This window comes from Vibrio marinisediminis (assembly GCF_014050145.1).
Lineage (GTDB): Bacteria > Pseudomonadota > Gammaproteobacteria > Enterobacterales > Vibrionaceae > Vibrio > Vibrio marinisediminis.
Genome location: NZ_JACFYF010000014.1, coordinates 1 through 57671, shown reverse-complemented (window position 1 = coordinate 57671; position 57671 = coordinate 1). Strand labels below are relative to the sequence as shown.

The 57671-nt window shown below is 44.2% G+C and carries 51 protein-coding genes, 5 tRNA genes and 1 riboswitch (1 of these 57 running past the window's edge); of the genes, 14 read left to right on the top strand and 42 right to left on the bottom strand.

Translation table 11 applies throughout. The annotated features are described in order from the left end of the window. The 9 genes from H2O73_RS17150 to H2O73_RS17110 form a co-directional block, all read right to left on the bottom strand. Window positions 1-18 carry the 5' portion of an ABC transporter permease gene (locus tag H2O73_RS17150; RefSeq protein WP_182110152.1) on the bottom strand. Its footprint begins 921 nt before the window's first position, so only the first 18 of its 939 coding nucleotides appear in the window; its start codon is at window positions 16-18; its stop codon lies beyond the left edge, outside the window. A 2-nt stretch (window positions 19-20) separates the two neighbouring features. Continuing rightward, window positions 21-998: an ABC transporter permease gene (locus H2O73_RS17145; protein WP_182110151.1), complete on the bottom strand. Its 978-nt coding sequence runs from the start codon at window positions 996-998 to the stop codon at window positions 21-23. Window positions 999-1148: 150 nt separating this feature from the next. Continuing rightward, window positions 1149-2699 carry an ABC transporter substrate-binding protein gene (locus tag H2O73_RS17140; RefSeq protein WP_182110150.1) on the bottom strand — a complete coding sequence of 517 codons (1551 nt, stop codon included), beginning with the start codon at window positions 2697-2699 and terminating at the stop codon, window positions 1149-1151. 85 nt (window positions 2700-2784) lie between these two features. After that, entirely contained in the window at window positions 2785-4500 is a 1716-nt protein-coding gene (locus tag H2O73_RS17135; RefSeq protein WP_182110149.1) for a dipeptide ABC transporter ATP-binding protein, read from the bottom strand. Window positions 4501-5200: 700 nt separating this feature from the next. Further along, a tRNA-Pro gene (locus H2O73_RS17130) sits at window positions 5201-5277 on the bottom strand. 55 nt (window positions 5278-5332) lie between these two features. Further along, window positions 5333-5408 (bottom strand) — tRNA-His (locus H2O73_RS17125). 47 nt (window positions 5409-5455) lie between these two features. Next, a tRNA-Pro gene (locus H2O73_RS17120) sits at window positions 5456-5532 on the bottom strand. 55 nt (window positions 5533-5587) lie between these two features. Further along, window positions 5588-5663 (bottom strand) — tRNA-His (locus H2O73_RS17115). Window positions 5664-5698: 35 nt separating this feature from the next. Beyond that, window positions 5699-5775: transfer RNA gene (locus H2O73_RS17110), tRNA-Arg, on the bottom strand. Between the two features lie 290 nt (window positions 5776-6065). Here H2O73_RS17110 and H2O73_RS17105 point away from each other — a divergent pair. Next, window positions 6066-6479, top strand: coding sequence for a c-type cytochrome (locus H2O73_RS17105; RefSeq protein WP_182110175.1), 414 nt, complete (start codon window positions 6066-6068; stop codon window positions 6477-6479). Between the two features lie 49 nt (window positions 6480-6528). On the opposite strand, the gene rep is transcribed toward H2O73_RS17105, so the two are convergent. Beyond that, window positions 6529-8547, bottom strand: a complete 2019-nt coding sequence (rep, locus tag H2O73_RS17100) for a DNA helicase Rep (RefSeq protein WP_182110148.1) — start codon at window positions 8545-8547, stop codon at window positions 6529-6531. A 214-nt stretch (window positions 8548-8761) separates the two neighbouring features. On the opposite strand from rep, the gene H2O73_RS17095 reads away from it, so the two are divergent. The 4 genes from H2O73_RS17095 (at window position 8762) to ubiK (ending at window position 14035) form a co-directional block, all read left to right on the top strand. Continuing rightward, window positions 8762-9343 carry a TetR/AcrR family transcriptional regulator gene (locus H2O73_RS17095; RefSeq protein WP_182110147.1) on the top strand — a complete coding sequence of 194 codons (582 nt, stop codon included), beginning with the start codon at window positions 8762-8764 and terminating at the stop codon, window positions 9341-9343. An 18-nt stretch (window positions 9344-9361) separates the two neighbouring features. Continuing rightward, on the top strand, window positions 9362-10468 hold the full coding sequence (locus H2O73_RS17090; RefSeq protein WP_182110146.1) for an efflux RND transporter periplasmic adaptor subunit: 1107 nt from the start codon (window positions 9362-9364) through the stop codon (window positions 10466-10468). 11 nt (window positions 10469-10479) lie between these two features. After that, a complete protein-coding gene (locus H2O73_RS17085) occupies window positions 10480-13602 on the top strand; it encodes a multidrug efflux RND transporter permease subunit (protein WP_182110145.1) in 3123 nt (1040 codons plus the stop codon). 181 nt (window positions 13603-13783) lie between these two features. Continuing rightward, window positions 13784-14035, top strand: a complete 252-nt coding sequence (gene ubiK, locus H2O73_RS17080; protein WP_075647726.1) for a ubiquinone biosynthesis accessory factor UbiK — start codon at window positions 13784-13786, stop codon at window positions 14033-14035. 342 nt (window positions 14036-14377) lie between these two features. On the opposite strand, the gene ilvC is transcribed toward ubiK, so the two are convergent. Continuing rightward, window positions 14378-15862 carry a ketol-acid reductoisomerase gene (ilvC, locus tag H2O73_RS17075; protein ID WP_182110144.1) on the bottom strand — a complete coding sequence of 495 codons (1485 nt, stop codon included), beginning with the start codon at window positions 15860-15862 and terminating at the stop codon, window positions 14378-14380. 145 nt (window positions 15863-16007) lie between these two features. On the opposite strand from ilvC, the gene ilvY reads away from it, so the two are divergent. Continuing rightward, window positions 16008-16898 (top strand): HTH-type transcriptional activator IlvY, encoded by an 891-nt coding sequence (gene ilvY, locus H2O73_RS17070; protein WP_182110143.1) that lies wholly within the window; start codon window positions 16008-16010, stop codon window positions 16896-16898. Between the two features lie 83 nt (window positions 16899-16981). Here the strand turns inward: ilvY and hemN are convergent, their stop codons facing one another. The 5 genes from hemN to H2O73_RS17045 all read right to left on the bottom strand — a co-directional run bounded on the left by hemN (window position 16982) and on the right by H2O73_RS17045 (window position 21591). Beyond that, a complete protein-coding gene (gene hemN, locus H2O73_RS17065) occupies window positions 16982-18370 on the bottom strand; it encodes an oxygen-independent coproporphyrinogen III oxidase (RefSeq protein WP_182110142.1) in 1389 nt (462 codons plus the stop codon). A gap of 188 nt (window positions 18371-18558) precedes the next feature. Then, window positions 18559-19047: a DUF2489 domain-containing protein gene (locus H2O73_RS17060; RefSeq protein ID WP_182110141.1), complete on the bottom strand. Its 489-nt coding sequence runs from the start codon at window positions 19045-19047 to the stop codon at window positions 18559-18561. Window positions 19048-19056: 9 nt separating this feature from the next. Continuing rightward, a complete protein-coding gene (gene yihI / locus H2O73_RS17055) occupies window positions 19057-19620 on the bottom strand; it encodes a Der GTPase-activating protein YihI (protein ID WP_182110140.1) in 564 nt (187 codons plus the stop codon). Then, window positions 19620-20258: a class I SAM-dependent methyltransferase gene (locus H2O73_RS17050; protein WP_182110139.1), complete on the bottom strand. Its 639-nt coding sequence runs from the start codon at window positions 20256-20258 to the stop codon at window positions 19620-19622. The genes yihI and H2O73_RS17050 overlap by 1 nt, the downstream gene beginning before the upstream one ends. Before the next feature lie 715 nt (window positions 20259-20973). Next, window positions 20974-21591: a c-type cytochrome gene (locus H2O73_RS17045; RefSeq protein ID WP_182110138.1), complete on the bottom strand. Its 618-nt coding sequence runs from the start codon at window positions 21589-21591 to the stop codon at window positions 20974-20976. A 148-nt stretch (window positions 21592-21739) separates the two neighbouring features. Here H2O73_RS17045 and yihA point away from each other — a divergent pair, with 148 nt between their 5' ends. Next, a complete protein-coding gene (yihA, locus tag H2O73_RS17040; RefSeq protein WP_182110137.1) occupies window positions 21740-22405 on the top strand; it encodes a ribosome biogenesis GTP-binding protein YihA/YsxC in 666 nt (221 codons plus the stop codon). A 484-nt stretch (window positions 22406-22889) separates the two neighbouring features. Here the strand turns inward: yihA and spfP are convergent, their stop codons facing one another. The 4 genes from spfP to hemB form a co-directional block, all read right to left on the bottom strand. Continuing rightward, window positions 22890-22937 carry a small protein SpfP gene (gene spfP, locus H2O73_RS23420; protein WP_438356636.1) on the bottom strand — a complete coding sequence of 16 codons (48 nt, stop codon included), beginning with the start codon at window positions 22935-22937 and terminating at the stop codon, window positions 22890-22892. Window positions 22938-23130: 193 nt separating this feature from the next. Next, the gene (gene polA, locus H2O73_RS17035) at window positions 23131-25920 is read right to left on the bottom strand and encodes a DNA polymerase I (RefSeq protein ID WP_182110136.1); all 2790 of its coding nucleotides are present in this window, start codon (window positions 25918-25920) and stop codon (window positions 23131-23133) included. Between the two features lie 615 nt (window positions 25921-26535). Next, a complete protein-coding gene (locus H2O73_RS17030) occupies window positions 26536-26970 on the bottom strand; it encodes a GNAT family N-acetyltransferase (protein ID WP_182110135.1) in 435 nt (144 codons plus the stop codon). An 81-nt stretch (window positions 26971-27051) separates the two neighbouring features. Further along, on the bottom strand, window positions 27052-28098 hold the full coding sequence (hemB, locus tag H2O73_RS17025) for a porphobilinogen synthase (RefSeq protein ID WP_182110134.1): 1047 nt from the start codon (window positions 28096-28098) through the stop codon (window positions 27052-27054). 149 nt (window positions 28099-28247) lie between these two features. Here hemB and H2O73_RS17020 point away from each other — a divergent pair, with 149 nt between their 5' ends. Then, complete coding sequence (locus H2O73_RS17020; protein ID WP_182110133.1) at window positions 28248-29009, top strand: TatD family hydrolase; 762 nt, start codon at window positions 28248-28250, stop codon at window positions 29007-29009. A gap of 50 nt (window positions 29010-29059) precedes the next feature. Here the strand turns inward: H2O73_RS17020 and tatC are convergent, their stop codons facing one another. The 7 genes from tatC to rmuC all read right to left on the bottom strand — a co-directional run bounded on the left by tatC (window position 29060) and on the right by rmuC (window position 35212). Continuing rightward, window positions 29060-29818 (bottom strand): twin-arginine translocase subunit TatC, encoded by a 759-nt coding sequence (gene tatC / locus H2O73_RS17015; protein ID WP_182110132.1) that lies wholly within the window; start codon window positions 29816-29818, stop codon window positions 29060-29062. A 62-nt stretch (window positions 29819-29880) separates the two neighbouring features. Continuing rightward, complete coding sequence (tatB, locus tag H2O73_RS17010) at window positions 29881-30261, bottom strand: Sec-independent protein translocase protein TatB (protein ID WP_182110131.1); 381 nt, start codon at window positions 30259-30261, stop codon at window positions 29881-29883. 3 nt (window positions 30262-30264) lie between these two features. Next, on the bottom strand, window positions 30265-30516 hold the full coding sequence (tatA, locus tag H2O73_RS17005; RefSeq protein WP_182110130.1) for a Sec-independent protein translocase subunit TatA: 252 nt from the start codon (window positions 30514-30516) through the stop codon (window positions 30265-30267). Between the two features lie 50 nt (window positions 30517-30566). Continuing rightward, window positions 30567-32201 carry a ubiquinone biosynthesis regulatory protein kinase UbiB gene (gene ubiB / locus H2O73_RS17000; RefSeq protein ID WP_182110129.1) on the bottom strand — a complete coding sequence of 545 codons (1635 nt, stop codon included), beginning with the start codon at window positions 32199-32201 and terminating at the stop codon, window positions 30567-30569. Then, window positions 32198-32803, bottom strand: coding sequence for a ubiquinone biosynthesis accessory factor UbiJ (locus H2O73_RS16995; protein ID WP_182110128.1), 606 nt, complete (start codon window positions 32801-32803; stop codon window positions 32198-32200). Before H2O73_RS16995 ends, ubiB begins: the two co-directional genes overlap by 4 nt. Before the next feature lie 10 nt (window positions 32804-32813). Beyond that, window positions 32814-33596 carry a bifunctional demethylmenaquinone methyltransferase/2-methoxy-6-polyprenyl-1,4-benzoquinol methylase UbiE gene (ubiE, locus tag H2O73_RS16990; RefSeq protein WP_182110127.1) on the bottom strand — a complete coding sequence of 261 codons (783 nt, stop codon included), beginning with the start codon at window positions 33594-33596 and terminating at the stop codon, window positions 32814-32816. 65 nt (window positions 33597-33661) lie between these two features. Beyond that, on the bottom strand, window positions 33662-35212 hold the full coding sequence (rmuC, locus tag H2O73_RS16985) for a DNA recombination protein RmuC (RefSeq protein ID WP_182110126.1): 1551 nt from the start codon (window positions 35210-35212) through the stop codon (window positions 33662-33664). A gap of 162 nt (window positions 35213-35374) precedes the next feature. Here rmuC and H2O73_RS16980 point away from each other — a divergent pair, with 162 nt between their 5' ends. Next, window positions 35375-36274 (top strand): DMT family transporter, encoded by a 900-nt coding sequence (locus H2O73_RS16980; RefSeq protein ID WP_182110125.1) that lies wholly within the window; start codon window positions 35375-35377, stop codon window positions 36272-36274. Window positions 36275-36329: 55 nt separating this feature from the next. Here H2O73_RS16980 and H2O73_RS16975 read toward each other — a convergent pair whose 3' ends face one another. The 3 genes from H2O73_RS16975 to ftnA form a co-directional block, all read right to left on the bottom strand. Next, complete coding sequence (locus H2O73_RS16975; protein ID WP_182110124.1) at window positions 36330-37517, bottom strand: BaiN/RdsA family NAD(P)/FAD-dependent oxidoreductase; 1188 nt, start codon at window positions 37515-37517, stop codon at window positions 36330-36332. A gap of 141 nt (window positions 37518-37658) precedes the next feature. Continuing rightward, window positions 37659-37982 (bottom strand): universal stress protein UspB, encoded by a 324-nt coding sequence (gene uspB, locus H2O73_RS16970; protein ID WP_182110123.1) that lies wholly within the window; start codon window positions 37980-37982, stop codon window positions 37659-37661. A 73-nt stretch (window positions 37983-38055) separates the two neighbouring features. Further along, window positions 38056-38583 (bottom strand): non-heme ferritin, encoded by a 528-nt coding sequence (gene ftnA / locus H2O73_RS16965; protein ID WP_182110122.1) that lies wholly within the window; start codon window positions 38581-38583, stop codon window positions 38056-38058. Window positions 38584-38736: 153 nt separating this feature from the next. Between ftnA and uspA the strand changes: the two genes are divergently transcribed. Together uspA and H2O73_RS16955 are read left to right on the top strand one after the other, a co-directional pair. Continuing rightward, window positions 38737-39162 carry a universal stress protein UspA gene (gene uspA, locus H2O73_RS16960; RefSeq protein WP_182110121.1) on the top strand — a complete coding sequence of 142 codons (426 nt, stop codon included), beginning with the start codon at window positions 38737-38739 and terminating at the stop codon, window positions 39160-39162. Window positions 39163-39221: 59 nt separating this feature from the next. Beyond that, window positions 39222-40100: a carboxylate/amino acid/amine transporter gene (locus tag H2O73_RS16955; protein ID WP_182110120.1), complete on the top strand. Its 879-nt coding sequence runs from the start codon at window positions 39222-39224 to the stop codon at window positions 40098-40100. A 47-nt stretch (window positions 40101-40147) separates the two neighbouring features. Here H2O73_RS16955 and H2O73_RS16950 read toward each other — a convergent pair whose 3' ends face one another. The 3 genes from H2O73_RS16950 to H2O73_RS16940 are packed head-to-tail and all read right to left on the bottom strand — an operon-like array spanning window position 40148 to window position 44714. Beyond that, window positions 40148-40666 carry a hypothetical protein gene (locus H2O73_RS16950; RefSeq protein WP_246335959.1) on the bottom strand — a complete coding sequence of 173 codons (519 nt, stop codon included), beginning with the start codon at window positions 40664-40666 and terminating at the stop codon, window positions 40148-40150. Window positions 40667-40720: 54 nt separating this feature from the next. Then, window positions 40721-41500, bottom strand: a complete 780-nt coding sequence (locus tag H2O73_RS16945) for a class I SAM-dependent methyltransferase (protein ID WP_182110119.1) — start codon at window positions 41498-41500, stop codon at window positions 40721-40723. Window positions 41501-41552: 52 nt separating this feature from the next. Beyond that, window positions 41553-44714 carry an EAL domain-containing protein gene (locus H2O73_RS16940; protein WP_182110118.1) on the bottom strand — a complete coding sequence of 1054 codons (3162 nt, stop codon included), beginning with the start codon at window positions 44712-44714 and terminating at the stop codon, window positions 41553-41555. 106 nt (window positions 44715-44820) lie between these two features. On the opposite strand from H2O73_RS16940, the gene asnC reads away from it, so the two are divergent. Then, complete coding sequence (gene asnC, locus H2O73_RS16935) at window positions 44821-45285, top strand: transcriptional regulator AsnC (RefSeq protein WP_182110117.1); 465 nt, start codon at window positions 44821-44823, stop codon at window positions 45283-45285. 32 nt (window positions 45286-45317) lie between these two features. On the opposite strand, the gene tsrA is transcribed toward asnC, so the two are convergent. Both tsrA and H2O73_RS16925 read right to left on the bottom strand, forming a co-directional pair. Further along, on the bottom strand, window positions 45318-45602 hold the full coding sequence (tsrA, locus tag H2O73_RS16930; RefSeq protein ID WP_182110116.1) for an H-NS-like global regulator TsrA: 285 nt from the start codon (window positions 45600-45602) through the stop codon (window positions 45318-45320). A 120-nt stretch (window positions 45603-45722) separates the two neighbouring features. Beyond that, complete coding sequence (locus tag H2O73_RS16925; protein WP_182110115.1) at window positions 45723-46913, bottom strand: multidrug effflux MFS transporter; 1191 nt, start codon at window positions 46911-46913, stop codon at window positions 45723-45725. A 106-nt stretch (window positions 46914-47019) separates the two neighbouring features. Here H2O73_RS16925 and H2O73_RS16920 point away from each other — a divergent pair, with 106 nt between their 5' ends. Continuing rightward, the gene (locus H2O73_RS16920; RefSeq protein WP_182110114.1) at window positions 47020-47961 is read left to right on the top strand and encodes a LysR family transcriptional regulator; all 942 of its coding nucleotides are present in this window, start codon (window positions 47020-47022) and stop codon (window positions 47959-47961) included. Window positions 47962-48106: 145 nt separating this feature from the next. Further along, window positions 48107-49897, top strand: coding sequence for an aminopeptidase P family protein (locus tag H2O73_RS16915; RefSeq protein WP_182110113.1), 1791 nt, complete (start codon window positions 48107-48109; stop codon window positions 49895-49897). A gap of 94 nt (window positions 49898-49991) precedes the next feature. Here H2O73_RS16915 and thiH read toward each other — a convergent pair whose 3' ends face one another. From thiH to crcB, 7 genes are all read right to left on the bottom strand, one after another. Beyond that, the gene (gene thiH, locus H2O73_RS16910; protein WP_182110112.1) at window positions 49992-51110 is read right to left on the bottom strand and encodes a 2-iminoacetate synthase ThiH; all 1119 of its coding nucleotides are present in this window, start codon (window positions 51108-51110) and stop codon (window positions 49992-49994) included. Between the two features lie 8 nt (window positions 51111-51118). Beyond that, window positions 51119-51883 (bottom strand): thiazole synthase, encoded by a 765-nt coding sequence (locus tag H2O73_RS16905; RefSeq protein WP_182110111.1) that lies wholly within the window; start codon window positions 51881-51883, stop codon window positions 51119-51121. A 3-nt stretch (window positions 51884-51886) separates the two neighbouring features. Continuing rightward, window positions 51887-52096, bottom strand: a complete 210-nt coding sequence (thiS, locus tag H2O73_RS16900; RefSeq protein ID WP_182110110.1) for a sulfur carrier protein ThiS — start codon at window positions 52094-52096, stop codon at window positions 51887-51889. Beyond that, window positions 52093-52881, bottom strand: coding sequence for a HesA/MoeB/ThiF family protein (locus H2O73_RS16895; protein WP_182110109.1), 789 nt, complete (start codon window positions 52879-52881; stop codon window positions 52093-52095). The genes thiS and H2O73_RS16895 overlap by 4 nt, the downstream gene beginning before the upstream one ends. Then, the gene (locus H2O73_RS16890; RefSeq protein ID WP_182110108.1) at window positions 52871-54136 is read right to left on the bottom strand and encodes a thiamine phosphate synthase; all 1266 of its coding nucleotides are present in this window, start codon (window positions 54134-54136) and stop codon (window positions 52871-52873) included. The genes H2O73_RS16895 and H2O73_RS16890 overlap by 11 nt, the downstream gene beginning before the upstream one ends. A gap of 2 nt (window positions 54137-54138) precedes the next feature. After that, window positions 54139-56076: a phosphomethylpyrimidine synthase ThiC gene (gene thiC / locus H2O73_RS16885; RefSeq protein WP_182110107.1), complete on the bottom strand. Its 1938-nt coding sequence runs from the start codon at window positions 56074-56076 to the stop codon at window positions 54139-54141. A gap of 153 nt (window positions 56077-56229) precedes the next feature. Continuing rightward, window positions 56230-56328: riboswitch (TPP riboswitch) on the bottom strand. A gap of 61 nt (window positions 56329-56389) precedes the next feature. Further along, entirely contained in the window at window positions 56390-56773 is a 384-nt protein-coding gene (gene crcB / locus H2O73_RS16880; RefSeq protein ID WP_182110106.1) for a fluoride efflux transporter CrcB, read from the bottom strand. Window positions 56774-57671: the final 898 nt, after the last annotated feature.

The window sequence follows — 57671 nt, the reverse complement described above, 5'->3', positions numbered from 1 at the left end:
AGCTGCTGTTTGGCTCATGGTTATGCTCCTTTACCAGTTAAGTCTACGGTTGGGTTAATCAATCCATACAAAAGATCGACAATGGTATTGGTCACCACGAAAATTAAACCGACAAAAATAACGTAAGCGGTAATCAACGGAGTATCAACTCGGTTAATTGCCTCTAGGAACAAAAAGCCCATCCCCGGCCATTGGAATACTGTTTCAGTCAAAATGGTGTACGCCACCATAGTACCGATTTGCACCCCACCAACGGTTAGCACTGGCAGCATGGTGTTCTTAAGTGCATGTTGATAATAGATTTTCTTTAAGCTCAATCCTTTCGCTTTAGCAAACTTAATGTACTCCGAGCTTAATACTTCCAGCATTTCAGAGCGCACCAAACGGATAAACAGCGGTAACATGATTGACGCCAGAGAAATACAAGGCAAAACCAAATGAGCTAAGCCATCTAAGGTAAAGTAACCTGATTCCCAACCTAGCCAATTTGCCGTATCACCTCGCCCATATGAGGGTAGCCAACCTAGTTCTATCGAGAAGACGTACATCAGCATTATCGCGGTTAAGAACACCGGTATAGAAATACCGACGCTACTCATCGCCATCACCACTTTGGTAAAAAAGCTTTTGGGATGAATCGCGGAATAAACACCGAGAGGAATAGACAACACAACAATAATCACGGCGGCGCCAAAAACTAACTCTAACGTTGGCACCAATTTGTCCAGAATAACTTCTGCTGCTGGACGTTTGAAAAAGTAAGATGTACCTAAATCACCTTGCAGCGCATTGCCTACAAAGCGGGTGTATTTTGTAATGAAGGGATCGTTCAAGCCGAGCTCGTCACGTAAGGCTTGGCGTTCTGATTCAGAAACAGACTGCCCAACAAGCTCACGTAGCGGATCACCCAAGTTATCTTGAATGGCAAACGCCACTAAACTGATCACAAACATCACTATCAGTGCCTGAAACAGGCGCTTGACCAGAAACGAAAACATTCCTTGCCCCTTTAACTATCCATAGAAATCTAAATGCGGGTTCAATGCATATAGAGAATCAGCCTTGATCTAGGTGCCTAACCCGACTGATACAAAGTTAGGCACCGAGGGAATCAACCGCGAGGGTTCATTCTTACTGACTAAACAAGCTTACTTAACCACTAGGTCGCCAAAGTAAGGGAAGTTCATACCGTTAACGATAGGACCAATTTCCACATTACCTTTCGCAGCCCATGATGGGTCTTGCCAGTGTAGAGGAACAAACGCCGCTTCATCGTACAGTGTCGCTTCCACTTGTTTCAGCATCTGACCACGTTTAACTAGGTCTGTTTCCGTGTTTGAGTCATTTACAAGCTTGTCGATTGCAGGGTTAGAGTAACCACCACAGTTGTACTGACCTTTACCAGTCGCGGCATCACGCGTCATGGTTAGGAACTCTGTAAAGTTACCTGAATCCTCTGTATCTGGGTGCCAGCCGATCATCAACATATCTGCTGCACACTTATCAAATTCAGGCCAGTACTGTGCTTTAGGCATGGTTTTAAGATCAACTTTAATACCAATTTTAGACAGCATTGCCGCAGAAGCTTGTGCAATCTTGTCATCGTTCACATAACGGTTGTTTGGTGCCATCATGGTCAACGTAAAGCCATCTTCATAGCCCGCTTCTTTCATTAGCTGTTTAGCTTTCTTAAGATCGTAACGCGGTTTTAGCTCTTCATTGTAACCAGCATAACCCACAGGGCTTTGCTGAGATGCCGGTGTAGCAGCACCCTTCATGATTTTCTTAACAATACCTTCGTTGTTGATCGCATGAACAATTGCTTGGCGAACTCGCACATCTTTCAGTGCTGGGTTGCTGTTTTGGTTCATCTGGAAGGTAATGACTCGTGTGCCCGGCATAGTGTACAAATCAACATCACTGGCACTTTTGATACGCTTGTAATCATTTGGTGAAACAGGCGCAATCATATCTACATCACCAGAAAGTAAAGCTGCTACTCGTGTTGCATCTTCTTTGATTGGTACTAGAGTGATTTTATCTACGTTACCTGCGTCTTTATCCCAGTAATCAGCAAAACGCTCAAACTCAACCTTTACACCTTGCTCGCGCGAAGTAATGATGAATGGACCTGTACCTGAAACGTTAGTCGATGCATACGAGTTACCGTGCTTAACAAGCTCAGCCTTATCTTTGCCATCTTCTGTCTTACCTGAGTAGAACTTACTGTCCATTGGGAAGATGTAAGTGGCAACGTTTTCAATCAGTGGGTAAGTACCATCAGTTTTAATTTCAAACGTGTAGTCGTCTACTTTTGTCAGTGATACTAGTGGAGCAAAGATACCTTTGAAATCTGGTGAGCTTTTTAGGCGCTCAAATGTCCAAACTACGTCGTCAGCAGTTAGCGCATTACCAGAATGGAATTTCACACCTTCACGCAGTTTAAAACGCATTGTTTCGTTATCGATACGCTCCCAAGATTCCGCTAGGCGCGGCTCAAATTTCATTTCTTGAGTAAAACGAATCAGTGGATCAAACACCATGTGCGACATTTGCAGTGTACCGCCTGATAGCTGCTCATGCGGATCAAGCGACACTGGGTCTGCATCATAAGCAACGGTAATATCAGCTGCGGCTGCACTAAAACTTAAGCCAGCGGCCATCAAAGCGACTGCGATTTTGCTCTTCATGGTTTTCATTGCATAACTCCTTCATGCGGGAATTCAATCCCTCGTTGTTGTGTTTGCATCTGTCAGAGGCTAAGAATCCTTAGCAGCTCATGACTTAGACTGTTTTTACTTCTTCTCTTAAACCGGTAAATTCCGGCATTAATGAAATCAAATGTTGGCTGTACTCATGCTGTGGGTTAGTAAACAACTGCTCTGTCGGAGCGACTTCAAGCAGTTTCCCCATTTGCATCACTCCCACCCGATCACACATCTGGCGAATTACTGGCAAATCATGACTGATAAACAACATGGTGAGGTTCAACTCATCTTGCAGGTCTTTAAGTAGATTCAGAATTTGCGCTTGAACCGATACATCCAGTGCTGAAGTTGGTTCATCACAAATTAGTAGACGTGGGCGCGTAGCTAATGCACGCGCTATCGAAATACGTTGGCGTTGACCACCAGAAAATTCATGTGGGTACTTAAGACCGGCCATAACGCCCAAACCAACATGATCCAGAAGATCGTTAACGATCTGTCGCGTTTCTGTTTCATTGCGCGTAAGTTTATGAAAACGTATAGGTTCTGCGATAATATCGAATACCTTCATACGCGGATTCATTGATGTGTAAGGGTTTTGGAAGACCATCTGCATCTGACGACGCATTGGTCGACGTTCTTTTTCAGAAGTTAACGCCGTGAGGTCGATGCCCTCAAAAGTGACTCGTCCTGAGTTTGGTTGATACAAACCAGCAATAACTCGAGCAATGGTTGATTTACCTGAACCCGACTCACCCACCAATCCGAAAGTTTCACCTTCCAATACCTCAAAGCTGACATCGTTAGAGGCTTGTACATACTCACGACGACTTTCGAACAGCGAATCCTTAGTAACAAAGCGCAGATTAACGTTTTCGACCTGCAACAGTGCTCCTTGGTAATCACGCTGATCTTGGCTTTGTCCTAACCAGTGATTTTTAATATCAAGCGGCTTAAGCTCTGATGCCTCTTCGATATAGCTCACCAAAGGAAAGCGGTCTAGCTTCATGTCTGAACGTGGTACCGCTGAAATTAAACTGCGTGTGTAAGAGTGATCCGGGTCACCCAGCACCTTTTTAGTTGGACCAAATTCAACTAAGTCACCACGGTACATAACCGCCACTCGATCCGTTACATTAGACACCACACCCATATCGTGCGTCACCAACATACAGCCAACGTTATTCTTAACGCATAACTCACGAATTAGGCTCAATATTTGATCTTGGATGGAAACGTCTAGTGCGGTGGTCGGTTCATCAGCAATAATAAGATCAGGTTCACCAGCAAGTGCGATTGCAATCACCACACGTTGGCGCATACCACCGGAAAACTGATGAGGGAATTGCTTGAGTCGGTTCTCAGGCTGAGGGATTCCCACTTGCTCCATCAAAGAGAGCGAACGCTGATAAGCCTCCTCATCCGACACCTTCATATTAGCGTGGATGGTCTCTTTTAATTGATGCTCAACAGTAAAAAGAGGATTGAGCGATGTCATTGGGTCTTGAAAAATAAACCCAATTTTTGATCCGCGAACTTTACGCATCTGTTGCGGTGAAAGACCGGAAATTTTTTCTCCATCAAGAAAAACTTCCCCGCCAGCAATCGTACCCGGAGGGCTAAGCAAGTCGATCACGGCATTACCTACCGTAGACTTACCCGCGCCAGATTCACCCACAACACCCACAATTTCGCCACGTTCAATATTGAACGATAGTGATTTCACCGCCGCAAGAACCCCATGTCGAGATGGGTATTCAATACGAAGATTTTTAACTTCTAAAAGTGACATTACCAGACCTCTACTGCTTCGGCAGCTCCCTGCCCTGTCTGAAAAATTGATTCCATTCAAATACCAGTATGCTGTTCTGGTAGTTACAAGCCTCTCAATTTGGCAAATATTTCACAGAAATGCAACAAAGGCAGGATAAAAAGTTGTCTTTGGTCAAATTTCAAGCAACTAATAAACCAAATAATGAATAAATATTTAGGAACACAGTTGTTTAATCCACTAAAACCACTGCTATTACTCACTCATAAAAAATCGTCATGCATAAAAAGGCACAGGCTTGCATTAACAAAAACCATACATAAGCCCGCTCATACTGTAAAAAACAGATTAAGATTTAACTCAATGGATAGAATGTGGCATTAAAAACCAAATTATCACCCCGATACAGAGGTAAGACCTGATTAAATTAACGCCATAACGCAGAATTAAAATTCGATTGAAATCGATTCATTTAAAAGAACGACGACTAATTAGATTAGGCAATGAAAATGGCTGCTACATTTACCACGAAAGAAGCGAGCTAAAAAAAGCATGTTGGAAGGATGAAGGCGGTGAAGGGGTTAATAACGACGGAGCGAAATGAATACATTTTCAGTCGGTCGACTCTCTTATCAGATCTTTTGAATCGCTCTAAGTTTTAAAAATCATTCAAACGACAGACGTAAAAAAGCCCCAGTCTTTCGACTGGGGCTTAGTGTAGTGGTCGGTGAAGAGGGATTCGAACCCCCGACCCTCTGGTCCCAAACCAGATGCGCTACCAAGCTGCGCTATTCACCGACTTAAGTTTTTCCTCGATTTTCATCAAGAAAGGGAGCAAAAGCTACCTGAATAATGGGGTGGCTAACGAGGCTTGAACTCGCGACAACCGGAATCACAATCCGGGACTCTACCAACTGAGCTATAGCCACCACAATTTGTGTTGTTTATTGCTTAATTAAAGCCACAAACAAAATAGTGGTCGGTGAAGAGGGATTCGAACCCCCGACCCTCTGGTCCCAAACCAGATGCGCTACCAAGCTGCGCTATTCACCGACTTAAGTTTTTCCTCGATTTTCATCAAGAAAGGGAGCAAAAGCTACCTGAATAATGGGGTGGCTAACGAGGCTTGAACTCGCGACAACCGGAATCACAATCCGGGACTCTACCAACTGAGCTATAGCCACCACTAAATTTTTTACCGATATAACTTCCGGGGTTATGGTACGCCCGAAAGGATTCGAACCTTCGACCTTTGGCTCCGGAGGCCAACGCTCTATCCAACTGAGCTACGGGCGCATGCCCTATCGGCGGAGTGGAATAATACGGATATCACACTATTGCGTCTAGTACTTTTTCAACTTTTTTTACCGTTTGGCGCCTTTTTCAGCAATATAGCTCAAATAAAAGTCTATCTCCGATGTGATGTACCCCCGCTCGTTGGGAAGTTATTGTTTATTGCAACAACTTATCGAGATATAATCACCCACTGTTTACATTGATTTAACAGCAAAAATGCTCGTTTATCAAATGACACTCTAATTAAAAGGTAAGCACCAACTTACCCTCAGGAATGTATAGTGAGTTTAATGGATATGTCTCGAAAAATCTTAACCGCTTTGATCGCTGCAGCAACATTTTCTAGCGCTACTTTTGCAGCAAGTGTAAGCCAAGAAGAATATGATGCTATTGCAGAAAGGATTAAACCTGTCGGTGATGTGTACCTAGCAGGTGCTGAACCTGTTGTTGTTGAACCAACAGGACCACGTGATGGTGCCACGGTTTACGGCACTTTCTGTACCGCTTGTCACTCTACTGGTGTGAGTGGTGCGCCAAAAACAGGTAATGCTGATGATTGGGCTCCACGTATCGCTCAAGGCAGAGATGTGCTGAACGACCATGCGATTACTGGCTTCAATGCAATGCCAGCTAAAGGCTCTTGTATGGACTGTTCAGATGATGAAATCGTTGCTGCGATTGATCATATGATTGAAGGTCTGTAATCGAGAAAACAAAAAGGCTTGGATCCACCAAGCCTTTTTTATTTCTGCACTACTTTTTATTAAACATTGCCCTTATGTTGGCAATGTGTGCTTGTCCCTTTGCCATTCGCTCTTCTTGCGTTACTGGCTTTTTCGTTTGTTCCCATTCCACATCATCAAAGGGTAGCTCGTCTAAGAAGCGACTTTGCGTTGGCTTGAGCAGCTCACCATACTGGCGGCGCTCGCGACACATAGTAAAGCTGAGCTCTTTCTGTGCACGGGTAATACCCACGTACATAAGACGGCGCTCTTCTTCAACATTATCTTCATCAATACTGGTTTGATGCGGCAAAATGCCCTCTTCGGTACCAATCAGATAAACATAAGGGAATTCCAATCCTTTCGAGGCATGCAGCGTCATCAATTGCACCGCATCGCTATCTTCCTCTTCTTCACCACGTTCCATCATGTCACGCAATGTTAAGCGCTGAACCACTTCCTTTAGCGTCTTCTCTTCTTGGTCGTAGTTATCACCCTCTAAATCAGCCACAATCCAAGAATAGAGGTCAGACACGTTCTTCATCCGCATTTCAGCCGCTTTCGGGCTAGAAGAGGTTTCGTATAGCCAATCCTCGTAATGAATATCACGCACCAGTGAACGCACAGCCTCCACGGTATTGCCACGTTCTGCTTGATCGGCGATCGCCACCAACCAAGCCGTAAAACGGCGCAATGTTTCTAAGCCTCGCCCCGTTAAATGTTGCTCTAGCCCCATTTCAAAGCTGGCTTCAAATAAGCTCTTACCGCGCATGTTGGCGTAACTACCCAGCTTCTCAAGAGTCACAGGACCAATCTCGCGCTTTGGTGTGTTCACAATGCGTAGAAATGCGTTGTCGTCATCTGGGTTCACCAACACCTTTAGGTACGCCATGATGTCTTTTATTTCTGCACGCGCAAAAAATGAGGTACCACCCGAAATCTTATAAGGCACTCGGTTTTGCATCAGTGATTTTTCAATTAAACGAGATTGGTGGTTACCACGATACAAAATCGCGTAATCACGATATCCGGTTCGATTAAGGAATTTATGGGCAATGATTTCACCCGTCACCCGCTCGGCCTCATGCTCTTCGTTTTTCGCCAGCAGCACTTTGAGTTTTTCACCGTCAGGCAATTCTGAAAACAGCGCTTTCTCATACACGTGTGGATTATTAGCAATCAAAATATTGGCACAGCGCAAAATACGATTGGTCGAGCGATAATTCTGCTCAAGCTTGATCAGCTTTAGGTTTGGATAATCTTCGCCCAACAACACCAAGTTCTGCGGTTTTGCCCCACGCCATGAGTAAATAGACTGGTCATCGTCACCCACCACGGTAAAGCGTGAGCGCTCACCAACTAATAGGCGCACTAATTCGTATTGGCTGGTATTGGTATCTTGATACTCATCCACCAGCAAGTAACGAATCTTGTTTTGCCAGCGCTGGCGCACTTCTTCGTTGCCACGTAATAGCAATACGGGCATTAAAATAAGGTCATCAAAATCAAGCGCGTTATAGGCGCGCATTTGTTTTTGGTACATCTCAAAACAAAACGCAAATAACTGTTGTTGCTCACCCTGAGCGCGCGCTAACGCCTCATCAGGCGTTAGCATGTCGTTTTTCCAATTAGAAATGCTACTCAACAATTGGCGCAGTAGATCTTTATCACCATCGATCTGCTTTTCAGTTAACTCTTTAAGCAAAGCCATTTGGTCTTGGTCATCAAACAAGGAAAAACCAGACTTCAAGCCAAGATGTTTGTGTTCGCGTTTGATGATATTCAAGCCGAGGGTATGAAACGTGGAAACCGTCAAACCTTTCGATTCTTGTTTACCCAGTGTTTGCCCGACACGCTCTTTCATCTCTCTGGCGGCTTTGTTGGTAAAGGTTAACGCGGCAATATTGCGAGCCTTGTAACCACACTGCTGAACCAAATAAGCAATCTTGTTAGTAATCACTCGCGTCTTGCCTGAGCCAGCACCCGCAAGCACTAGGCATGGGCCTGACACATACTTCACCGCTTGATCTTGTCCGGGGTTCAGCTTCATGGTGGTCTCATCCAGAAAATTTAATGGCGCCTATAATAATGGTGCAACAGTGCGATTGCTAATATTTAAATCTAGCTTCTTTCAATCGCGGTCATATGGCGACTGAAGGATATTTTGACAAGTTTTTTACTCAACAACTGCAATACTCTATTGAACTATTGCTCGTGTTTTAGTCTATAATGAATGAACGTTCATTCATTGGTGGTTTCATTTAATGGCCAATAAATTAAGCGTAGATAAAAAGCAGCAAATTCTCAGCGCCGCAGAAACAGTCATTGCGGAGTCGGGTTTTCATGGCTTATCCATGCAGAAAGTCGCCAAACAAGCTGGTGTCGCTGCAGGGACCATCTACTGTTACTTTTCTGACAAAGAGCATCTTCTTGCAGAGGTTCGCCTAAATGTCACACAACGTATCGCCGATGCGGTACAAGCTGACGTGACGGGCAATGAGCCTCTTAAAGCTCGTTATCGCAAAATGTGGTTAAACACTTGGAATTTAGCGGTGTCCAACAAAAACGCCCTGAGCAACCGAGTGCAATATGATTCACTGCCTTGCACTACTGATATCGAGATTCGTGCACAAGAAAAGCTGAAGTTTTTTCAGGTGCAGAAGCTGTTCAATGATGGCAAAGCGCAAGGGGTATTCAAACCTATTGCAAATGAAGTGTTGTCAGGTCTGACATTTGAAGCATGCGTAGCGATTGCTAGAAAGCATGCGTTAGGGTTTTACCAACTGGATAATGAGGCGATTGAAGCCGCTATCAATGCCAGTTGGGATGCAGTAATTAATCACTAACTTGGAGTTCTAATAAGAATGAAAAAGTGGACTTTCTTCATGATTGTCATCGTCTTGCTACTGTTTGGTAGCGTGATCGGTTTCAATCTATTCAAGCAACAGAAGATTGCTGAATACTTAGCCAACCGCCCCGAGCCGGAATTTCCAGTCACAGTGACCGAAGTTAAACCCGTTGATTGGGTACCCGTGATTGAAGCCATCGGTTTCATCGAGCCAAATCAAGGGGTAACGGTAGCTAACGAAACCAGTGGCGTGATTGACCATATTAGCTTCGAGTCAGGTACTCAAGTTGAAGAAGGTCAACCTTTAGTCAATCTTGATTCCGAAGTAGAAAAAGCAAACTTAAAAAGTGCGCAAGCTAAGTTGCCAGCAGCTCAAGCAAAATACAAACGCTACCAAGGTCTATACAAGAAAGGCTCTATCTCGAAAGAGGCTTATGACGAATCTGGTGCGAACTATTTCTCTCTACGAGCAGATATTGAAAGCTTGAAAGCCGCTATCGACCGTCGTGAAATCAAAGCGCCATTTGCGGGCGTAATTGGTATTCGTAATGTTTATCTTGGTCAATACCTACAAGCAGGTACGGATATTGTACGTTTAGAAGACACCACGGTAATGCGCCTGCGCTTTACTGTGCCACAAACCGATATCTCACGAATCAAGCTGAAACAGCAAGTGGAAATCTTCGTTGACTCTTATCCTGAAGCGCCATTTAAAGGTTCAATTTCTGCAATTGAACCCGCAGTCAACGTACAAAGTGGTCTTATCCAAGTTCAAGCCGATATTCCAAACAGTGACGGTAAGTTACGCAGCGGTATGTTTGCGCGCGCGAACATTGTTCTGCCTAAGTTGGTCGACCAAGTCACCTTGCCTCAAACCGCAATTACTTACACGCTATACGGCGATAACGTCTACATCTTAACTGAACAAGATGGCGAGCAGCGTGTGCAACAACACGTGGTGAAAGTGGGTGAACGTGTCGCTGATATCGCACACATCCTTGAGGGCGTAAAACCTGGTGATGTTGTCGTGACGACTGGTCAAGTACGTTTGAGTAATGGTGCGAAAGTACGCGTGGTTGAAAGCGACGCAACAACACCACCTGCTGAAACACCAATGCTGTAATTGGAGGCTTCATGCGCTTTACTGATGTTTTTATTAAGCGTCCAGTTTTAGCGGTATCGATCAGCTTTTTGATTGCGTTGCTTGGCTTCCAAGCCGTATTCAAGATGCAAGTCCGAGAATACCCTGAAATGACGAACACTGTAGTAACGGTTTCGACCAGTTACTACGGCGCCAGTGCCGATTTGATCCAAGGTTTTATTACTCAGCCATTGGAACAAGCCGTCGCACAGGCAGATAACATTGATTATATGACTTCTCAATCTGTGCTGGGTAAATCCACCATCACAGTCAACATGAAGTTAAACACTGACCCTAATGCAGCCTTGTCAGATATTCTGGCGAAGACTAACTCGGTGCGTTCTCAGCTTCCTAAAGAAGCCGAAGATCCAACCGTAACGATGTCGACTGGCTCCACAACGGCGGTACTTTATATCGGCTTTACCAGTGATGAGCTCTCTTCTAGCCAAATCACTGATTACCTAGAGCGTGTAATCAACCCTCAGCTATTCACCGTTAATGGCGTTTCTAAAGTCGACCTTTACGGTGGCTTGAAATACGCCCTGCGTATTTGGCTTGACCCTGCCAAAATGGGCGCGCTGAAAATGACCGCAACTGATGTGATGGGCGTGCTTAATGCCAACAACTATCAGTCAGCAACCGGTCAGGCTATCGGTGAATTCGTCCTGTACAACGGCAGTGCCGATACTCAGGTCTCTAATGTTGAAGAACTGACCAATCTGGTGGTGAAGTCTGATGAAGGTGAAATCATTCGCTTAGGTGATATTGCCAAGGTCACACTAGAAAAAAGCCACGATGTATACCGCGCAAGCGCGAATGGTCAGGAAGCTGTCGTTGCCGCAATTAACGCAGCACCAAGTGCCAACCCAATCAACATTGCTGCTGATGTGTTAGAGCTGCTGCCTCAACTTGAGCGTAACTTGCCTAGCACCATCAAAATGAATGTGATGTATGACTCCACGATTGCGATCAACGAATCTATCCACGAGGTTGTTAAAACCATCGTCGAAGCGGCGCTTATCGTACTTGTGGTAATTACACTGTTCTTAGGCTCTTTCCGCGCGGTAATCATCCCTATTGTTACTATCCCGCTGTCACTAATTGGTGTGGCAATGGTGATGCAGGCAATGGGCTTCTCGTGGAACTTGATGACGCTACTCGCCATGGTACTTGCCATTGGTTTGGTGGTGGATGATGCGATCGTTGTTCTAGAAAACGTCGACCGACATATCAAGCTGGGTGAGTCCCCATTCCGCGCCGCCATTATTGGTACGCGTGAAATTGCCGTACCTGTTATCGCAATGACGCTAACGCTGGGTGCGGTATATGCACCAATCGCACTGATGGGTGGTATTACTGGTTCGCTATTTAAAGAGTTTGCTTTAACACTAGCAGGGGCGGTATTTGTTTCCGGTATTGTGGCATTAACCTTGTCGCCAATGATGTGTTCGAAAATGCTCAAAGCTCATGAAGAGCCAAGTAAGTTTGAACAAAAAGTGCATCAAATTCTTGATGGCATGACCAATCGCTACGCGAAGATGCTGAAATCAGTCATGGCACATCGTCCAGTCATCTTGATGTTTGCTGTGATTGTATTTGCTACGCTGCCTATTCTGTTTAAGTTCATTCCAAGTGAATTGGCACCGTCAGAAGATAAAGGTGTTGTCATGCTGATGGGTACTGCCCCATCAACAGCAAACCTCGATTACATGCAAAACACCATGAACGATGTAAACAAGATTCTGTCTGATCAGCCAGAAGTTGCGTTTGCCCAAGTATTTACTGGTGTTCCTAACTCGAACCAAGCCTTTGGTATTGCATCAATGGTGCCTTGGAGCGAGCGTGAAGCGAGCCAAGCTGAAGTGGCAAACCGCGTTGGTGGTCTAGTGGCAAATGTACCTGGGATGGCTGTGACGGCATTCCAGATGCCAGAACTACCGGGTGCCGGTTCTGGCTTACCAATTCAGTTTGTTATCACAACACCAAATGCATTCGAAAGCCTATTTGCGATTGCAACTGAAGTACTAACGGAAGTGAAATCGAGCCCGATGTTTGTCTACTCAGATCTGGATCTAAACTACGATTCAGCAACGATGAAGATCAACATCGACAAAGACAAAGCCGGTGCCTACGGCGTAACTATGCAAGATATTGGTATTACGCTAAGTACGATGATGGCGGATGGTTATGTTAACCGTATCGACCTTAATGGTCGTTCATACGAGGTAATTCCTCAGGTTGAACGTAAGTATCGTCTAAACCCTGAATCGATGAAAAACTACTACGTACGTGCAGCGAATGGTAATGCTGTACCACTTGGCAGCTTGATTACCATCGATGTTGTGGCAGAGCCTCGCTCACTGCCTCACTTTAACCAGCTCAACTCTGCAACTGTCGGCGCTGTACCTTCACCAGGCACGGCGATGGGTGATGCGATTACATGGTTTGAAGATCTGGCGAGCAACACACTACCAACAGGCTACAACCATGACTACATGGGCGAAGCTCGTCAGTATGTGACGGAAGGTAGCGCACTATACGCAACCTTTGGTTTGGCTCTGGCCATCATCTTCTTAGTACTAGCGATTCAGTTTGAATCCGTCAAAGACCCGGTTGTTATCATGGTTTCGGTACCGCTGGCGATTTGTGGTGCCTTAATCGCACTCGCATGGGGTGCGGCGACCATGAACATCTACTCGCAAGTTGGTCTGATTACCTTGGTCGGTTTGATCACCAAGCACGGTATCTTGATTTGTGAAGTCGCTAAAGAAGAACAGCTACACAACAAGCTCAATCGAATGGATGCGGTCATGGAAGCTGCCAAAGTGCGTCTACGCCCTATCCTAATGACGACGGCTGCGATGATTGCGGGTCTGATTCCATTGATGTACGCAACTGGTGCAGGTGCTGCTCAGCGCTTTAGTATCGGTATTGTAATCGTGGCAGGTCTTGCGATTGGTACGCTATTCACGCTGTTTGTACTGCCTGTAATCTACAGCTACTTGGCAGAGAAACATAAGCCTCTACCTGTGTTTGTCGAAGACAAAGATCTGGAAAAGCTCGCGCGAGTTGATGAAGCGAAAGCGGCTTGCCGTGAGCTCGCTAAGAAAAGCTAAGCGTTGACGTAAATAAAGTCGCATTGGTTGTATCAGTAATAAAGGTCACTTCGGTGACCTTTTTCTTTGCTATGAATCGATGATAAGCACAGCGCAAAAAGTCGCTTTTTTGCGCTATAACTAGCGACTTTTACCCTGCAATTACATAGAATGAGGCCAAAGATACAGGAGTGTTAACACCATGTTTGACCCAAAGAAATTAGAGCAAATTGCTAAACAAATTCACGAGTCAATGCCTCAACCAGTGAAAGACCTAGGTGCAGACGTTGACCAAAAAGTTCGCCAAGTAATCCAAGGCCAGCTAAATAAACTTGATGTTGTAAGCCGCGAAGAGTTTGATGTGCAAACTCAAGTATTGCTGCGCACTCGTCAAAAACTGACTGAAATGGAAAAGAAACTGGCTGATCTAGAAGCGAAACTAGCAGACAAATAATTTCTCAATACGCCCTCACGACAGCGCGTATTACCGATAAAGAAAAAGGCTTACCCCAATTGGAGTAAGCCTTTTGTTTTTGTTGTATTTACTTTTTTGTATTTATTAACCCCAGTCTATCTAGAGTTCTTTTCTTTCAGCCTATTTCTAGACTCAATCTCCATCCCATAAAACGATTATCTCGCAGGAATAGGGAAATCAATTTAGGATGATGCCTAAATTTCAATGCTATAAAGATTAAGGTCTCGCAGGGATAGAGCAATAAATTCTAGGATGATGCACACAGTTTACGCTAGTAAATGCGTACATCAGACAACGAAGTTATTCTCTAGCACAATGAGATTAGTCACCTACGGCGATGTGCTTCATATCCGTCATATACCCACGTAGCTCTTCACCAATGTATTCCACTGGGTGGTTACGAATCGCATCATTCACTTCGATTAGACGCTGGTTATCAACTTGATTTGAAGTCTCACCTAGACCTTTACCTATCACATCGGTATTCACTGCTGGCATGAATTTCTCACGCAATAGCGGTGTCGCTACGTTAGCAAATAGGTAGTTACCATATTCTGCGGTATCTGAGATTACTACGTTCATTTCATATAGACGCTTACGAGCAACTGTATTCGCAATTAGTGGTAGTTCATGCAGTGATTCATAGTACGCTGACTCATCAACGATGCCTGATGCTGTCATTGCTTCAAACGCTAGCTCAACACCCGCACGAACCATGGCAATCATTAGAATGCCGTTGTCGAAATACTCTTGCTCTGAGATCTGAGCATCGGTGGTTGGGTAGTTTTCAAATGCCGTTTCGCCAGTTTCTGCTCGCCAACCTAGTAGGTTTACGTCATCATTTGCCCAGTCAGCCATCATGGTGCTTGAGAACTCACCTTGAATGATGTCATCCATGTGCTTGTTGTACAGTGGGCGCATCAGATCTTTTAGCTCTTCAGACAGGTCAAACGCTTTGATTTTTGCTGGGTTAGACAGGCGATCCATCATATGAGTGATGCCACCAAACTTAAGCGCTTCTGTTACGGTTTCCCAACCAAATTGTAGCAACTTACCGGCATAACCTGGGTCAATACCTTCTGCAACCATCTTCTCGTAACATACGATAGAGCCCGCTTGTAGCATGCCACATAGGATAGTTTGCTCACCCATTAGGTCAGACTTCACTTCAGCAACAAATGAAGATTCTAGACAACCTGCGCGATGACCACCGGTTGCTGCCGCCCATGCTTTCGCGATATCCCAACCCTCACCTTTTGGATCGTTCTCTGGGTGTACAGCGATAAGCGTTGGTACACCAAAGCCACGTTTGTATTCTTCACGAACTTCTGTGCCAGGACATTTAGGGGCAACCATCACTACGGTTAGATCTTTACGAACTTGCATGCCTTCTTCAACAATATTGAAGCCATGTGAGTAACCCAGTGCCGCGCCTTGCTTCATTAGTGGCATTACCGTCTCAACTACATTGGTATGCTGCTTATCTGGCGTTAGGTTTACCACTAGATCCGCTTGAGGAATCAGTGTTTCGTAGCTGCCCACTTCAAAACCATTTTCTTTGGCGTTTTTGTACGACTGACGCTGTTCATCAATCGCCGCCTGGCGTAGTGCATAGGCTACGTCTAAGCCAGAATCACGCATGTTTAGACCTTGGTTAAGACCTTGAGCACCACAACCAACAATGACTACTTTCTTTCCTTTTAGGTAGTCTGCTTCTGTTGCAAACTCACTACGATCCATAAAACGACAGCGACCTAGTTGGTCTAACTGCTCACGCAAATTTAGGGTATTGAAATAGTTAGCCATTGTGGGCTCTCCTTTAAGAAATATGTCCATGTGGTCGATAGGTTTATCTATCGAATGAATTGATACTAAAACAGACAGTGAATTGCTTAAAGTGATATATTCACAATTAGTTATTGCAAAAAATGCAACATGGATGTTACCTGATATGAACATTAAGAGCCTGCAACTCTTCATTCATTTATGTGAGAGTAAGAACTTTGCCAAGACGGCAGAAGCGATGCACATCAGCCCTTCAGCACTGAGCCGGCAGATACAAAAACTAGAACAAGAGACCGGGCAAAATCTTTTACTACGCGACAACCGCAGTGTCGAATTGACCCCCGCAGGTAAAAAGCTGCTACCTGTTGCCTTGACGATTCTGAATGAATGGCAAAACTACCATGCCCAATTTGCTGGCTCTGATAACGAGCTCAAAGGTGAAATTCGACTGTTTTGTTCCGTTACGGCTAGCTATAGCCACCTACCCGAACTTATCTCCGAGTTTCGTCTGCAACACCCATTCATTGAATTTAAACTCTCCACTGGCGATCCTGCGCAAGCGATTGAAAAAATACTCCATGATGATGCGGATATCGCCATTGCCGCCATGCCAGATCAACTCCCTTCACGAATTGAGTTTGAAACCATCAGCGAAATTCCACTTTCGGTGATAGCCCCATCAGGGGTGAGCAATTTTGCTCAAGAGCTACAAAATGAAAAACCAAACTGGAACCTGATCCCTTTTATTGTTCCAGAAGCTGGCACGGCGCGTGAGCGCGCTAATACTTGGTTTAAAGCCATGAAGATTAAGCCAAACATTTATGCGCAGGTATCAGGGCATGAAGCTATCGTGAGTATGGTAGCGCTAGGCTGCGGAGTAGGTATCGCCCCGGATGTGGTGATCAACAACAGCCCTGTACGAGATAAGATTGAACGGCTTAAAGTCGCGCCGATTGCACCATTTGAACTCGGTGTCTGTTGTAAGCGCTCGCAGTTAGATAACCCATTAGTACAAGCGTTGTGGAAAGTCGCACAAGAAAAATACATTACGCTCTAATTTCTGCGCTGAAAAAGCAAAAGCCACGCAAGTGGCGTGGCTTTTTAAAACGGTGGCGACAAATCAAATCAAATCAAAAACGATTAGATCACGCGAGAGAACTGCTGTTGGCGCGCACGATCACGTAGGTATTTATCAAAACACATACAGATATTACGGATCAGCAAGCGACCACGTAATGTCACGCGAATCTCACTCTCATCCACTTCAACCAACTCATCATTAATGAAGGTTTGCAGCAACTCTAAATCTTGAGAGAAGTATTGATTGAAGTTAAGTTTAAATTCGCGCTCGATAAACAGCTTGTCTAATTTAAAGTTACAAATCAGCTGTTTAATCACTTCACGGCGAATCAAATCATCACGATCTAATGACACACCTTTCCACAAAGCATGGCGCTGCTCGTTCACTTGCGCGTAATATTTTTTCAGCTCTTTTTGGTTCTGCGCGTAAGCATCACCAATCATAGAAATTGCTGAAACACCAAAGCCAACCAAATCACACTCGCCTTGAGTGGTGTAGCCTTGGAAGTTACGGTGCAAAATACCGTTGCGCTGCGCTACCGCTAACTCATCATCAGGAAGTGCAAAGTGGTCCATACCAATGAATTGATAGCCCGCTCCCGTTAGGGTATTAATAGTTTGCTGTAAGATTGCCATCTTTTCAGATGCTTGCGGTAAGTCTTCATCTTTGATTTTACGCTGCGCAGCAAACAACTGCGGCATATGCGCGTAATTAAATACCGATAAACGACCCGGTTGCATCTCTAATACTTGCTTTAAAGTCTCAGCAAATGAGTGTTGCGTTTGTTTTGGCAAACCGTAAATCAAGTCTAGGTTTGTCGAACGGAAACCCAGTTCCTTGGCACGTTGTACCATAGCAATAATGAAATCTTCATCTTGCTCACGGTTAACCAGTAGCTGAACTTCTTTATTGAAATCTTGTACACCAATACTGAGACGGTTAAAGCCTTCACTACGCAAGTGATCAAGCACATCCAACTCAATTTCGCGTGGGTCGACTTCAATACTAATTTCTGCGGTTTCTTCAAAATCAAACTCACCACGTAGAATTGCCATCACACGGCTGATTTGTGCTTTTGAAAGGAAGGTCGGCGTACCACCACCAAAGTGCAGTTGAGTCACTCGTCGCTCTTGTAACAAGCTCGCACGAGTACGAATTTCCAGTTCCAGTGCATCCAAATACTCATCCGCTTTATGTGCGTGACGAGTGATCACTTTGTTGCAGCCGCAGTAGTAGCAAAGCTTGTGACAAAATGGGATATGGATATACAAAGAAAGCGGTCTATCCGGGTAAGACGTGCATGCCATATCAAAGTCCGCAACCGTAAAGGCTTCATGGAACTCTAATGCAGTAGGGTAAGATGTGTAACGTGGACCAGAATAGTTATATTTATCCAGAACCGTTTGATCCCACTCAATTTGTTGGCTTGCTACGACTTGCTGCGACATGTTGGTCTTTCCATTTCTTGACTGAAAAGTCATGGTTACATTAACGGGCTATTTTGCCATAGCCTCTCGGTTGAGAAACTAAAGCATACCGTTTTTTGAGTACAAATACTCAGAACTGATAAATCGATCACTCACCCTAAAGTGTAAGTGATCGAGACTCGGTTATCTGACTTAGTTTGGCTGAGCGCCTAAAGCATTTGGATATTGATTTGATTGTTGAGTGGCTGCACTTGTTTTTGCAGCACTTTTAGCTCTTCTACAATCAGTTCTTGCAGACGCGACTCTGTTTTATGACGGGTTAAATTTTGTTGCATGCGTTCTTGTTTCGGTAGCGCTTGGCGGTCTTCGCCTCGCGCCATATCTTTCACCACATGGTACAGCTCTGCGATCGCAGGATACTTTTCATCAAAGTCGATACGATCATCACCCTGAACATAATCCATGATGCAGTAAACACGAATGCTGATTTCAGATAAATCACACTGGCCTTGAATACCAGCTAAGCAGAGGGTGTTTACATTCTCATAAATGTTCGCGTTACGCTTTTCAATCGCCAGTTGCTGATGTCTAAGCTGCAATTCCTTTTGCTTCTTCAACTGAAGAAGAAGGTAACCTGCGTAGGAAGCTAAGCCGAGAATAATAATTCCACCAGCAATGGCTAACAAGGTTACATTCATATCTTACTGTTATCCTTTAAATTGGTTGATATCGAAAGATTCGAACTGAGACAACAAATCTTCATCTGAAGATTGTTTCTTCTCTGCTTTAGTCGGTGCAGAGTATTCCTCTTGTTCTTGATACTCATCCACTTCTAGCTCTTCTTCATAAAGACCTAATTGCTTCATCAGTACTTCGATACGCGCTAATTTTTCATCAACGTATTTCTGCAGACCTGAACCTAGGTTTTCACCCTCGTCAATACGGTCTAGCAGTACGTTAAGTTGCGCGTCGTTTTCTAGCATCTCTAGCTCTTTTTCAGCACTGATGCGACGCTCTACTTTCGTTGGCTTCTTAACAGCTTCAACGATCAGCGGAATTTTCTTCTTGCTGCCTAAGCGTGGGTCACGGTTTTGTGATGCCTTTTGCTCTTTCTGCGATTTCACTTCCGCATTGCGAGAACCGGTTTTCAAACCTTTACGCTTTTTATCTCTTTTAAGCTGACGACCATCAACATCTGACTGTGTACGGTTGCGAACAACGATAACGTCGGCAGCGCCGCCGCCTGATCTACTTTTCTTGCTACGACTCATTACTGGGTTTTCCTCAGTAAAATTATATCTTTTCCTACAAATTCTAGTTCGAGCTTATCCCGCTCTGCCAAGTACTCAAACGTCGCATGACTAAAAAAGATCACATGAGTGAGATCGTTTTTATAATGCCAAGTTGCAAACGCTTCAACATCGATAACCATCTTGGTCATAACACCAAGCCAGCCACCGGGCTTAACTAAATTCAACCATTGCTGCCACACCTTATCAGGTTGGTATAGGTGCTCTATCACTTCTGTGGCAGTAACGAAGTCATACTGCTCATCTAATACCGACGTTTCTGGATGATAATAGATGTCATATAACTTCATAGCGTGACCCTGCTCTTGCAACATTAACGACAATGTTGGTCCGGGACCACAGCCAAAATCTAACCCTTGAGAGTTTGGTGCTACACGTAGACAGATAGGGTCTGCCATTCGTGATAAAAAGCGTCGATAACCGACATCACTAGGATCGTTTTCATGCAAATCATAGTGTGCTTTTTCTGCCTTCGCATCTAAGCGTTGCTCGGGATTTACAAACACCAAGGCACAATTCGAACACTCTAAATACTGTCGGTGCTTGTCTTCAAAGTAATGATGGGTGTGATTGCTTTGGCAAAGCGGACAGTAGTGCATCGATGTATCCTCTTACAGGGGATGCGAAACATACCAGAAACTGCTCTTAGAGTGGAGTACTATTGTGCAAATAATCATCAAATTTGTAAAATTAGATATAAAAAAAGCGATAGATTGACTATCGCTTTCTAAATGCCATGAAGGCTAAACTGGGTTGTGCAAAAAATGCACTCCAAATTTCCATTTGTTTTTCGAGCTATCCATGCCAAAAAGGTGTTGTTTGTCATCATCCTAATGAATTTTAACTTTCCATCTACATCCTGTAGTTAGGCTAATCCTTAGCCCGCTCCTTGCCGTGTCTATACCTTCAGACCAGTTAACCATCCATATTTATGTAAGCTTCCTGCTTACCATCAGTCCATTACCATCAACCAAGTAATCCTTACCTGCATCCATGGAGACTATCCTAGTCTATTGTCCTGAACCACATCGTGTGGATGTAGATACTTTACTGCTTAAGGCTTTATGCACAACATCTTCAACTAAAAAAATACGACTAAATAACACACACAACATTAAGATGTTGTTTTTAAAATAATTTACATCTAAGCACTCGTTAATAGCTGGCGAAAGAATGGCGAATGTCTCACAAAGAGCAGAGCAAGATAGGAGAAGTGGGCGAACTAGCAGGTGTGATTTAAATCACATTAAGTAGTGGCAAACAAAAAGCCATGTCTAGGACATGGCTTTGAGAGTTTGACTGGAAGATAAGAGTTTAGTGAAGACCACCAACATACTTAGACAGTACATCAATATCTTCATCCGTTAGCTTCTTGGCAACATCACGCATCATTTCGTTCATGTCGTTGCCACGATTACCGTCTCTGAATTTCTCTAGCTGAAGCTTAATGTAATCAGCATGCTGACCAGAGATTTTAGGGAATCCAGATAACTCAGTACCGTTACCACGCGGACCATGACAGGCAATACAAGCGGTTAATCCACGCTGCGCATCACCGGCGGCATAAAGCGCTTTGCCTTGCTCTACAACATCTTCAGGTGTTGTATTAGGAGCAAGTGGTAATGAAGCGTAGTAGGCTGCTAGATCTGCCATATCTTGTTCATTCAGCGGCATTGCCATACCGCTCATAACAGGGTCATAACGACCTTGTTTACCACCACTCGTCATTCCGAGTTTTAGGTCTTTCAGCTGCTTCTCTATATACTTCGCGTGCTGACCAGCCAGTGAAGGATACATTCCAAGTAAACTGTTGCCGTCCGCTCCATGACACGCAACACAAGTTTGAGATTTCGCTTTACCAGCTTCTATGCTGCCTTGGGCCCATACGGAGCAGCTGGCCAAAAGACTCACAATTAGCACTAATTTCTTCATGACATTCCATTATAATTATCAAGCTTCCAGTACCACTCTGCATTGCCACTCATGGTACAATAGGCGACCTCATGCCGAGTACGGTTATTTTACACAAATTCACAAAAAAGTAATCAATTGACTACACAAAGTCGAGATGGAGTTAACAGTGAGCGTAAAAATTAATTACCAAAACACCCATTTCATCACAAGTGCACCTGACATTCGTCATTTGCCAGAGGATGAGGGCATTGAAATTGCGTTCGCCGGACGCTCCAATGCGGGCAAGTCGAGCTCTCTAAATCGATTAACCAATCAAAAGAGCCTGGCTAAAACCAGTAAAACACCCGGTCGAACTCAGCTTATCAACTTATTTAAAGTGACTGATGGCTGCCATATTGTCGACTTACCAGGGTACGGCTTTGCTCAAGTACCACTTGAAATGAAAAAGAAGTGGCAAAAGTCGCTTGGTGAATACCTACAAAAACGCCAATGCCTAAAAGGTCTAGTGGTGTTAATGGATATTCGTCATCCGATGAAAGATCTCGATCAACAGTTAATCTACTGGGCTGTCGATAGTGGTATTCCAGTTCAAGTACTATTAACTAAAGCGGACAAGCTAAAAAGCGGCGCGCGTAAAGCACAATTGAGCAAAATTCGCGAAGACGCCAAAGGCTTCGGCGGCACTGTACAAGTTGACGCTTTCTCAACCCTAAAAGGTTTAGGTGTTGATGTACTGCGCAACAAGCTAGACGAATGGTTTGCTCCCGCATTTGCACACCTTGTTGAGGAAGACGTTGAATCAGATCTTGAGTCTGACAACGACGGCGAATAATAGCGCCAACCTCACCAATTAGCCTCGCCAAGTGCGGGGCTTTTTGTTGCTTGCCGTACGACTAACCTCTCCCAAGACAAAGAAAAAGCCCCACTAGTCAATGGGGCAACGGGAGAGAATTAATAGTTGTTATAATTATTTAGCTAGCTTTGCCCAACTTAATGTAACTTGCAACTCCCCCTGCCTAGCGCAATCAATTGGCTCAATTTGACGAAAAAGCCCACAAATAAAGGCATGAAACAAGTTCTTTGTTTTCAGATGGTTAATATTGGTTTGTTTGTTTTTTGTGCGAAATAATAAAAGTGTGATGAAGGAATATTACAGATTTACGCCGCTGGTCATTTTGCGTGTAAGCAAAATGTGGAGGAAAGAGTTGAAGAACTTACGATGCGAGATGGCATTTATGTAGGTAAAAGTGGACGATTAAAATTTTCTTTGCCACAAGAAAAAACGCCCCAGCCAAATGCTGGCTGGGGCGGCTGAATCAGCCTAATCCAATAACGTGAAACAAAAGGTCTGAAAGATAGAACATCTTACCTCTGTACCCTACGTCGATTAATGTACAACAATTGGTCAGAAATTCAAAGAATTTTTGTAATTTATTTTCACTAATTTCCAATTTAGCAACATATTCACTTCTTAAGCGCCAACTTTTTTATCGATAAAAAAAAGCCAGCATTTGTGCGCTGGCTCATGTTAAATGTTAAATGTTGCTTATTTTTTGTCTAGTGCGCCTGTTCCCAGTTATCGCCATGCCCTGCTTCCGCAACCAATGGCACTTCCAACTGAGCAGCCGACTCCATCAAATTTTGTACTTTTGTTTCAATTTCGGCTAAAGCTGACTCTTGTACTTCAAAGACCAATTCATCGTGTACTTGCATCAATAACTTAACTCGACCATTGCCTTCTTTTTCAATCCACTCATCCACCAGTAGCATCGCTTTCTTAATGATATCAGCGGCGGTACCTTGCATTGGTGCGTTAATCGCAGCACGTTCAGCCGCTTTACGACGCATGCCATTACGAGACGTAATTTCAGGTAAGTACAAACGGCGTCCAAAAATGGTTTCAACATAACCTTTTGCTGCGGCAGTGCTACGAGTATCTTCCATATACTGCATAACACCAGGGTAACGCTCGAAGTACTTATTCATATACTCTTGTGCTTCACCACGTGGGATGCCGAGTTGTTTTGCTAGACCAAACGCACTCATACCATAAATAAGACCAAAGTTAACCGCTTTGGCGCGACGACGTTGTTCTGAACTTACTTGGTCGATACTTACTCCCATAATTTCAGCTGCGGTAGCAGTATGAATATCTTTACCGTCACGGAAGGCATCCAGTAATGCTTGGTCAGCAGAAAGGTGCGCCATAATTCGCAGCTCAATTTGAGAGTAGTCGACAGCCATAATTCTGTAGCCATGTGGCGCAACAAACGCCTGGCGAATACGGCGACCTTCTTCATTACGAATTGGAATATTTTGCAAGTTAGGATCGGTTGATGATAAACGGCCTGTCGCGGTCACCGCTTGGTGATAAGAAGTATGAACACGCCCTGTTTCTGGATTGATCATCTTCGGCAGCTTATCTGTATAAGTTGATTTCAGTTTCGCTAACCCACGATATTCTAAAATCAGCTTAGGCAGAGGGTAATCTAAAGCCAATTCTTGCAACACTTCTTCATTGGTCGATGGCGTGCCTGACGGCGTCTTCTTCACCACAGGTAAGCCCATCTTTTCGAACAAGATCGCTTGAAGCTGTTTTGGAGAGTTCATATTGAACTCTTGTTCAGCAACCTCGTAAGCTTGCTGTTCTAGTTCATCCAAACGAACGGCGATTTCTTGTGACTGCGCAGACAGCATCATGTCATCAATGAAGACACCTGTGCGTTCGATGCGAGATAACACTGGCACCAATGGAACTTCAATCTGTTGATAGATGGCATTGAGTTTTTCATCTTGCAACAAACTTTCATTTAAGCGGTGGTGCAGACGCAAAGTGACATCCGCATCTTCTGCTGCGTACGGCGCGGCTTGTTCAAGGTCGATCTGATTGAAGGTGAGTTGGTTTTTACCCTTACCGGCAATTTGTTCAAATGAGATACAGCTGTGCTGTAGGAAGCGTAATGCTAGGCTATCCATATCATGCTTACCGCCAACGCTATTAAAAACGTAAGACGCCAACATGGTGTCATATTTGATACCGCGCATTTCAATGCCGTAGCGCGCTAGCACGCTGGCATCGTATTTTAAGTTCTGCCCGACTTTGGCTTGATTATCATCTTCTAAAATTGGTTTTAGCTGCTCTAGTACCCAATCACGATCCAATTGCTGCGGCGCATCTAAGTAGTCATGTGCCACAGGTACGTAAGCAGCCACGCCTTCTTCAGTTGCGAATGACAAACCAACTAAATTTGCCACCATGTAATCTAGGCTGTCAGTTTCAGTATCAAAAGCGAACACATCCGCGGCTTTAAGCTTCTCTAGCCACTGATTAAATGTCTCTTGATCAAGAATGGTCTGGTATTGGCTACGATCTATGTTCACCGCGGCAGTATTGACTTCCGCTTGGCTTGCTGAGCTCGAGGCAACTGCACCCGACTTTTCGTCAGCTTCAACAACACCGGTACCACCGTCGAGCAGATCATTCAGCCATGATTTAAACACCAACTGACCAAACAATTTAATTAGCTCATCTTTGTTTGGCTCCGCTTTAACAAGATCCTGCGGTTTAAACTCCATCTCTACATCAAGTTTGATCGTCGCAAGCTGGTAAGAAAGCAACGCTTCTTCTTTGTTATCGACCAGTTTTTTCGCCATGGTTTTTGAGCCACGGAAACCCAGAGGGGCAATATCATCAAGGTTCTCAAATAATTTATCTAAGCCACCAATACCTTGTAATAAGGCTGTCGCTGTTTTATCACCCACACCAGGAACGCCAGGGATGTTATCGACTTTATCCCCCATCAACGCCAGATAATCGATGATCAACTCAGGTGGAATACCAAACTTCTCGATCACTCCCTCACGATCCAGAACCACATTGGTCATGGTATTGATCAAGGTAACGTTCTCATCAACCAGCTGTGCCATGTCCTTATCACCTGTACTGATCAGTACCGGTATATCTTGCTGTGATGCTTGATAGGCAAGAGTACCAATCACATCATCCGCTTCAACGCCGGTGATGGAGATCAATGGCAGTCCCATCGCTCGGATCACGTCATACAGCGGTTCAATTTGGCAACGTAAGTCATCCGGCATTGGTGGACGATTGGCTTTGTATTCGGAATACATGTCGTCACGGAATGTTTTGCCTTTGGCATCAAACACTACCGCAATACGATCAGAAGCAAATTGACGCATCATGCTGCGTAGCATGTTCACTACGCCGTATACCGCATTAGTCGGAATCTCGCCATTACTCATAGTGCCTGGATAGGCATGGAATGCACGATATAGGTAAGAAGAACCGTCGATCAGAATTAGTGGATTATCTGGTATGCGAGCCATAGTCTTTTAGTTTCCAAAGAGAATGCGAATTAGATCCGCTTAGGATGCCACGACTACGTCAGCGATGCTATGCAAAGTCTGTGATGTCTCTTGCGACATGAGACGATCATCCCTTCACACCACACATCGAACTGTGGATAACTCTGTTTATAATAATTATTCACCAACATTGACGAATGTCACATTTTTAGAAAATTTAAAATTAACCCTTTGTATATAAAGAACAAAACAAAAGATCGATCAACAAAAATGCGATCTAAAAACGATCCTTAATTGTGGAAAAGACTGCTGGTGTCCTTTTGTTCAAGCCCAAATAAAACCAATAAAAAAAGCGACATCTTTCGATGTCGCCTAGCAAAAAAAGGGTCAAAGCATTTCATGTTAAACATGCCGCTTTACCATAAAGCTATAAATTACACTGGAAGCAATGTGAGCAATGTCGTGTCAAAAAGAATGAGTACAAGTTCGAAAGATTCTGTTTAGTTACTAAATTCAATAGCTTGAATATTGTAAATCAACTTCCCTGTGAACTTCCTAATTCCCTAAGACGAGATTGATAATAATGATTATCATTTACACAGTCAACATCTAAATGAGAAAAAGTCTCATTTATTTTTACATCGCTTTAATGAAGTGGATTCGAGATTCACATAGATCTGATTTTTGCTCATAATTTTCAATCATATAGCCATTTTTGATCAGCAATCTCAGCATAGATGGAAATTGATTTAGAGATTTTACCTTAATGGCTGAATAGCCCTGCTCTGCCACCCAAGCTTCTTGATCGTTCAGTAATTGCTGCGCGACACCTTTGCCACGAGCCACCGGTGATACTCCGCCAAACCAACTATAAAACGTGTGTGAATCCAACTCATAGCCAATTTTAAAACCGATGATCTTACCTTGTTCCTCAGCCAACAAAATCAGAGATCGCTTGCCGTGTAAACGGGCAGACAACGACTCAACCGTCTCTTTACGTATAAATTCATTGATCGCTTCAACAGCCTCGATACATTCTGCTACCGTACCCTGACGAAAAACTACCGTCATTATTGTCTCCTTCAATTAAGACCATCATGCCATTAAAAAAGGCCGGCAAAGCCGACCTTTTGATTCTATATTTGGCTGAGTTTACTCACCATCACGCAAATATTGCGCCGCTTTACTATTATCTTCAGCGAGCCATTGCGCCACATCTTTGGCAAAATAAGTCAAAATGCCATCTGCACCAGCACGCTTGAAACAAAGTAGTGATTCCATTACCGTTTCGCGCTCTTTTAGCCAACCGTTTTGAATGGCTGCTTTATGCATCGCATACTCACCCGAGACTTGATAAGCAAATGTCGGAACTTTCAGCTCTGACTTCACTCGACGAACCAAATCAAGATACGGCATACCCGGTTTCACCATTACCATGTCTGCGCCTTCATTGATGTCCATTGCCACTTCATGCAAAGCTTCATCGCTGTTGGCTGGATCCATTTGGTAGTTTTTCTTATTGCCACCTTTTAGGTTTGACGCTGAACCAACAGCATCACGGAATGGTCCATAGTAACTAGAAGCGTATTTCGCTGAATAAGCCATGATCTGTGTATTGATATGACCCGCCTCTTCCAACGCCTCACGAATTGCGCCAATACGACCATCCATCATATCAGATGGTGCGACAACATCTGCGCCAGCTTCAGCATGCGACAGTGCCTGTTTGATCAACACTTGCGTGGTTTCATCGTTAAGCACATAGCCTTCTTCATCAATGATGCCGTCTTGACCGTGCGTAGTGAATGGGTCTAAAGCGATATCAGTAATCACACCGATTTCTGGTACATGCTCTTTTAATGCTCGTACTGTACGCTGCACTAAACCTTCTGAATTATAAGCTTCTGCAGCGCATAGACTTTTCGCATCTTGATTAACTACAGGGAATAGAGCAATTGCAGGAACACCAAGCTGTGCAAGGTATTGCGCCTCTTCTAGCAGCAGATCAATCGACAAACGTTCAATGCCCGGCATCGACTCAATTTGTTCACGGCGATCTTTCCCCATCAATACAAACATCGGGTAGATCAGATCATTGACCGACAGTTGATTTTCTGCCATTAGACGGCGGCTAAAGTCGTGTTTACGCATGCGGCGCATGCGACGAGCTGGGAATTGACCTTGGATGGAAACTGACACTCTATTCTCCTTAGATCTGGTGAAAGTGCTTGCACAGAATGATATCACTCTGAGACCTTCACGCTAGCGTCAATAGTAAAAAATGCAAAAAATGACCTCAGCTTCACACTGCCGTATACTCGTCACATCCGTTTTCAATGAGTACTACCATGATCGATACCCACGCGCACATCTACGCTAGCGAGTTTGATAATGATCGCGAGCAAGTTGTTCAACGCGCACTAGCTCAAGGCATAGACACCATTTTATTGCCTAATATTGACTTAGATTCTATCGAGCCAATGTTGGCAGCTGAAGCCGCTTACCCTCAAGTCTGTCGCTCTATGATGGGTTTGCACCCTTGCTATGTGGACGCGAACGTCGAACAGACATTAGCGACGATTTATAGCTGGTTTAGCAAGCACTCCTTCATCGCCGTGGGTGAAATTGGTATCGATTTATATTGGGATAAAACCTACAAAGCAGAGCAAGAGCATGCCTTTATTACTCAACTTAATTGGGCTAAAGAGATGCAATTGCCGGTGGTCATCCACACCCGTGATTCCATTCAAGAGACCTTAGCCTTGCTGGAAAAAGAGCAGGACGGCTCGTTACGTGGTGTATTCCACTGCTTTGGTGGCAGTGTCGAAGAAGCAAAAGCGATTAACGATCTTGGTTTTCATTTGGGTTTAGGTGGCGTATCGACATTTAAGAATGGGGGTATGGATAAGGTGATCCCACAGCTCGATATGAACTCTGTGATCTTGGAAACTGACTGCCCATACCTGGCACCAGTGCCACATCGCGGCAAGCGTAATGAACCCGCCTACACACAGCTGGTAGCCCATCGCATCGCTGAACTTCGTGAATTAACGATTGAGCAAGTCGACCAAATCACCACCATGAATGCCAAGGCATTATTTAAGATTTAGCGTTTCACTGGCTCTAAATGTAAAAAAGGTTGGCATTGCCAACCTTTTCTCTACTCTTCGACTTCTTCTTCATTTTCGTCATCGCGGTCTTTGCGCACATAGAATCTGGCAAAGAACAGTCCGACTTCAAACAAAATACACATTGGAATGGCAAGTAACGTCTGAGAGATCATATCCGGAGGTGTCAGCAACATACCAATGACAAATGCGATCACCACTATGTATGGACGCTTTTCTCGCAAACTTTCTGGCGTTGTCGCACCTGTCCAGCAAAGCAGAATAATCGCGACTGGTACTTCAAACGCGATACCAAATGCCAAGAACAATGCTAATACGAAATCCAAATAGCTGGAAATATCAGTAGCAAACTCGACCCCACCCAGTGAGATAGCAGTAAAGAAACCAAAGACCAGTGGGAAGACCACATAGTAAGCAAAAGCAACACCGGTATAAAACAGCAATGAGCTAGAGAACATCAGCGGCATAATTAGCCGACGTTCATGCTTATAGAGACCCGGAGCAACAAACGACCACACCTGATGCAATATAAACGGTACAGCAACGAAAACCGAAGCAATTAAAGTTAACTTTAATGGGGTAAAGAAAGGTGAGGCAACATCTGTTGCGATCATGGTTGCCCCTTCAGGCAACTTATCTACTAGCGGCTTTGAAACAAACTCGTAGATTTCATTTGAAAAATAAATCAAGCCAACAAACACCACCAAAACAGCAAGAATCGCCCGAAGTAGGCGGTTTCTTAGCTCAAGAAGGTGGCTGATTAAAGGTTGCGTCTGCTCAACAGAGGACATATCAAACCTCATTCAAAAAGATCAAAAAGGAGCCGCAATAGATGCAGCTCCTCACGATGAGACTACTCGGCTTTCTTATCTGCAGGGGTACTTGTCTCAGAAGAACGCGGAGTCGAGTCCACGCCTACTTCACTTGTCTCTGTAGCCTTTTGAGCATAGGGACGCTGTACCTCTTGCGCCGCTTTTTTGAGTTCATCTACTGAAGACTTCAGTTCTGGAGATAAATCTTCCATTCCCATCTGTTCAGCTTTACGTAGATTCTCTTGTAATTCTTGTACCTTAAGCTCGTGACTGATTTCATCTTTCACGCTATTTGCCATGCTTTTGGCAGACGACACGAAGCGAGAAACACTTCGAATCGCATGCGGCAAACGTTCCGGTCCAAGTACTACGAGTGCGACGACAGATATTAATACCAGTTCCCAAAAACCGATATCAAACACGTATTATGCCTGCTCTTTGTCTTTCTTAGTTTCAGCAGTAGCGTCTGTAGCTTCTGTCTTCTGCTGCTCTAGATTCTTCGGTTCAAAATCAGCGTCTTTCTTTTCTTGCTGAGTTTCTTCATCGCTCATTGCTTTCTTGAAGCCTTTTACTGCGCTGCCTAAGTCACCACCAATGTTACGTAGCTTCTTGGTACCAAACAGTAATACAACAATTACAGCAACAATAAGAAGTTGCCAAATACTAATACCACCCATTCTCTTTACCTCGGGTTCTATTAAACAAAGTTATAGTAAAAGTCTAACGCCTATTGGCGATAAGCTCGCCAACTGAACAACCAAAATGTGACACCAGCGATAGCACTAAATGTCGATAGTTGTTCATAAGTGCTGTTCACCAATATTGCCGAGCATACGACTAATGTGGCACCAACACCAAATAAAAATTTTCCTGTTGCCTGCTGACGCTTAGATGAGCGGTAGCCTTGATAGAGTTGATCCATGCGCTGATTAAGCGCTTTACCTTGCTTTAAACTGTCATACAGCAGCTCTGGTAACTCTGGCAATTTCTCAGCCCAGAACGGCGCACGGTCTTTCACCGCATCAATCACCGCTTGCGGTCCAACCTGCTTCATCATCCATTTTTCAAGGAATGGCTTCGCGGTTTCCCATAAATCTAGCTGAGGATATAACTGACGGCCCAAACCTTCAACATACAACAACGTCTTTTGCAGCAGCACTAACTGAGGCTGCACTTCCATTTCAAATCGACGTGCAGTATTAAACAAGTTAAGTAGCACATGACCAAATGAAATTTCACACAGTGGTTTAGCAAATATTGGCTCACACACGATGCGAATGGCAAACTCAAACTCATCGATGTTGGTTTCACGTGGAACCCAACCAGACTCAACATGCAATTCAGCCACACGGCGATAATCACGGTTAAAAAAGGCTAAGAAGTTTTCAGCTAGATAGCGCTTATCATCACTATTCAGCGTTCCGACAATACCGCAATCGAGACCAATCCACATTGGGTTTTCTGGATGTTCAGGCTTAACAAATACGTTGCCTGGATGCATATCTGCGTGGAAGAAACTGTCGCGGAAAACTTGGGTAAAGAACACGCTCACACCACGTTCTGCAAGAAGCTTCATGTTGGTGCCGTTCGCTTTCAATCCCTCAATGTCAGACACTTGAAATCCGTAAATTCGCTCAGAAACCATCAAGCTTTCACTGCTAAAATCAGGAAACACTTCCGGTACATAAAGCTCTTCACTGCCCTCAAAGTTACGACGCAGTTGGATGGCGTTTGCCGCCTCTCGTCTTAAGTCTAGTTCATCCAGCAGGGTCTTCTCATACTCACGAACGACTTCTACTGGCTTTAATCGACGAGTTTCAGGCAATGCTCTAGCCACAATACGCGCCATGCGATGCATTAACTTAAGGTCGGCATCAATCACAGGGCGAATATCAGGACGAATCACCTTTAAGACCACTTCTTGCCCGCTCTCTTTTAGGCGAGCAGTGTGGACTTGCGCGACAGAAGCCGATGCCAATGGTTTGATCGCGAAGTCAGTAAACCAATTGTCTAATGGTCCACCTAACGCTTCTTCAATTTCCTGTTTTGCTAATTCGCCATCAAAGGGCGCAACTTGGTCTTGCAGTAAAGCCAGAGGATCGGCGATATGCGGCGGGAACAGGTCTCGACGTGTCGACATCATCTGACCGAATTTAATCCACACAGGACCAAGCTCTTGCAAGGCTAAACGTAAACGCTCACCCAGTTCTTTCTCTGCGTGTTGGTTTTTAATCCAAAACAGCGCTTTGCGAGCCAGTAATGGTGCTTTTGTCAGTTGATGATCGGGTAGTAATTCATCCAGCCCATATTCGAGCTGAACTTTTATAATGCGGTATAGGCGACGAAGTTCTGACGGCGTCATACACGCTCCATCAATTGGTTGAGCTTAGCTTCAATGCGTGCCGCTTGGCTTTTCACATCATCCACTTGATCACAAAAGTAAGCAACTTCTAAAGGGGCAGGCGCAAGTTTCCACTCTTCTGTGATCACTTGTCCTAAATGGTTTTGATGCTTTGTCGCTTGTGATTTCACAAATTGACCAAAGTTTGTCGCACCTTTCACCAATGAGTGGGCAACCACATCTCCGGTCACACGAGACAACCACTCTTCCACATCCGGTTTGCAGTCTGTCATCAATTGCGAAAATTTCTGTGCCAGCTGGATATCACCTTCTAAAACCAGCTTATCTTGTTTGATTAGCTTAGTGATATTTGCATGCTCGCGCAGCTCTGGCAGCACAGATAAATTTAGTGATAGGTAACAATCTGGTTCACCTTCGTAGTGAGCCAACACATCAATTTGTTGGCTAAAAACGAACGTCAGCGTTTTGCTAACTTCTTTAAGGTGAACCTGAATAACTTGCCCTTTTAGGCGAGCAAGACGACGACCCAACTCTGGCTCGTCTTGAATCAATGTATTGAGCGTCGTTTCAATAACGGCGGTCACTAACGGTTCGAATGGCATAACAACCCTTTTAGAACTTGTAACCACGGTGTAATGCAACAATACCGCCGGTTAGGTTGTAGTAGCTAGTTTGCTCAAAGCCCGCTTCATTCATCATGCCTTTCAAGGTTTCTTGATCAGGATGCATGCGGATCGATTCAGCAAGGTAACGGTAGCTGTCAGCATCATTCGCCACTAATTCACCAATTTTTGGTAGTAAGTGGAATGAATACGCGTCGTACACTTTTGATAGTGGGTCAAGAATTGGTTTAGAGAACTCAAGTACCAACAAACGACCACCCGGCTTTAATACGCGGAACATTGAGCGTAGCGCTTTGTCTTTATCAGTGACGTTACGTAAACAGAAGCTAATCGTGATCACGTCAAAGTAATCGTCTGGAAACGGTAATTCTTCTGCGTTTGCTTGCACGTAATGCACATTACCCACGACACCCACATCGCGCAGCTTATCACGGCCCACATTCAACATTGAGTTGTTGATGTCCGCCAATACAACGTGCCCTTTGTCACCGACAATACGTGAAAACTTCGCCGTTAGGTCACCAGTACCACCACCAAGGTCAAGCACTCGTTGACCAGGACGAGCACCACTGCAATCAATAGTGAAGCGCTTCCATAAACGGTGCACACCACCCGACATTAAGTCGTTCATAATGTCGTACTTTGCTGCTACCGAATGAAATACTTGAGCAACTTTTGCCACTTTCTCTTCTTTGGCTACGGTAGTGAAACCGAAATGGGTGGTTTCTGCTGTTTCTAACGCTGTATTTGACTGCACACTTGTATCCGTCATTGTGATTCCTCTTCGAACAGCTCGATATAACTCTGTAATACGTAATAGGTCTGAGCTGCGGTCGATTAGTTTACTTTATCCTCAGCCGGATGTCTTTCTAACTGCGGTGCATTTTCCGCCAAATATTCATTTTCTGACACATCTTGCCCAACCGCTTGTTCTGCAACCGCTGGAGAGATTGAGCGCTTCACTTCAACACCCAGTTGTTTAAAGCTTTCAGCCTGACGGATCACATTGCCACGCCCGGTTGCGAGTTTATTCATTGCCCCTTGGTAATTTTGGTTGGCTTTATCTAGCGCCCCACCAAGCCCTTCCATATCTTCAACAAATAGGCGCAGTTTGTCGTACAACTTGCTGGCTCGCTCGGCAATGACTTGTGCATTTTGATTTTGACGGTCATTACGCCAAAGGTTATCAATCGTGCGCAGCGCCACCAGCAAGGTAGTTGGACTGACGAGAATGATGTTGTGTTCCATCGCATCTTTCACCAAGCTCGGGTCAGCTTGAATCGCCACTTGAAAAGCGGGCTCAACAGGTACAAACATCAAGACATAATCAAGGCTGCGAATGCCTTTGAGTTGATGATAATCCTTACTGCTTAAGCCTTTAATATGGTTACGCATTGCCAGTAAGTGATCACTGAGGGCTCGCTCACGCTCATGGTCGGTTTCGGCATTAAAGTAGCGTTCATACGCCACCAGCACCATTTTTGAGTCAATCACCACCTGTTTGTCTTGTGGCAAATGCACAATCACATCGGGCTGGTAACGCTTACCGGCTTCATTTTGCAAGCTCACTTGTGTTTGATACTCGTGCCCTTCACGCAAGCCTGATTCAGCCAATACTCGCGCGAGTACCACTTCCCCCCAGTTCCCTTGCTGCTTGTTGTCACCTTTTAAAGCTTGGGTGAGGTTTACGGCTTCACGCGTCATCTGCTCATTCAAGCGTTGTAGGTTTTTCAGCTCATGCACTAAGGTATGGCGCTCTTTCGCTTCAAGATTAAAGCTATCATTGACTTGGCGTTTAAAGCCTTCAAGTTGTTCTTTTAGTGGGCTCAGTAGCCCCTCTAAGCTTTGACGGTTCTGCTGATCAACCTTCGCGGTTTTAGTTTCAAACAGTTGATTGGCTAAGTGTTCAAACTGCTGCTTTAAGCGCTCTTCGGCTTTTTCCAATAGTTGTAGCTTTTCTTGGCTGGCAATTTGAGCTTGTTGGTGGCGAGCTTCTTGCTCACGTAATTGAGCTTCTAACTGTGATTTTTGCTCACGTACATGGGTAAGGTCATCCGCATATTGTTGGCGTTCTTGTTTCACCACATCAAAATAGCGTAGCTTTTCCATCACCGCCATGAACTTGCCGTGCGACTGCTTAAGCTCATAGGCGGCTTTATCGCGATCTTCATCCAACTCATCAAGCTCTTGTTGTGCTTCGACAAGCGATTGTTTTAATTGGCTGATTTGCGAGTTAGCTAATTGCTGATTGGATTGTAATTGTTGTTCAAGTAATTGGCTTTCAAGGCTGAATTTTTGTTTTACCCACCAGCCTACTGCGATACCGCTAACGGCAGCACCACCCAAAGCACTCAACAACACACTTTGATTCTCTATAATCCATTGCATAATAAGGCGTTAACTCTGTTTTATTACTTAGAAATAATGGTATTTCACCACTGGATAAATGTCCAGTTTGTCGACTAGATAATCAACAGATACACTTAGCTCCCCGTACACTGTGCGAATGGTTTGCCGTGTGCGTTTTTGCTTGCTAATTGAAGGAACACTATGAACGAGCGCCGCGCTTTGGGATTTGGTTTATCTGCTGTTTTGCTTTGGTCTACGGTGGCCACCGCCTTTAAACTCACCCTCGCTGAATTTACCCCAATTCAAATGCTGACCGTCGCCAGCATTGTTTCAGCTATTGTCTTAATCATAATCTGTGGCGTACAAGGAAAGCTTGCTTCTCTCTCCACGGTTTTTCTCGCTAACCCTTGGTACTACTTACTGCTTGGACTTATTAATCCGCTGGCTTATTACATCATTCTATTTAAAGCTTACGATTTGCTGCCCGCTTCTCAAGCGCAAGCCATCAACTACAGTTGGGCGATAACCTTGACTCTGATGGCGGCATTTTTCTTAGGGCAGAAGATCCGTAAACAAGATTGGGTAGCCTGCGCACTGAGTTATTTTGGCGTAATCGTGATTGCCACTAAGGGTGATATTTTAGGATTAAACTTCGAGAGCCCACTCGGGGTTGGATTAGCGTTACTCTCAACGCTCCTTTGGGCTGGCTACTGGATATTAAACACCAAGAATAAAGCAGATCCGGTCATCGGTGTGTTACTTGGTTTTCTAGTCGCGATTCCCTTTGCGATTGGTTTAAGCATTTGGGAGGGTGCGACTTGGAGCCAAATTACGCCTTCCGGTTGGTTAGCTGTAACTTATGTCGGCTTGTTTGAAATGGGCGTGACATTTGTATTGTGGCTCAGTGCATTAAAGCTAACGCAAAATACGGCGCGCATCAGTAACCTCATTTTTGCATCGCCATTTATCTCTCTCGTTTTGCTCGCAACCATTATTGGGGAAAGCATTCACCCGACAACTTTAATTGGCTTAGTATTGATTATCGCTGGCTTAGTGATTCAACAAGTGAAGTTTAAAAGCAAACCGCTACCCAGCACTTAATAACCACGACAATTGATAAAGGGCGCTTAAAGCGCCCTTTTCATTTCAAACTAAATTAGACATGTTGCCCGGCAACAAAGCCTGAGCTCCAACACCACTGAAAGTTGTAACCACCTAACCAACCGGTTACATCCATCACTTCACCGATAAAGAACAAGCCTTGCACTTGTTTGCACTCCATCGTTTTAGACGATAAATGATCAGTATCAACACCACCTAGCGTTACTTCTGCCGTGCGGTAACCCTCAGTGCCATTGGGTGCTATTTTCCAGTTCTCTAAGTATTGAGTGACTTGTTGCAGCTGCTTTTCATTGAACTGTTTAAGGGGCTTATCCACCAGCTCTTTACGCTCAATCATCACTTCAACCAATCGCTTTGGCAGCACTTTGGCTAAGGTATTTTTTAAACTTTGATTGGGATGTTTCTCGCGAGAGACTGCAAGCAGTTGATCAACATCCGCCTCTGGCACTAAGTTAATCGTTACCTGTTGCCCTGCTTTCCAGAACGATGAAATTTGCAACACGGATGGACCAGACAAACCGCGGTGGGTGAATAACAATGCTTCTTTAAACACTGTGCCATCTTGCGCAGTAATTTCTGTCGGAATCGCTATACCTGACAATTCAGCAAAATCTTCTTTATCTTGCTTATGTAATGTAAACGGCACTAAACCTGCGGAAGTGGCAATAACAGGCAAAGCAAACTGCTCAGCAACTTTATAGCCAAATGGTGTCGCGCCTAATTTAGGCATCGATAAACCACCAGTGGCAACCACCAATGATTCACACTCAATCGCGCTGGTGTTGGCACTCAAACGGAAACCTTGTTCAAGCTTTTCAATTTGATGGACGTCTTGCTGGTAACGAAGCTGTACTTTGCCAATCTGACATTCATCAAGCAGCATAGTGACAATCTGTTTTGCAGAATCAATACAGAACAACTGACCATGGTCACGCTCTTCAAATTCAATGCCGTACTTGCTCACCATCGAGATAAAATCCCAATTGGTGTATTGCGATAGCGCTGATTTGACGAAGTGCGGGTTGCGGCACAAGTAGTTGTTCGCACTCACATCATAGTTAGTGAAATTACAACGACCACCACCAGAGATTAGAATTTTACGCCCAGGTTTCTTTGCATGGTCTAGTACCAATACTTTACGACCTCGCTTGCCCGCTTCTGCAGCGCACATTAGACCGGCAGCACCCGCACCTATAATAACGACGTCAAACTTCTCACTCATGATGGATTACTCAAACAACGGTTAACGCAATAAAAAAAGGATGTGCATTAGTTGCACATCCTTGCTAATCGAGGCGCTATTCTAGCGGTTCTTGCTCTGCTTGCCAATTAATCACCCATGTGAGTGATGGCACACTAACGTTTAAAGAATAAACGCAGCCAACAAGGTCACACCAATCAATGCTATAGAGAGTATGAAAAGCTCACGAACGCGATCACACTTGGAGGTAAACACCTCATCATGATGATGGTGATACTCCTTACTTTTCAAGTAGTAGAACAGTTTGAACTGCTTACTAACATTGCCATGCGTAGTAAAGAACCCCCCGCCATCAACTTGCTGATACAACAAAGGATGTGCTTCACGCATCACATAAATTAACGAACGTAGCGCTGTTAAATACCTTGCCATGTTAACCAAAGTAACAAGCATAAGCGCAAATAGAATGGTGTCTGCACTGATCATCTTTTCCTCCCTACATCTGCTATCGTGCCCAAGAAGAAAAGACGACCTCATTTAACGTCTTTTTGGCTGGCAGTTATTCAGCCGGGGCATCCATAATAGAAGATGAACCTTCTTTTGCTAAAGCTGCTAGATCTTTATCGATAAAGAACAGGGCTTTGCCGTCTTCACCAACCAGTTCTAGCTTATCTAATATCCCTTTAAATAACTTCTCTTCCTCATGCTGCTCTGCAACATACCACTGCAAGAAGTTGAATGTTGAGTAGTCTTGAGATGTGAACGCCAGATGAGCCAGTTTATTGATTTTCGCTGTAATCATTTGCTCATGTTCATAGGTTTCACGAAATACGTCACCAAGGCTCTCAAATTGGTGCTGCGGTGCTTCAATTGCACCCAAAATTGGCATTGCACCAGTTTCACTCACGTAGGTGAATAATCGCTGCATATGCTCCATTTCTTCAACAGCATGAGCACGTAGAAATTCAGCTGCACCACCAAATCCTTTGTCTTCACACCAAGCACTCATTTGTAAGTATAGATTGGATGAAAAAAATTCGATGTTAATTTGTTCATTCAATTGATCAACCATTGCTTGTGACAGCATGTTTTACTCCTAATATTACTGCTAATTAACCAAACTATAACACGAACAATACTATAACACTTTGTATACTCTATAGAGATCTGAGATCACGTCAGCATAATTATTACCGTGCGAATGCTAACCTTAAATCAATGACCCACAGGAGATAGCATTATGAGTTATCAACATATTTTAGTTGCAATTGACCTTTCAGAAGACAGCAAACTCTTGGTTGAAAAAGCCGTAGCACTCGCGGCACCACTTGATGCTGAAGTTTCATTTATTCATATCGATGTTAATTATGCTGAGCTCTATACCGGACTCATTGATATCAATATGGCGGAGACTCAACACAAAGCAATTGAAGCTTCGCAACAACAGCTACAACTCTTAGCTGATCATGCCAACTACCCGATCAAACACACCCTTGTAGGAAGTGGTGATTTGGGCAACGAGTTATGTGAAAACATTAATGAATATAAAGTCGATTTGGTTGTATGCGGTCACCATCAAGATTTCTGGAGTAAGTTGCTCTCTTCCACTCGCCAACTGATAAATTGTACTCCTGTCGATTTGTTGGTTGTACCACTGAAGGATTAATCGCACCTCAGATTAATCTAGTTTAGACTGACGGCTGTTATTGTTCATGAGTATTGGTTATGGGTTATTTATCAGCCGTCACGCTACTTTGGGCGTTTTCGTTCAGCCTTATTGGCGTCTATCTCGCCGGTCAAGTCGACTCTTGGTTCTCTGTTTTAATGCGTGTCGCATTGGCCAGCGTTGTCTTCTTACCTTTCATTAAATTTAAAGGGGTAAGCAAGCCTCTTATCGGTAAGTTGATGGTGGTCGGCGGCTTTCAATTAGGTTTGATGTACTGCTTCTATTACCAATCATTCTTGCTCCTCTCCGTGCCTGAAGTACTCCTCTTTACTGTTTTCACCCCTATTTATGTCACGCTAATTTATGATTTATTGAAAGGTCGTTTTTCGCCTTGGTATCTCGTGACCGCATTAGTCGCGGTGGCTGGTGCTGCGGTAATCAAATTTGCGGGCGTGAATGAAAACTTCTTAATTGGCTTTTTGGTCGTACAAGGTGCCAACCTTTGCTTCGCCATTGGTCAAGTGGGCTATAAACACATAATGGAAACCGAAACAGTCGAGTTACCTCAGCACGCGGTATTTGGCTATTTCTATTTAGGTGCTTTAGTGGTGGCGACCATAGCCTTCACCTTCATGGGTAACATAGACAAATTGCCAACAACCCATACTCAATGGGGTATTTTGGTTTACCTTGGTTTGATTGCTTCCGGATTGGGGTATTTTGCTTGGAATAAAGGGGCAACGTTAGTCAATACTGGTGCACTTGCCGTCATGAACAATGCTTTAGTGCCTGCTGGACTTATCGTCAACATCGTCATCTGGAACCGAGATGTTGATCTGCTTCGTTTAGGAATTGGTGGCGCTATTATTATGCTTTCGCTATGGGTCAACGAAACCTGGGTGAAACGCCGTGTCGCACGCGATTATGCCTCAGCATAATTTTATGCTCTAACCAAAAAGCCCGCGAACTTCGCGGGCTTTTGCTATTAATGGAGTGCGTCTTGGTTATAAGCGCTATGCGTTTCAATATTCAATTGGCTAAAACTCAAGTTAACCTTATTAAACTGAAGCTCTAGCTTGCGCTGCTTTTTAAGGAGTTTTTGCTGTTTATTAACCGTTTTCTTCAACTGCTTAATATATTTTTTCTGTTTTTTGGCTTGTTTCTTCGCTTGTTTAGCGTCTGGCTGAGTTGGCAACATCTTAGACGCATGACTCATCGATGGTGTTTCGCTTGCGCTAGCATTCACGACAGCTTTTTCATTGGCATCTTGTTGCTCAACCAAAAGGTCAACTGACCTGATCGGATCAAGTGACATCGGCTTACACAGCAAATCTTTGTCTTGTGCAGCTCGAGCGCATGAGCGACAAAAGTATTGAGGAGCACTGACTAAACGCTGGATGTCACCTAACTGCTCGGCAATATCTTGACGATTCCATTTACATAAGCGCTTACTCATACAGTTAACCCCAGCAAGAATACGAATAATTATTACTAAGATATACATCCGAAATCTATTGAGTGCAAGTTGAAAGTGCTTATTAAGATTTGCGTTAGAGCATTAGTTCATTGAAGCTTTCACATAGACATCAAAACGGTTCTTTTTCGTCTCTATTGCCATGCTAGGTTTATGGTGATTCAGCCACTCTGCATAATCAGGTCGCTTTACTACCACTCGTTTGGTCGCCAGCATCAATGCAGGCTCAAGCAGTGCATCCGCATCAGTATCCGCACCAACGAGTGATTGGAATACACGCATCTCTTTTTTTACCAAAGCGCTTTTCTTTTTGTTCTCTGGATGTGGGTACATTGGATCTAAGTAGACAACATCAGGTGCGACAAACTGAGGGTCATTCGCCAAATCACAAAGTGCACTATGACTAGAAGCATGCAATAACGACATACGTTCAGAGACCCAGCCACCAATTTCTGGATCTTGTTTGGCTCTTTCTAAACCATCATCAAGCAAAGCAGCAACCACAGGATGACGCTCTACCATTTGCACTTTACAACCTAACGAAGCCAGCACGAACGCGTCTCGTCCGAGCCCTGCTGTCCCATCTAATACTATCGGTGTTGCGCCTTTATTAAGACCTGCGGCTTTAGCGATAGCCTGCCCTTTTCCACCACCAAATTTACGACGGTGAGCCACAGCACCAGCCGCTAGATCAACGTAAATGGCACCGAGTTTTGGCTCATCAAGCTTGCGCAGTTCAAGCCGTTGCTCGGTCAGCACGAGGGCAAACGGGCTCTGCTCGTCATGTTGTAAACCCCAACGTTCAGTGATTTCACTTAAACGTTCGGTTTGTGTTGAGTCTTCACACACAATTTGTAGTTGCAAGGCATGCTCCATAAAAGCGCAAAAAAAAGAGGCCGAAGTGTAGCGAATTTTATTACGCGCTACTACGTTTGCTGTTTATTGTCTCACTCTCTAACATTAACTCTTCAACCAAGCTTGCTAGAGGTTTCGGTTTACCGATGACATAACCTTGAGCGTAGTCGACACCAAGCTCCATCAACAAATCAATAATTTGAGTATTTTCAACAAATTCAGCCACCGTTTTTTTACCCATTTGTTTAGCAAGATCGTTAATTGAGCGCACCATTAGGTGGTCCATCTCATTAATGGCAATATCACGCACGAACAAACCGTCGATCTTAACAATGTCTACCGGCAATTTTTTGAGGTAACCAAACGAAGACAACCCTGAGCCAAAGTCATCCAAAGCAATAAGACAACCTAGCTGCTTAAGCTGAGTAAACAGTTCAATCGCTTGGTTCATATTGCTCATCGCAGCGGTCTCTGTAATTTCTAAACAGATCTTCTCACATGGCACACTACTGCTACTCAGTGTGTTAAGTAGAAACTCGACAAACTCCTGATTGCCCATTGATTGACCCGATAAGTTTATCGAGCACAGAGCAAGGTTTTCCAGTTCTAATGGATGAGATTCCAACCAAGCAAGCGTCTGACCAACAACCTGCTTATCAAGCAAATGGGCAATATTGTATCTTTCTGAAGCAGGCATAAAGATACCGGGAGAAATGTACTCTCCTTGCGAGTTACGGATACGAACCAATATCTCGAAGTGCATACGCTCATCTTCGATATCCATGCCCATAATACGTTGAGCGAATAACTCAATTTGGTTATCCGCTAAGGCTCTATGAACCAAGTTCACGCAGCTCATCTCTAGCTCACGACGGCGTAGTTCTTGATCATCAGGGCAATAAAGGTTGAATCGATTTCGCCCTTCTTCCTTTGCTACGTGACACGCGGTATCAGCCTGAGCGTGCACCATTTGTGGTGACGTTGCCGTATGGTCAATCAAACGAATACCAATCGAGCAGGTTAAATTGAGTTTGATTTCATTCCAAACAAATTGATGCTCACTCAATGCGGTGATGATCGACTGCGCGACATTCTTGGCTCCACGCTCAGTACAATCTTTAACGAGCACAGCAAATTCATCGCCCCCCATCCTTGCTAAGGTGGCTTTGAAAGGTAGGATCTCTTGCATAATTCTGGCGCAGAACTTAATGGCGGCATCGCCCGTTTCATGTCCAGCGGTATCATTAATGACCTTTAACTGGTCCATATCAAGATAGAGCATCGCATGGGTGCGGGTATAACTTTCCACTTCTTTGAGTGCCTTTTCTAACTCAATTTCAAAGTGATTTCGGTTATACGTATTGGTTAATATGTCATGCTGTGCTTGATACGCTAATTGCTTTGCGAGCATGCGCATCTCGGTAATGTCTTCACCCGCAATAAGTAAGTGACCACTTTCTACCAAAGGTCTGATGTTCTCGCGGATCCACAAAGAGCGACCATCACGATGACGAAACTCAATCTCTCGTCGCCAAACCCCTTTCAATGCTTGTTTTGGTTGCAGCAAAACTTGCCTTGGAATAATCGCGTTTTCATCAACATAAAAGTCTTTGAGTCGATGCCCCAGTAGCTCTTTTTCGTGGTACCCAAGCAACTGCTCTGCAAAACTGTTGACGCGCTGAATTCGATTTTGCTCATCCAAAGTAATCATCATTACGGGCTGTTGGTTGTAGTAGTAACTTAGCGTTGCTTCACGCTCAAACAGACGTTCTTCGGTTAACTTACGCGAGGTAATATCTCTTGCCTCAAGCAGTACTCGTTGCTTACGTTCCTCATGTTCAGGCAACACTCGCAGTGACAACTCCAAAACCATTGCGCCATGCTCGGGATGACAAACTTCCGCTTCAAAGTGACTCACGGAATCCTCTGTTAACTGCAAGAAATAGCGCTCAATACGCCCAGCCGCTTCTGCATGCCAATGGCGATATTGCCAAATCGGTATATCGCTTAATGCATCTTCTTGGAACAGTACGCCTTGCAGCTTACTGTTGGTTGAAAGCAAGTTGCCTTGGTAATCCAAGATTCCTAGGAAGTGATAACTTTGATCAAAGACCATTTCAATTAGGGTTTGATTGTCACGAGCTAACTGCTCACTTCTTTTTAAGCGACTCAGATAATAGACCAAACAGATGATCACTAAACTCAATGTGAAAAATAAGATACCCACTAAGCGCAGTTCATCATGGTATCGTTCAGTAAACGCTTGAGGTTTGTTAATAAAATTAGCAAGCAAATCCCCTTCGGATCCCAATTGCCAATGTGCCATTAAGTTGTAATCTAACTTAATTTCTTTTGCGCCTTGCTGCACGGGAGGCAAAGTAGCATTAGGTTGCTCGAGAACATTCAGTAATAACTCAGCAACTTGCTGCCCTTGCATGCGCCCATTTTGTATCACACCGCCGATGGCACCGAGTCCAAGACCAAGGTCATGAACCATGTAAAGCGGTGCTCCAGAAGTTTTGGCGATGAGCTGGACATCGCGTGAACTCATGACATTACCGTCGCTATCACGGTAGAACACAGCCAGAACAACGCTAGACGAACTATCAAGCCGAGTAACAAAATCAAGTAAACCAGAGAATGAGTCTGGTACGATTTGCTCAACTTTATCCTGAAACTCAGCATGTTGAGATAAGAACACACTCACTTCATCGTATACTGCCTGCCCCGTTTTCGAGCTATCAGTCACAATATAGATTTTGTTGCCCTTGGTCTGAATGCGTTCAATTAGATTCAAGTTTGCTTCGATATCAATATTTTCAACAACACCGGTCGCGCGCAAATCTCGATGCATGGCTGGCTTATAGTGGTTAATGCCACCAAAAATCACAGGGGTATTATTTAGTTCTGGCGCTAGCCTTTGCATCAGCTCAAGGGCATTATTGTCACTCACCACGATCGCATCATATTTATCTTCATTGAATTTAGTTTGATAAAGGCGGTACAGTTGGTTCAAATACTCCTCACTTTGGATATGTTTGGTATCCAAGTACAGTACTCGTGATGAGATATCGGTGCCTTGCAATGCTTCATTTAAGCCTTGCTGAAAATTGTCGGTCCAAAAAAAACCATGGTGGTAGGAATGAACAATGAGTACGTCTTTACTTTTTGCAGTAGCAATCGTACTGAACAAACAGGTAAGAAAAATCAAGAAAAGACGCACGATTAGCAGCTCATAGTTAAGGGAAAATGTTTAATTTATAGTAACATCTTGGTGTTAATTTGTACTTATCTTCAGTCTGAAAGGATTGAGTAATATAGGAAAACTTATGCAGGTTCACGCAAATAAGCTGGATGAGCTAGACAAAGCCATTCTCAAAACATTATTGGCGGATGCACGAACACCCTACGCAGAGATGGCAAAGAAGTTTAATGTAAGCCCTGCGACGATCCACGTGCGAATTGAAAAAATGAAAACGGCTGAAATCATTCAAGGGACCGAAGTCATTGTTGATACCAAGAAGCTTGGTTATGACGTCTGTTGCTTTATTGGCATCAATCTAAACTCAGCACGTGATTACCATTCAGCACTAGAGAAACTAACGGCATTAGAAGAAGTGGTAGAGGCGTATTACACCACCGGAGCCTATAACATTTTTGTTAAGTTGATGTGCCGCTCTATTGAGGAGTTGCAGCATGTGTTGATTGATAAGTTGCAGGCGATTGACGAAGTACAATCAACGGAAACTCTCATTTCATTGCAAAACCCGATCAACCGCAACGTCAACCCATAAAAAAAGCTCGCATTATCGCGAGCTTTTTTCGGTTAGCGTGATGCTAAGTATTGCTTTAACTCTTCAACAGATATTCCCTGCTCAGAGATTTGCTTCGCCAATAAATCGACCTGTTCGTCTTTACGCGAAGCAATGACTTGTTGAAAGTGGTAAATGATATCTCTCAGTATTGGCAGTGGAACTTGTTTTGCCGCACTTTGAATGCGTTCACCACTTTGGTTTCCCAATTCATTGAGTAACTTGCCAAACATAACTTTTTCTGGAGAACTATCCAGTTGCTCCAGCAATCGAGCCATCTCGTACGTCGTTAGAGACATCTTTTCCTTTAATCCACCCGTTAAACACGAAGTCTAAATATACACCGTTTTTTAAGTTTGTCATAGCCGTCATCATGAGAGTCTAGCCCCTTTCAGTGCAGTAACTCTACTAACTACAATCTATTGCGCTGTCGCTTGGTGCCAAGCTCGTGCGGGTTTGCTGAATAGTGCCACAAACCATGGGAGCACAATAAGCATCTGAATCGCGATCATCGCTTTCGGTTCTAAACCCGACAATTGAACTAAACCAATCACTAAGCCAGAACCACTCATTTGAAACAAACCGAGTAACGCGGCAGCAGTACCGGCTTTGTCTCCAAACGGGGCTAGTGCTTTACCTGCAGCTGCACCGAGAATCCAAGCAAACCCTAACGATGAAATAAATATCGGTAACATAAAGGCTATCGCACTTTCAACACTCGCAAGCGTTAACATAAGTACGCCCGCAACCATCAATGCAACAAGACCAATGAGCAATGTTGTACGCGTACCTAATTTGTCCATACATTTTGGTGCAGTCATGCTTGCGGTGATGTTAAGTACCGCATTTACCCCAAACCAAAAAGTAAACTGATTCATATCCAACCCTAATTGGCCCATTAATACAACTGGCGCTGACGTTACATAAGCAAGTATGACCGCCATGGCCAACATACAAAGACTGGCATGAAACAGAAATGATGGTGTTTTCAAAATATCGAGATAACGATTAATTTTGAAAACCGGTTCTTTACTCATCTGAGGGTTAGTTTCTTTCATGCTCACCGCTAACAGAACGAAAACCATCAGCGCATAGATCGCCATAAAGCTAAAATTACTGCGCCAACCAAACTGTTGAGTTAACCAACTTCCTAGAATTGGCGCGAGTGCTGGAATAAAACAAATCGCACCATTGAGGTAACTTATCATTCTGCCACTTCGCTCTGGACCGAAAAGATCGCGAACTGTCGCAAAGGCTGCTACTGATGTCGCGCATGCTCCTAAGCCTTGCAGCATGCGAGCAACGAGCATCCATTCAATATTTTGCGCGCCCCACGCCAATAGAGCGCTCATACCGTAAATACCAATACCAGCCAGTGCAACAGTTCGACGTCCTAACTTATCTGCTAGAGGACCGGCAAATAACTGCCCAATACCCATAGCAAATAAAAACCACGTAATTGTTCCTTGCGACATTGCATGTTCCACGTGAAACGCTTCTGAAATCAACGGTAAAGCAGGCAAATAGATATCAATTGCCAATGGGCTAAATAGCACCAATAACGTGAGCAATAACAGTTGAGATTTTTTAGGTGGACTTAATGTATGCATTAGAACAACAAACTAGAAATGAATGAAATTAGCGTTAGTGTAAGGTAGGCTAGATATTACTTCCAATGATAAAGCTTCATTACAGTTATTCTAACGGGGAATATCAATGAATATCGAAAAGCTCGCTCGACTCGACTTAAATCTATTGGTTTGCTTGAAGGTTTTAAGTGAAGAGCTTAATGTTACTCGCGCCGCCAATCGGTTATGCCTATCTCAATCTGCCGTTAGTAAAAACCTCGCTAAATTAAGAGTACAATTTGATGACCCTCTTTTTATCAGAACGGCGCATGGGTTAACTGCAACACCAAAAACACTGTTCCTTAAGCCTAAGTTGGATAACTTAATCCACCAATTAGAACTGCTTACCCAGCCTGAGCAGTTCACACCCGACAGCAGTGACTATCGATTTCAGATTGCTGCAGTAGAGAGTGTTTACCCACTTATCTTGCCACAGTTCTTACCACACATATTTAAACAAGCGCCGAATGTCACCATCAGTACCCACCCATGGGGAGAGCAAACTTTTGCTTTAATGCAACGTGGCGAGATAGATCTAGGAATTACGGGTAAAGACATTGATATCAATGATGCCAAGTTAACGATGTTGCCACCAAGCGATATTTGCGAACAAGAGATCTATCGTGATAACCAAAAATGCTTAGTTAGAAATAATCATCCAGCATTAAGTCAGCCATGGAATTTAGAAAGCTATTTAAAGCAAAGACATGTTCAGGTGCGTTGTGATGGTAATGATCGTTGGCTGCTTGATTACCGTCTGGCAGATATGGGGACCGAACGCGACATCGCAATCACCGTTCCCGACTTTAATAGTGCTGCTAGTTTATGTAGCTACACTGACTTTGTATTTACCGCCCCAAGCCACTTTGTTGATTTGGCTGCGCAACAACTCAACTTGTCTGTCTTACCTTTACCTATGGAATTTCCTCCAATGGCGTACACTTTATTTTGGCACCGTGATAGAGAAAACGACCCTGCACTCTCATGGCTTCGCGCAATGATTCGCGAAAAGACTAACTCGCTAAGATAATGACATTGCAGCTAGGTATGGTGATAAACACCAATCAATTTAAATATGCCTTCGCTAACAATTGCAGCGCTGTAGCAAAAAGAGTAGCTTATTCTGCATTGTCATTATGTTTACGTGACTGCAATAAATTGAAGGATTAAAAACGATGCTTACAACCACTGAACAGCGTTTGACTGCCATTAGAGAATGGCTTGTTCAGCACAACCTTGACGCGTTATTAGTACCACACGAAGATGAGTACTTAGGTGAATACGTACCTGCTCACAATGAGCGCCTACATTGGCTAACAGGTTTTACCGGTTCAGCTGGTGTTGCTGTGATCACGCAAGATAAAGCCGCGATTTTTGTTGATGGTCGCTACACCGTTCAAGTAACCAAACAAGTTCCATCTGAACTATTTGAATATCGTCATCTCATCAACGAACCAGCCTTAGATTGGATCATTGATCATATTGCTGCCGGCGGTAAAGTTGCGGTTGACCCACGAATGCATAACGGCTCATGGTTAGAATCAGCGCAAGCAAAGTTGTCTAAGCATCACCAACTTGAAGTCCTTAACAGCAACCCTATTGACGAACTCTGGCTTGACCGCCCAAGCGCTGTGCTTTCTGAAGTACGCCTAATGCCAACAAAGGCGGTTGGTCAATCTAGCCAAGAAAAGCGCGAGCAAATTGGTGCTTTGGTCGCTCAACAGGGCGCAGATAGCGCCATCATCACGGCATTGGATTCTATTTGTTGGTTGCTCAATATCCGTGGTCTGGATGTTTCTCGTTTGCCAGTTTTACTCTCACACGCAATTTTGCACGTAAATGGTCAGGTAGAGTTCTTCCTCGACCCTGCGCGTATTCCAGCTGATTTTTCTTCTCATGTTGGTCCAGGCGTAACAGTTCACCACCCAGAACAGCTCCAAGCAGTACTAGAAAAACTGAACAGCAAAAAGGCACTACTCGACCCTATCACCAGTAACGCTTGGTTTAAGCTCACTTTGCAAAACGCTGGCGCGCAAGTTATTGCCGCAGCGGATCCTTGCTCAATGGCAAAAGCCGCAAAAAATGCGACTGAAATTGCGGGTATGAAAGCATGCCACCTACGTGATGGCGTTGCGATGGTCACCTTCCTTAGCTGGTTAGATGCTCAAATCGCAGCCGGTAAGCTACACAATGAAGCAGAATTAGCGGATAAGCTGGAATCAATTCGTCGCCAAGACCATACATTGATGGACCTCAGCTTTGATACGATTTCAGCAGCTGGCAGTAATGCCGCAATGTGTCACTATAATCATGAAAACCAACCGCTACCTGGACAGCTCACCATGGATAGCTTGTACTTAGTTGACTCAGGCGGTCAGTACTTAGATGGCACCACCGATATCACTCGTACAATTGCGATTGGTCAACCTAGCGCAGAAATGATTAAGCAATTTACTCTAGTACTTAAAGGTCACATTGGTGTTGCACGTGCTCGCTTCCCACAAGGTACTCGTGGTTACCAAATCGATACATTAGCACGCCAACATTTGTGGGCTGAAGGTTTTGATTATGACCATGGAACAGGTCATGGTGTTGGTCACTTTTTAAGTGTGCATGAAGGTCCGGCGAGTATTTCGAAAAAACTGATCGACGTACCTCTAGTTGAAGGTATGGTGCTATCGAATGAACCTGGTTATTACCGCGCTGATCAATTTGGTATCCGTATTGAGAACTTAGAGCTAGTGGTAGAACAACCGACTCAGGGCGATTTTCCTGTGTTGGCATTTGAGTCTATAACTCGCTGCCCTATCGATTCACGCAATATCGATGTTAACCTACTGACTCGTCCGGAATTAGCTTGGCTAAACAATTACCACCAAAAAGTGTGGGACGAACTAAACCCACTCATCAATGATGAGCAAGTGACAAACTGGTTACGAGAGGCCACTAAACCACTAAACCACTAAACCACTAAACCAGTCAGATTTAGTCACCTCTTTTGTGAGAGATAAAAAAAGGCTCCGTTAGGAGCCTTTTTTATGTTTCACGTGAAACACGGCTTCATTTAATACCTGAGTAAACCGAATGCCAATCTCGCCACACAGGATCGAACCCCTTGCTGCAGATCATCTCTTCGACACTCGCTGCACTGCGATCATCGCTAATTTCAAACTGCTCTAACTCAACATCTTGCATGGCATAGCCTCCTGGTTGGGTTTTGGAAGCAGCCGACATACTGGTGATACCCAACGGCAAAACATTATCTCGAAAAAGTTCACTTTCACGTGTAGATAACGACAATTCCACTTCTGGGTTAAATAATCGGTAAGCACAAATTAGCTGTACCAGTTGTTTATCATTCATTATGGATTTGGGTTGTAAGCCACCTTCGCACGGTCGTAAACGTGGAAACGATATTGAGTAACGAGTCTGCCAATAAGTGCGTTCAAGGTAGTCGAGGTGAGCAGCGACATAAAAGCTATCTGTACGCCAATCTTCTAAGCCAATTAATGCACCTATTCCAATTTTGTCTATACCTGCTTTCGCTAATCTATCTGGCGTCTCTAAACGAAATTGAAAATTGGTTTTATTACCTCGCAAATGGTGCATAGCATAAGTCGATGGATGGTAAGTCTCTTGATATACCATCACTGCATCAAGCCCCAAAGCTTTTAACTCTGCATATTCATCTTGCTCAAGTGGCTGAACTTCCATGGCAAGATAGTTAAAACTGGGTTTAATAACCGGCAGCATTTGGCGGAAGTATTTCATTCCAACCTTAGTTTCATGCTCACCTGTAACCAGTAACACACTGTCAAACTTCATCGTCTTAATGGCGCGAATTTCTGCCTCAATCTCTTGCTTATCGAGCGTGCGGCGCTTTATACGATTCTCCATAGAGAAACCACAATAACTGCATGCATTAGCGCAGAGATTAGAAAGATAGAGTGGTATGTACAACGACATGGTATGACCAAATCGCTGACGCGTAAGTGTGTAAGAAGCTTGTGCCATCTGCTCTAAGTAAGGTTCCGCTGCTGGAGAAATCAACGCTTTGAAATCTTCCAAATCACGTCGTGACTTTGATAGCGCCCTTTCAACATCAGTTGCCGTTTTACTGCGTATTGAGAGCGCAATATCATCCCAGTCGAGTTGTTCAAATTTCTCTATAAAACTCATTTTAGACCTCACTGATCGAGAAATGAGGTTAATGGGCTAGAGGCGATCGCGTGGGAAACTTGACCTGCTAAGCCGGACTCATAAGCGATTCGACCCGATTCAACAGCGAGCTTGAAAGCCGAGGCCATCGCAATTGGGTGGTTAGCGGTAGCAATAGCCGTATTAACCAACACAGCATCTGCGCCCATTTCCATTGCTCGCGCAGCATGAGAGGGCGCACCGATACCAGCATCAACGATAACCGGCACTTGCGCTTGGTCGATAATGATCTCGAGAAAATCCTGAGATGCTATTCCCTTATTTGACCCTATTGGCGCACCTAGAGGCATTACCGCAGCGCACCCCACTTCTTCCAGCCTTTTACACAACACCGGATCGGCATGACAATAAGGTAAGACAACAAAACCGTCCTTAACCAATTGTTCAGCTGCGGCTAATGTTTCTATCGGATCCGGCATCAAATATTTTGGATCTGGGTGGATTTCAAGTTTCAGCCAATTCGTAGCCAAAGCTTCGCGCGCTAAATGCGCGGCATAAATAGCATCTTGTGCATTTTTAGCGCCGGAGGTATTCGGCAGTAACCGGATGCCTGATTCAATAAGTGGCTGGAGAATATTATCTTGGCGATCATCGATATCGACACGCTTCAATGCCATTGTTGCTAACTGTGACCCTGATGCGATAAGCGCTTTCGCCATCAGATCGCTGTTTGCAAACTTCCCCGTGCCAGTGAATAAGCGTGACTGAAATGTTTTATCTGCAATTTTCAACATGATTTATCCTCCTGCAATCGCTTGGAACAATGAGATTGCGTCACCATCATTGAGCTGTGTGGTTTTCCATTCACTTTTAGGCACGACACGATTATTGATCGCGAATACGCAGCCTTGTTCCTGCAATTCGTAAAGCATTATGATTTCACGTAAGTTGATACCAACTGCGACATCTTGCTGTTGTTGGTTTAGGGTAATCGACATTGTTGTCATTGCATTTCCTCGACCATCACTTGCAGCCTATTATCCAGATTCCCACACACCAAACAGGATGAGTCACGGCTAATTGCTACGGTTTGCCAGCTCATCGTTTTACCATCAAAAAGATGTAACTGACCGGTTGCCACTATAAATTCGTCTAGAGCAAGCATTTGCAATGCAGCTAAGGCTTGGTAATTGCCGAGTATTCCAACCACCGCACCAACCACGCCCATGCTTTGGCAATTCGTATCATGACTTAATTGCTCAAACGGATATAAGCAGCGGTAACACCCGTTTGTATCAGAGTAGTCAAATACTGCGAACTGCCCCTGCCAACCAATAGCGGCAGCGGAGATAAGTGGAGTATTTTTCTTATAGCAAACTTGGTTTATTAGATGGCGCGTTTCTATGTTATCGCTGCAATCCAATACGATATCAGCCAACATCACTTCCATTGATAGCTGAGCCTCATCCAATCGATGGCTCAATCCTCTCAACTGCACATCACCATTCAGTGCAGTTAATTGATCAGCCATTGCCTTGGTTTTAGACCTACCTACATCCTTGCTGCGGTAGACTACTTGTCTGTGCAGATTACTGCTTTCGATCGTATCATCATCCACCAACACCATTCTTCCTACGCCTGCGCCTGCAAGATAAAGAGCCGCAGCACTCCCCAGCCCACCACAACCAATAATCAATACATGGGCGTTAATAAGGCGCTTTTGCCCTTGCTCTCCAATCTCTGAGAGAGCAATCTGGCGTGAATAGCGACTAAATGCTTGGTCAGATAGCATCAGTAGACTCCCTATACTTCGAAGCACGTGGCGTCATTAAGCGATTGAATTGGTCTACTACTAATTCTGGATTCACCGATAACGTGATGGCGCGAACGACAGCGAGACTAGAGACACCACATTGCCAAACATCATTGGCGTTCTGTAGATCGATTCCGCCAATAGCAACAGTTGGGTAGCCATCGCGACCATTTTCACTTACTGCATTTTCATAAGGAATCGTCTCTATTAGCGCTTGGTATAGCGCTAATCTAACCAATCCTTGCGGTTTAGATGGCATCTCTTTCGTTGTGGTTGGAAAGATATGACCCAGTGCGATATAGCTAGGGTTAAGCTGTATTATTCTAAGCAGTTCATAGTAACCGTGAGTGGATAAACCTAACCGTATATTCGCTTGGCTAAGCTGGTGCAAATTAGACGCTTCTAAATCTTCTTGCCCCAAATGGACTCCAAAAGCATTGTACTTAATAGCCAATTGCCAATGATCATTGATAAAGACTTGAGCTTGATACGTTCTGCCCAACTCAATCGCACGCGCAATCTGCTGTTCAAGATCAGCCGTTTGGTCATCTTTAATTCTGAGCTGTACTGTAGTGACGCCTAACTTAAGTAACCTTTCCACCCATGTAACGTTATCCACTACTGGGTATAACCCAAGGCTGTCATGAGTTAAGCGACCAAACGAACCCAATTGCTCTTCCGTCGTCCAACCAACATTAATATCTAACTTACTATGCTGTAAAAATGGGGTAGGAAAAGAGCTAAAATGAGCCGGCCATGTTTCACGTGAAACATTCATTTTCGCCCGAGCCAACGTCAAAACATCTTCAATTGGAAAATCAAGACTTAGCAGCGTAACTAACCATGAAATGTGATTATTACTATCCAACTCAAATTCACGCTGTTTAGATAATAATGCACGAGTTTCACCTGTAATAGGATGCGTCCACACATCTAAAAAAGAGGCGTTATCTTTGATGTTTATCCGAATCAGATTTCGACATTGCTGGTCGGCTTGAGTTAAGTCTTGTCCGCCATAGCGCACATAAAAATCACACTGATCCGCAGCGCATGACCAGAGATTGGAACCGATGGTTATAACGGTTTGTTCAGTTCTAATTTGCAGGTATTGAGTTGAACTGACGCCCAACTCAATAGCTTCAATTGCCAGGTCTTGTTGACTGGCAACCAATAATGCATGCTGAATCTCGCCGGTTAACCCAATCTTTTCAGATGGAACCAGAATAGAAACCATAGTTATTCACCCTCAAGCGATGCCGCTGGGTGATACAACGCCGAGCCCGTTGCTCGAAACTCTGCGGATTTTTGTCGCATCCCTTCTAGCGGGTCATCTAGCATCTTAATTGAGATAGCTTGGTCTGCCGCGACTTGCTTACTATCCTTAGCATATTCACGAACTTCTTGAGAAATCTTCATTGAGCAGAATTTAGGTCCGCACATAGAGCAGAAGTGAGCCACCTTACCAGACTCTTGCGGTAGGGTTTCATCATGAAAGGTACGGGCAGTTTCTGGGTCTAGCGACAGATTAAACTGATCCTCCCAGCGGAATTCAAATCGAGCTTTGGACAGCGCATTGTCACGAACCTGAGCTCCGGGGTGCCCCTTCGCTAGATCAGCAGCATGTGCTGCCAATTTGTAGGTAATCAAACCAGTTTTTACATCTTCTTTATTGGGTAGTCCTAGATGCTCTTTTGGTGTTACATAACAGAGCATGGCACAGCCATACCAACCAATCAGTGCAGCACCAATACCCGAAGTTATATGATCATAACCAGGTGCAATATCAGTGGTTAGTGGACCAAGCGTATAAAATGGGGCCTCATGACAATGCTCTAATTGCTCATCCATGTTCTCTTTAATCATATGCATAGGCACATGTCCTGGCCCTTCAATGATTACTTGAACATCATACTCCCAAGCGACCTTAGTTAATTCGCCTAAGGTTCGAAGCTCAGCAAACTGCGCCTCATCATTCGCATCTGCAATTGAGCCAGGACGCAAGCCATCACCCAGTGAAAGTGCAACATCATACTTTGCACAAATCTCACATATTTCTCGAAAGTGGGTATATAAAAAACTCTCTTGATGATGAGCTAGACACCATTTGGCAATGATTGATCCACCGCGTGAAACTATTCCTGTTACACGTTTGGCTGTCATAGGAACATAGCGCAGCAACAAACCGGCATGAATAGTAAAGTAATCGACCCCCTGCTCCGCTTGCTCGATTAACGTGTCGCGCATCACTTCCCAATTAAGGTTTTCAGCAATACCATTTACTTTCTCAAGCGCTTGATACATAGGAACGGTACCTATTGGCACAGGGCTATTACGTAAAATCCACTCTCGTGTCTCATGGATATTTCGACCCGTTGATAAATCCATCACCGTATCACCACCCCAGCGAGTGGACCAAACTAGCTTTTCTACTTCTTCCTCGATTGATGAACTTACCGAAGAATTACCGATATTGGCATTTACCTTAACTAGGAAATTTCGCCCTATAATCATTGGTTCTGACTCAGGGTGATTAATGTTAGCAGGAATGATTGCTCGTCCTTCCGCTACTTCGCGACGGACAAATTCAGGGGTGATCTGTTTCGGCAAGTTTGCCCCAAAGCTCTGGCCTAAATGCTGTTGATTCAGCGTTTCATCGAGGTAACGTGCACGTCCCATATTCTCTCTAAGAGCAATATATTCCATTTCCGGCGTAATAATACCTTGGCGAGCATAGTGAAGTTGTGTCACTCGCTTACCTTTTGTAGCACGTCTAATGCGTGGCAAATTTCCATAGCGCAGATCATTGAGCGTATCGTCTTCTAAGCGTTCTTTCGTGTATACGGAGCTAACATCGTCGAGAATTTCGGTATCCAAGCGCTCACTAATCCACTGCTCTCGAAGCTTAGGTAAGCCAGAGTAAAGATCTATTTGATGCTCTGGGTCAGTATAAAATCCAGAAGTGTCATAAACATGGATAGCCTCATTAGGCTCAAAGATAGGGGCGTCTTTAGTGCCGCCAATTAAACTATCTGCCAAAGCAATCTCGCGCATAGGCACGCGAATATCGGGACGAGAACCCTCTAAATATACTTTTCGAGAATTTGGGTACGGTTGTACCGAGAGAGTATCAATAAACTGTTTTGCTTCCAGTCTCGCTTGTTTGCGACTCGACATAGCATTTTTCCTTGCTCATTTTAATTAAAACGTATGGGATAAAAATGCTTGGCGGAACGATGTGACAAGAGGTATCGAATAGTTGATGCAAAGCACCTAGAACGATATCGATAGGTTGATAGGTATACTTAGAGAAAGAAGCTTGCTCTAGTAATAGTATCTTCTCCTGTTCCCTTCGCAGGTATTAGCCTGATCAGGTTCAACGGATCCCGAATTAACGGTCTCAGCCAAATGGCACTCCGACAAGTGAAGCGATTATAAGCAATTGGTCAGCCTAAACCAAGCTGACCAATCAAAAAATGCTAAATATTTGTTAACTTTTCATCAGTAATTGGAATCCCAACCACGCAGCAGAAATACTCAAAACAACATTGAGTAATATATTAAGTCCCATTTTGAAAAACGCACCTTGTTGCATTAGCAGTACATTATCCATTGAAAATGTCGAGAAGGTTGTCAAAGCGCCTAGAAAACCCAATCCAATAATTTGACGCCATGGATCAGTAGCAATAATTTCATTTTCAAATGCTGCTATTAATAACCCCATCGCGAATGAGCCCACAACGTTCACCGTTAATGTGCCATATGGAAAACCACGCCCTAAAAGTGCTACGCAAAATTCGGAGACCAAATAACGAGAACACGCACCAAACGCGCCACCAAGTGCAATAAAACCTAAAATGGATAGCTGTCCCATAAAACCCCCAAATCTGTAAGTGGCTATATTGTAGCCATAATGCCGCAAATTTCGAGCCTACAAACTAAATATTCACCTCAGATAAAACGTGAAATTTAAAAAGTTACAGTAGTCACTTATATCAACTTCAACCACTCTAACTGATGAAGACCAACATCATAAGAGAGTGTACTAAGTAAATTGGTGTTATTTGCACGTCACTCTTCGCTAAAGGCTATTAATAACAAAAACAGACGTGTAGTTATGACTTCAGCGAAATCATGCCTGACAGCATCCTGTAGCTCGTGGATAAGAGTCGAGATTTGAGCAAAAGCGAGCATCATCTAACACACGCTATTGGGGATTAGGGGGATCCGCTGCTCTGCCAATTTATGGGCAACCATAAAATCCAGACGTAAAAAAGCCCCAGTCTTTCGACTGAGGCTTAAATATCAGGGTGGAGAGATTCAATCTCCCAATACGCGCTATTGGGTATTAGGGGAATCCGCTGCTCTACCAATTTATGGGCAACCATAAAATCCAGACGTAAAAAAGCCCCAGTCTTACGACTGAGGCTTAAATATGGCAGGGTGGAGAGATTTAATCTCCCAATATGCGCTATTGGGGATTAGGATAATCCGCTGCTCTACCAATTTGTGAGCAACCTTAAAATCCAGACGTAAAAAAGCCCCAGCATTTCTGCTGAGGCTTAGTAGATGGTAAGGGATGAAGAGATTCAAAACTCATCTAACACGCGCTATTGGGAATTAGGGGAATCCGCTGCACTGCCAATTTATGGGTAACCATAAAATCCAGACGTAAAAAAGCCCCAGTCTTACGACTGAGGCTTAAATATGGCAGGGGTGGAGAGATTCGAACTCCCAACACGCGGATTTGGAATCCGCTGCTCTGCCAATTG

Bases quoted from the DNA above. Each gene is read 5' to 3' on its own strand.
- H2O73_RS17145 (WP_182110151.1), bottom strand. From the start codon at position 998: ATGTTTTCGTTTCTGGTCAAGCGCCTGTTTCAGGCACTGATAGTGATG.
- H2O73_RS17140 (WP_182110150.1), bottom strand. From the start codon at position 2,699: ATGAAAACCATGAAGAGCAAAATCGCAGTCGCTTTGATGGCCGCTGGC.
- H2O73_RS17135 (WP_182110149.1), bottom strand. From the start codon at position 4,500: ATGTCACTTTTAGAAGTTAAAAATCTTCGTATTGAATACCCATCTCGA.
- H2O73_RS17105 (WP_182110175.1), top strand. From the start codon at position 6,066: ATGGATATGTCTCGAAAAATCTTAACCGCTTTGATCGCTGCAGCAACA.
- rep (WP_182110148.1), bottom strand. From the start codon at position 8,547: ATGAAGCTGAACCCCGGACAAGATCAAGCGGTGAAGTATGTGTCAGGC.
- H2O73_RS17095 (WP_182110147.1), top strand. From the start codon at position 8,762: ATGGCCAATAAATTAAGCGTAGATAAAAAGCAGCAAATTCTCAGCGCC.
- H2O73_RS17090 (WP_182110146.1), top strand. From the start codon at position 9,362: ATGAAAAAGTGGACTTTCTTCATGATTGTCATCGTCTTGCTACTGTTT.
- H2O73_RS17085 (WP_182110145.1), top strand. From the start codon at position 10,480: ATGCGCTTTACTGATGTTTTTATTAAGCGTCCAGTTTTAGCGGTATCG.
- ubiK (WP_075647726.1), top strand. From the start codon at position 13,784: ATGTTTGACCCAAAGAAATTAGAGCAAATTGCTAAACAAATTCACGAG.
- ilvC (WP_182110144.1), bottom strand. From the start codon at position 15,862: ATGGCTAACTATTTCAATACCCTAAATTTGCGTGAGCAGTTAGACCAA.
- ilvY (WP_182110143.1), top strand. From the start codon at position 16,008: ATGAACATTAAGAGCCTGCAACTCTTCATTCATTTATGTGAGAGTAAG.
- hemN (WP_182110142.1), bottom strand. From the start codon at position 18,370: ATGTCGCAGCAAGTCGTAGCAAGCCAACAAATTGAGTGGGATCAAACG.
- H2O73_RS17060 (WP_182110141.1), bottom strand. From the start codon at position 19,047: ATGAATGTAACCTTGTTAGCCATTGCTGGTGGAATTATTATTCTCGGC.
- yihI (WP_182110140.1), bottom strand. From the start codon at position 19,620: ATGAGTCGTAGCAAGAAAAGTAGATCAGGCGGCGGCGCTGCCGACGTT.
- H2O73_RS17050 (WP_182110139.1), bottom strand. From the start codon at position 20,258: ATGCACTACTGTCCGCTTTGCCAAAGCAATCACACCCATCATTACTTT.
- H2O73_RS17045 (WP_182110138.1), bottom strand. From the start codon at position 21,591: ATGAAGAAATTAGTGCTAATTGTGAGTCTTTTGGCCAGCTGCTCCGTA.
- polA (WP_182110136.1), bottom strand. From the start codon at position 25,920: ATGGCTCGCATACCAGATAATCCACTAATTCTGATCGACGGTTCTTCT.
- H2O73_RS17030 (WP_182110135.1), bottom strand. From the start codon at position 26,970: ATGACGGTAGTTTTTCGTCAGGGTACGGTAGCAGAATGTATCGAGGCT.
- H2O73_RS17020 (WP_182110133.1), top strand. From the start codon at position 28,248: ATGATCGATACCCACGCGCACATCTACGCTAGCGAGTTTGATAATGAT.
- tatC (WP_182110132.1), bottom strand. From the start codon at position 29,818: ATGTCCTCTGTTGAGCAGACGCAACCTTTAATCAGCCACCTTCTTGAG.
- tatA (WP_182110130.1), bottom strand. From the start codon at position 30,516: ATGGGTGGTATTAGTATTTGGCAACTTCTTATTGTTGCTGTAATTGTT.
- ubiB (WP_182110129.1), bottom strand. From the start codon at position 32,201: ATGACGCCGTCAGAACTTCGTCGCCTATACCGCATTATAAAAGTTCAG.
- H2O73_RS16995 (WP_182110128.1), bottom strand. From the start codon at position 32,803: ATGCCATTCGAACCGTTAGTGACCGCCGTTATTGAAACGACGCTCAAT.
- ubiE (WP_182110127.1), bottom strand. From the start codon at position 33,596: ATGACGGATACAAGTGTGCAGTCAAATACAGCGTTAGAAACAGCAGAA.
- rmuC (WP_182110126.1), bottom strand. From the start codon at position 35,212: ATGCAATGGATTATAGAGAATCAAAGTGTGTTGTTGAGTGCTTTGGGT.
- H2O73_RS16980 (WP_182110125.1), top strand. From the start codon at position 35,375: ATGAACGAGCGCCGCGCTTTGGGATTTGGTTTATCTGCTGTTTTGCTT.
- H2O73_RS16975 (WP_182110124.1), bottom strand. From the start codon at position 37,517: ATGAGTGAGAAGTTTGACGTCGTTATTATAGGTGCGGGTGCTGCCGGT.
- uspB (WP_182110123.1), bottom strand. From the start codon at position 37,982: ATGATCAGTGCAGACACCATTCTATTTGCGCTTATGCTTGTTACTTTG.
- ftnA (WP_182110122.1), bottom strand. From the start codon at position 38,583: ATGCTGTCACAAGCAATGGTTGATCAATTGAATGAACAAATTAACATC.
- uspA (WP_182110121.1), top strand. From the start codon at position 38,737: ATGAGTTATCAACATATTTTAGTTGCAATTGACCTTTCAGAAGACAGC.
- H2O73_RS16955 (WP_182110120.1), top strand. From the start codon at position 39,222: ATGGGTTATTTATCAGCCGTCACGCTACTTTGGGCGTTTTCGTTCAGC.
- H2O73_RS16950 (WP_246335959.1), bottom strand. From the start codon at position 40,666: ATGTATATCTTAGTAATAATTATTCGTATTCTTGCTGGGGTTAACTGT.
- asnC (WP_182110117.1), top strand. From the start codon at position 44,821: ATGCAGGTTCACGCAAATAAGCTGGATGAGCTAGACAAAGCCATTCTC.
- tsrA (WP_182110116.1), bottom strand. From the start codon at position 45,602: ATGTCTCTAACGACGTACGAGATGGCTCGATTGCTGGAGCAACTGGAT.
- H2O73_RS16925 (WP_182110115.1), bottom strand. From the start codon at position 46,913: ATGCATACATTAAGTCCACCTAAAAAATCTCAACTGTTATTGCTCACG.
- H2O73_RS16920 (WP_182110114.1), top strand. From the start codon at position 47,020: ATGAATATCGAAAAGCTCGCTCGACTCGACTTAAATCTATTGGTTTGC.
- H2O73_RS16915 (WP_182110113.1), top strand. From the start codon at position 48,107: ATGCTTACAACCACTGAACAGCGTTTGACTGCCATTAGAGAATGGCTT.
- thiH (WP_182110112.1), bottom strand. From the start codon at position 51,110: ATGAGTTTTATAGAGAAATTTGAACAACTCGACTGGGATGATATTGCG.
- H2O73_RS16905 (WP_182110111.1), bottom strand. From the start codon at position 51,883: ATGTTGAAAATTGCAGATAAAACATTTCAGTCACGCTTATTCACTGGC.
- thiS (WP_182110110.1), bottom strand. From the start codon at position 52,096: ATGACAACAATGTCGATTACCCTAAACCAACAACAGCAAGATGTCGCA.
- H2O73_RS16895 (WP_182110109.1), bottom strand. From the start codon at position 52,881: ATGCTATCTGACCAAGCATTTAGTCGCTATTCACGCCAGATTGCTCTC.
- H2O73_RS16890 (WP_182110108.1), bottom strand. From the start codon at position 54,136: ATGGTTTCTATTCTGGTTCCATCTGAAAAGATTGGGTTAACCGGCGAG.
- thiC (WP_182110107.1), bottom strand. From the start codon at position 56,076: ATGTCGAGTCGCAAACAAGCGAGACTGGAAGCAAAACAGTTTATTGAT.
- crcB (WP_182110106.1), bottom strand. From the start codon at position 56,773: ATGGGACAGCTATCCATTTTAGGTTTTATTGCACTTGGTGGCGCGTTT.